The organism is Marivita sp. GX14005, assembly GCF_023370775.1.
Lineage (GTDB): Bacteria > Pseudomonadota > Alphaproteobacteria > Rhodobacterales > Rhodobacteraceae > Marivita.
In genome coordinates this window covers 56,512-111,050 of sequence record NZ_JAMCCQ010000005.1, presented here as the reverse complement: position 1 = coordinate 111,050, position 54,539 = coordinate 56,512, and the positions used below count along the sequence as shown (strand labels likewise).

Sequence of the window (54,539 nt, the reverse complement as noted above, 5' to 3'; positions counted from 1 at the left end):
ATGCGAGCAAGCCACATCGTCGGCATAGATCTCAAGCTCCGGCTTGGCGAGGAACTGGCTGTCATCGTCGAGCAGGAGCGATTGGCTGATCTGGTAGCCATCGGTTTTCTGCGCGCCTTCCTTGACGAGGATCTTGCCCTGAAAGACGCCCTTCGCGCCGTTGCGCAGCACTTTCTTGAACACCTGGCGGCTTTCGCAATTCAGCGCGTCATGAGTGATGAACACCGTGTCGTCATGGTGGAAATCCCCATCGCCCATGCAGGCACCCGCCACATGCGCGACCGCATCGTCGCCGGTCAACTCAATCACACATTCGTTGCGCGTCAGAACGCCATTTGCGGTCAGCGTGAAGGACTTGAACACCGACTCGGTGCCCAAACGCGTAAAGATCGCCGTCGCGGCACGCCGCTCGTGATCGCGGCCCTGCACGCGGACATGGTGGAACGTGCCGCCATCCGCGATATCGACTTCCATCACCTTGTTGAACCGCGCCGCCGCCGGCCCGCTTTCCAGAACGGTCAGCTCCGCACCGCTGTCGATCTTCACGACATGATGCAGGATCGCATCGGAACTCGTTGATCTATGGCGGTAAATCAGGCTGATAGGCTTTGCCGCGCGACCCGTGGCATGGATCAGAACACCGTCGCTTGCATAGGCGGTGTTGAGCGCCGCCAGCGGCCGCTGCACCGGCGCCTGCCCACGCGCTTCGAGCGTGCCGTAGAGATCTTTCGCCCAGTGGATATCTGGCGCATCCGCAAGCCGGTCGATGCTCACATGCTCCAGCGCAGCCGCGTCGGAAGCCGCCTCGTCGAAGACACCATCCACGAACACCAGCTTGAGGCTGTCCACCCCGCCGAAAACCGGCGCATCGCCGTCGTCGAACAGCGCCGCCTCGGGCGCTTCGGGCTGCACCAGCGTGTCGGGGCGGGTGTATTTCCAATACTCATCCCGCGCGTGCGGCAGACCCATCGCCCGAACGCGGCCCATCGCATCCTTCCGCGCCGCCTCGGGCCAACCGCCCTTTGGCATGTCCAGAGCCGCCAACCGCGCCTCTGTCGCGTCCTGTTTGACCTGGGGCAACGCCATTACGCCACCTCCGCGAGGATATCCGCATAGCCGTTATTCTCGACCTCCAGCGCCAGTTCAGGACCGCCCGTCTTTACGATCCGGCCATCCGACATGATATGCACCACATCCGGCTTGATGTGGTTCAGAAGCCGCTGGTAATGCGTGATGACAAGAAACCCGCGCCCTTCGTCGCGCAGCGCGTTGACGCCATCGGCCACCAGTTTCATCGCATCCACATCGAGCCCGGAATCGGTCTCGTCAAGGATGCAAAGCTTCGGCTCCAGCATCGCCATCTGCAGGATCTCGTTGCGCTTCTTCTCGCCGCCGGAAAAGCCGACATTGACCGGGCGCTTGAGCATCTCCGCGTCGATCTTCAGGTCCTTCGCCCGCGCGCGAATTTCCTTGAGAAACTCCGTCGCCGACATTTCCTCCTGCCCGCGCGCCTTGCGCTGTGCATTCACCGCCGTGCGCAGGAAGGTCATGTTGCCGACGCCCGGAATCTCGACCGGATACTGGAACGCCAGAAACAGCCCCGCCGCCGCGCGCTCTTCGGGTTCCATGTCCAGAATGTCGTTGCCTTCGAGCGTTGCGCTGCCCTCCGTCACCTCATAGCCATCCCGGCCCGACAAAACATAGGACAGCGTCGATTTACCCGACCCGTTCGGCCCCATGATCGCATGCACCTTGCCGGCCTCGACGGTCAGGTCAACACCCTTGAGGATCTTCTTGTCCTCTTCCTCAAGTTCAACGTGAAGGTTCTTGATTTCCAACATTTGTTTGCCCTTTTCATTCCCCGGACCGCACGGACGGCCCATTATTGCATCTCGCGCTTCGCGTTAACCTTTGTCCGTCAGAACCGCCGTGCCGCTGACCGACACCATGAGCATCGAATCTCCGACAACCTCGTAATCCAGATCGACCCCGACAACGGCATTGCCGCCCATCGCCGCCGCGCGCTGTTCGAGCTCGCGCATCGCGACATCGCGCGCGTCCTGCAGCTTGGCCTCATAGGCCCCCGAGCGGCCGCCGACGATATCGGTGATCCGAGCGAAAAGATCGCGCACGACATTCGCGCCCATGATCGCCTCGCCGACAACGATGCCCTTATATTCGAGGATCCTCTGACCCTCGATGCTATGTGTGGTCGTGACGATCATGCCTGTTTCCTTTTCAGAGCGGCCGGGCGAAGCCTAGCCCACCGATCCCTCAAGCGAAATCGCTACCAGCTGCTGCGCTTCCATCGCGAATTCCATCGGCAGCGCCTGAAGCACGTCCCGGCAGAACCCGTTGACGACGAGCGCGACCGCCTCTTCCTCGTCCATGCCGCGCTGGCGGCAATAGAAGAGCTGATCGTCATCCACCTTGGACGTCGTCGCCTCATGCTCAACGCGCGAGGAATTGTTCTTCACCTCGATATAAGGCACCGTATGCGCCCCGCAGAGGCTGCCGATCAGCAGACTGTCGCACTGGGTATAGTTGCGCGAATTCTTTGCCTTCGGGTGCATTGACACGAGCCCGCGATAGGTGTTCTGTGCGTGCCCCGCGCTAATCCCCTTCGAGACGATCCGGCTCTTGGTGTTCTTGCCCAGATGGATCATTTTCGTGCCGGTATCGGCCTGCTGATGGTTGTTCGTAATCGCGATCGAGTAGAACTCGCCCTGGCTGTCATCGCCGCGCAGGATGCAGGACGGGTATTTCCATGTCACCGCCGATCCTGTCTCCACCTGCGTCCACATGCATTTCGACCGCGCGCCCCGGCAATCGGCCCGCTTGGTCACGAAATTGTAGATGCCGCCCTTGCCGTCCTCATCGCCCGGGAACCAGTTCTGAACGGTGGAATACTTCACTTCCGCGTCTTCCTCGACGATGATCTCCACCACCGCCGCGTGAAGCTGCGCGGTATCGCGCTGCGGCGCGGTGCAGCCTTCGAGATAGCTGACGTAAGAGCCCTTGTCCGCGATGATGAGCGTGCGTTCGAACTGGCCGGTATTCTCCGCATTGATGCGGAAATAGGTCGAAAGCTCCATCGGGCAGCGCACACCGGGCGGCACATAGACGAAAGAGCCGTCGGAGAAGACCGCGCTGTTCAGCGTTGCATAATAATTGTCCGACACCGGCACGACCGAGCCGAGATATTTCTTGACCAGCTCAGGATGATCGCGGATCGCGTCGGAGATCGAGCAGAAGATCACCCCCGCCTCGCGCAACTCCTTCTGGAAGGTCGTGCCGACGGACACCGAATCGAACACCGCGTCCACGGCGACCTTGCGCACCTCCTCGCCGCCGCCGACCCGGCCTTCCGCCGCCGCGCCTTCCGCGCCCTCGACACCGGCCAGGATCATCTGTTCCTTGAGCGGAATCCCGAGCTTTTCGTAGGTCGCCAGCAATTTCGGATCGACCTCGTCGAGCGATTTCGGCTTCACCTCCATGCTCTTGGGCCGGGCATAGTAATACTGGTCCTGAAAATCGATCTGCGGATAATCGACCATCGCCCAATCGGGCTCTTCCTTCTGCAGCCAGCGCTCATAGGCCGCAAGGCGCCACTCGGTCATCCATTCCGGCTCGCCGTTCTTCTCCGAGATCAGCCGCACGATATCGGGATTGAGCCCCTTGGGGGCGTAGTCCATCTCGATATCGGTCTCCCAACCGTATTTATAGGCGCCGCCGACCTCGCGCACCGCATCGACCGTCTCCTGATCGACACCTTCCTTGACACTGGTCTTGTTGTCCAAAGCAGCCATGCTTGCACCTTTCCGATTGCCTCACGCGGCCCGCGCGCGGTGTTTTTCCCATTTTGCCAGCCACGTCTCCGCGAACCGGCCCACCTCATCGAGGGTGGTCTGCGGCCCCAGCGACACGCGGATCGCGCATCCCGCCTCGGCCTCGTCATATCCCATCGCGGTCAGCACCGCGCTCGCCTTCACCTTGCCGCTCGAACAGGCCGACCCGGCGCTGATCGCGAAACCGGCCAGATCCATCTGCATCACCTGCGTCTCGCCCTTCCAGCCGGGCGCGATGAAGCAACTGGTGTTCGGCAGCAGATGCGTATCTTTCCCGACAAAAATAGTCTCTTTTGCGCCATCCGCAATAGATGAATTTAGAATGTTTCTAAATTTTTCGACCCGGTCCCATACCCCGTTCGCCAGATCCCGCGCCGCTGCCTCGGCCGCCGCACCGAACCCGGCGATCCCGATCACGTTCTCGGTGCCCGACCGGCGACCCATTTCCTGCCCGCCGCCCCTGATCTGCGCCGCCAGATCCGTGCCCCGCTTCATCACCAATGCGCCGACGCCCTTCGGCCCGCCGATCTTATGCGCCGAAATCAGCGCCATCCCGCAGCCCAGCCAGTTGAACGCCACCGGCAGCTTGCCGAAGGCCTGCGTTGCATCCACCACGGCAACACCTTGCGGTAAATCCTGCACCACCCCGGTTTCGGAATTGGCCAGTTGCACCGCCGCGCGCCCCGGATCGCCCACCCCGATCCGCCCCGAAGCATCCACCGGCAAAACCGGATCGATCCACGCACGCACCGCGTCATGTTCGACCGCCGCGCCGGCAAGCCCGCGCCCGGCAAGCGCAAGAGCCGCCGCTTCCGTCGCGCCCGACACGAACACCACATCCGCGCCATCCGCGCCGAACGCCGCCGCCACCTGCGCCCGCGCCCGCTCGATCAGCCCCTTTGAGGCCCGTCCCTCGGCATGCACCGAAGATGGATTGCCGACCAGATCCATTGCCGAGATCATCGCCGCGCGCGCCTCGGCCCGAAGCGGCATGGTCGCGTTATGATCGAGATAGACCCGCCTCACATCAGCCCCGCTGCATCTTTCTTCTTGCCATAAATATCCCGGGGAGCGCGAGGGGCTGGCCCCTCGCTCCTGCCGCCGGAAATCAGCGCCGCGCCCGTCATTCATCCACCACGGCGAAAAGGCTCGGCACCGCCGGGCAAGGCGCCAGCGAATTGTTCACCACGTCCGAAAGCCGCGTCTGGTGCAGGAACACGTAGACATGCGCCGACAGCCCCTCCCAAAGCCGGTTGGTCATGGATTGCGCCCGGCTGCCCGACAGCCCGCCGGACGCGCCCGCGCCCTTGTGCATCGCGTCCACCGTTTCATCGACCGCCGCCAGCACATCGACAACCCGGATCTCGCTTGCCGGGCGCGCCAGCTTGTAGCCGCCGCCCGGCCCGCGCACCGAAGCCACGAGCCCCGCCCGGCGCAGCTTGACGAAAAGCTGTTCGAGATAGGGCAAGGACACGTCCTGGCGCTGCGCGATCTCGCCCAGCGTGACCAACTCGCCCTCCGGCTGGAGCGCGATATCGGCCAGCGCGACCATCGCGTAGCGTCCCTTGGTGCTCAGTTTCATACGCTTTCTCCCCCGCCGCGCCGATGGAATTGACCTTGCAGGGCCGATTGCCTATGTGCGGATCATCTTCTCGGGGCATGCCCCGTATTTAGAACCGTTCTAAGTTGCCTGAGCGAAGTTGTCAATTTCCCGTACAACCGCGCCCATGCCCCAGTCAGGAGCCACCCCCGCCCATGCCCGAGGTGATTTTTCCCGGACCCGAAGGCCGCCTCGAAGGCCGCTACCATCCGCAGAAGGAACGCGATGCGCCCATCGCCATCGTCCTGCATCCGCACCCGCAATTCGGCGGCACGATGAACAACAAGGTGGTGTATAACCTGCATTACGCCTTCTACAACATGGGCTTCACCGTGCTGCGCTTCAATTTCCGCGGCGTCGGACGCAGCCAGGGGGAATACGATCAGGGCGTGGGCGAGCTCAGCGACGCTGCGGCGGCGCTCGATTACCTGCAATCGATGAACAATAATTCCAAGCATTGCTGGGTCGCCGGCTTCAGCTTCGGCGCCTGGATCGGCATGCAGCTTCTGATGCGCCGGCCCGAGATCACCGGCTTCATCTCGGTCAGCCCGCCCGCGAATATGTACGATTTCTCCTTCCTCGCGCCCTGCCCGTCATCGGGGCTCATCATCAACGGCACCGGCGACCGCGTCGCGCCGCCGCAGGACACGGGCAACCTCGTCGCCAAGCTGGCCGAGCAGAAGGGGATCACCGTCACCCACGAGGAGATCGAGGGCGCGGACCATTTCTTCAAGGAGCCGCATATGGACACGATGATCGGCACCGTGACCACCTATGTGAAGCGCCGCCTGACCGAGAACTCCCGCTGAGGAAACGCACATGTCGATGGTAGACGATCTGGCCGAAAAACTGGCCGACGAGACGCTCAAGGCGATGAAGGATCTCGGCGATGACCGTTTCTTCATGGAAGTCGCCGCCGAGCTTGGCGCGGCCTCCACCACGCTCGAAGAGGCGTTCCTGACGGCGATCCGCGTGCGCATGGCCGAACGGAAGGCGAGCGCCTTCATCCGCGCGCGGGTGCATGGACAGAAGAAGGACGAGAATTTCGGCCGCTGAACGCGGCCGGTTGCATGCTAGAAATGGATCGCCCGGCCGAAGGCGTCCAGCACGCTTTCGTGCATCATCTCCGACAGGGTCGGGTGCGGGAAGACGGTCTGCATCAGATCTTCCTCGGTCGTCTCCAGCTGGCGCGCGACGATATAGCCCTGGATAAGCTCCGTCACCTCCGCGCCGACCATATGCGCGCCCAGAAGCGCGCCGGTCTTGCCGTCGAACACTGTCTTGATGAGCCCTTCCGCCTCCCCCAGCGCGATGGCCTTGCCGTTGCCGATGAACGGGAAGCGCCCGACTTTCACATCGAAACCCTGCTCTTTGGCCTGCGTTTCCGTCAGCCCGACGCTGGCGACTTGCGGATTGCAATAGGTGCAACCCGCAATGGCGGAGGGATCGACCGCATGGGCATCCTGCCCGGCAATCAGTTCGGCCACCATGACGCCCTCGTGGCTGGCCTTGTGCGCCAGCCACGGCGCGCCGGCGATATCGCCGATGGCGTAGACCCCCTCAACCCCGGTGCGGCACTGCGGGTCGGTGACGATATGGGTCTTCTCGACCTTCACGCCCAGCGCGTCCAGCCCCAGCCCTTCGGTATTGCCGACGATGCCCACGGCTGAGATCACCGTGTCGAACTCCTGCGTGCTGACCTTGCCGCCGGTCTCCAGATGCGCCGTCACGCGGCCCTTGGCGCGGTCGAGCTTCTTCACCATCGTCTTGGGCAGCACCGTCATGCCTTGCGCGGCGAACTGTTTCGCGGCGAACGCGCTGATCTCGGCATCCTCGATGGGCAGGATACGGTCCATCACCTCGACCACTGTGGTTTCGGCGCCCAGCGTGTTGAAGAAACTGGCGAACTCGATCCCGATGGCGCCCGAGCCGACAACAAGCAGCTTTTTCGGCATCCGGGGCGGTTTCAGCGCGTGCTTGTAGGTCCAGACCAGATCGCCATCCGCCTCCAGCCCCGGCAATTCGCGCGCCCGCGCGCCGGTGGCGATGACGATGTTCCTGCCCTCCAGATCCTCGCTGCCCTTGTCGGTCTTGACCGACACCTTGCCCTTCGCGGGCAAGCTCGCCTCGCCCATGAAGACCTGAACCTTGTTCTTCTTGAGCAGATGCCCGACCCCGGAATTGAGTTGCCCCGCGATCTTGCGCGAGCGTTTGACGACCGCATCCAGATCGTAGCCGATCCCGTCGGCGGAAAGTCCGAACTCCTTGGCGCGATGCATCAGGTGGAATACTTCGGCGCTGCGCAGCATCGCTTTGGTGGGGATGCAGCCCCAGTTGAGGCAGATACCGCCGAGATGCTCGCGCTCCACGATGGCGACGTTCAGCCCGAGCTGCGCGCCCCGGATGGCGGCGACATAGCCCCCCGGCCCCGCGCCGATCACGATCATGTCGAAGCTCTTTGCCATGCGCTGTTCCTCCGGGTCTTTCCGCAGAGCCTAGGACAAAGCGTGGGGGCCGACAATGGGGCGGGAATGGCGGCGCGGCGATAGGGCCGAATCGGACCCAATGTTTCGCATGCGAAACAATGCGTCACGCATTCTGACCTTTTAACCCTTTGTTAACCCTGAGACTTTCAAGCCTCGGCCTTCTTCTCCCAGCGACCCGACGTCTCTGACCAGTATTGCGCCGAACAGCCCGCGCCGGTCAGGTTGCGCCATTGCGTGCGTGCCGCCTGAACCGCGCTTTCGTCATTGCCGTCGAAAATCACGCAGACCCGCTCCAGCGCCTGCACCTCGTCCGGTGCGACCGCAGCGCCGTCGATGCTCATCACGCAATGCGGCGCATTGGCGGCGTTCGCGTCCAAGGTCAGCAGCACCGGCTGTGCCGCGTCATGCGGACCGCCGGCCAGACCGTGCGGCAGGAACCCGTCCTCCGGGCCGAGCCAGAGTTTCTGGTCGAGCCAGTCCAGCCGTTCGGGATCGGTGCCGCGCACCGCCACCCGCCAGCCCGCGCCGAGCGCCTTGCCCAGAAGCATGGGCAAGGTCTCCTCCAGCGGGCGCCGGGTCAGGTGGTAGAAATACGCGGCGCCCAATGGCTCAGCCTTCGGTTTCGAACTTGTCCGAGATGAGCCGGTCGATCGCCCGCACGCCCCAGCCCGACGCGCCTTTCGGGGCGAGCGGCTGATCCTTGTCGATGCTGGCGACCCCGGCAATATCGAGATGGATCCACGGCACATCGTCCTTGACGAACCGCTTGAGGAACTGCGCCGCGGTGATCGAGCCGGCGGGGCGGCCGCCGACATTCTTCATGTCCGCGATGCGCGATTTGAGTTGCTCGTCATAGGCCTTGCCCAGCGGCAGACGCCATGCGCCTTCGCCCTCCGTTCCGGCAGCTTTCAGGAAATCCTGCGCGAAGCCGTCATCGTTGGAAAAGACGGCGGCGTTTTCGTGGCCCAGCGCGATGATGCAAGCGCCGGTCAGGGTCGCCAGATCGATCATCGCCGCCGGTTTCTCGGTTTCCTGCGCGTGCCAGAGCACATCGGCCAGCACAAGCCGCCCCTCGGCATCGGTGTTGATGACCTCGATCGTGTCGCCCTTCAGGGATTTGACCACGTCGCCGGGGCGCGTTGCGTTGCCGGACGGCATGTTTTCCACCAGCCCGACAAGCCCGGTGACATTCGCCTTCGCCTTGCGCCCGGCAATCGCGCGCATGACGCCGGCGACGACGCCCGCGCCGCCCATGTCCATTGTCATGTCTTCCATGCCCGCGGCGGGCTTGAGCGAGATGCCGCCCGTGTCGAAGACGACGCCCTTGCCGATCAGCGCGAGCGGCGCGGCATCTTTCGCGCCGCCCTTCCAGCGCATGATCGCCACTTTGGACGGGCTGTCGGAGCCCTGCCCGACACACAGCAGCGCGCCCATGCCGAGCTTTTCCAGATCGGTCTCTTCGAGGATTTCCACCTCGACACCCAGATCGCGCAGCCCTTCGATGCGGGCGGCGAATTCGGTGGTGGTCAGCACGTTGGCCGGCTCGTTGACGAGGTTGCGGGTGAAGATGACGCCCTCGGCCACGGCGATGCGCGCGGCGGCGGCGGTTTCCACCTCTTCGGGATTGGCGCACATCACGGTGATCTTGCCGGGCGCTTCGGCATCCTCGGCCGGGGTGCGGCGATCGTCGAACTCGTAGCCGCGCAGCAGCGCGCCAAGCGCGATTTCCTCGGGGCGCTTGACGGATTCGGCGAGCAGCAGAAGAGCCGAGCGCCCGCCGCTTGCCGCAACGCCCGCGCCGGCCTGGCGGGCCAGATCGGCGTCGGGGCGGCGGTTCAGCTTGACGACATCGACCGCTTCGGCGGCCATGCCCGCCGGATAGCCGAGCGCCAGCGCCTTTCCCTCGTCCAGCTTTTCGAACGCCCTGGACTCGACCGCCCGCGCCAGTGCGCCCTTGGTGAGCCGGTTGAGCCGGCGCGCAGCGGGGCTGAGCTTGCCATCGGGGGTGACGAAAACGGCGATCCGACCCTGCGCCTCCGCGAGGGCATCGAGATCGACCGCTTCAAAGGTGACTGCGCGAAGTTCCGCCATGATGTGCTCCGTATATTGCTTCGCGCCAAGGGGTAACGCCCGCACGCGCGGTTGACCAGAGGCGGCTTTTCCCGCAAACCCGGACGGGAACGGGCGCAAGCCCCGATGTCGCCGTGTGAGAGGGTCCGCCGTGCCAAGATTCGACAGATACATGCTGTCGCAACTCATGGTCCTATTCGGGTTCTTCTCTCTGGTTCTCGTCTCGGTCTATTGGGTGAACCGGGCGGTCGTGCTGTTCGACCGGCTGATCGCGGATGGCCATTCGGCGGGGGTGTTCCTTGAATTTTCCGCGCTGAGCCTTCCGGGCGTGATCGCGCGGGTCTTGCCGATGGCGTCCTTCGCGGCGGCGGTCTATGTCACCAACCGGCTGATCGGGGATTCGGAACTGACGGTCGTGCAATCGAGCGGCTACAGCCCTTGGCGGCTGGCGCGCCCGGTGCTGGTCTTTGGGCTGATCGTGGCGCTGATGATGTCGGCGCTGACGCATTTCCTCGTGCCCGCCTCGACCAACCAGTTGAAGGAGCGCGAGGTCGAGATCTCCGGCTCGATCAGCGCGCGGCTCCTGCGCGAGGGCACGTTCCTTCATCCCGGCCCCGGCGTGACCTTCTTCATCCGCGAGATCGACGCCGATGGCGAATTGCACGACGTCTACCTGTCGGACCGCCGCCGCGCGGATCGCGATGTGACCTATACCGCCGAGCGTGCCTATGTCGTGCAGGGGGTTGAGGGGCCGCGGCTCGTCATGGTGAGCGGGCTGGCGCAGACACGGAACGTGGAGACGGGCAAGCTCTCGACCACGATCTTCGAGAATTTCACTTATGATATCAGCAACATGATCGTGCAGAGCCAGAACCGCAACCTGCGCTCGCGGCATGTGCCGACATGGGATCTTCTGACGCGCCCGGCAGAGGTCGCGCTGCTGGTCGATGAGCCGATCGCGCGGGTGAACGAGGAGCTCCATTCGCGGTTTCAACAAGCCCTTCTGGGACTGGTGGCCGCGCTGATCGGGTTCGCCACGCTGCTGACGGGCAGTTTCAGCCGCTTCGGCGTGGGGCGGCAGATCGTGGTGGCGATCTTCCTCCTGGTCGTCGTCAAGCTGGTGGAAAGCGCGGTGACCGATCCGACGCGCAGCAATGCGGCGCTCTGGCCGCTGGTCTATCTGCCATCGGCGGTCGGGCTGGGGCTGGCGGGGGCCATGCTCCATATCGCGGCGCGGCCCTTCCGGGCCGGGCGGCGGGAGGTGGCGGCGTGACCCTGCATCGCTATTTCGCGCGGCGTTTCCTGTGGACCTTCCTCGGCATCTTCGCGATCTTCTTTCTGTTTCAGCTTCTGCTCGATCTGGTGGATCAGATCCGGCGGCTCGACGACGACGTGAGCTTCGGCGAGATCATGCACCTGACGCTGCTCAACACGCCCGAGGGGATGTATCAGATCCTGCCTCTGGTGATGATCCTGTCGGCCATCGCGCTCTTCGTGTCGCTCGCACGGTCGTCGGAACTGGTGGTCACGCGCGCTGCGGGGCGTTCGGGGCTGGTGGCGCTGGTCGGGCCGCTGGTGGTCGCGGTGGTGATCGGCGGGCTGACCGTGGCGATGGGCAATCCGATCGTCGCGGCCACGTCGAAAGCCTATGCCGATCTGCGCGAAAGCTATCGCAGCGGCGAGACCTCGGCGCTGTCCATCGGCAAGGAGGGGCTCTGGCTGCGGCAATCCGATCCCGCGGGCCAGACGGTGATCCGCGCAGCGCGGGCCAACCCCGACGGCACGGTGCTTTATGACGTGATGTTCGTGGCCTATGCCGAAGGCGGCGGGCCGGTGCGGCGGATCGAGGCCGAGGAGGCCACTTTGGAGGCCGGTGCCTGGAAGCTGCGCGGCGCGAAGGTCTGGCCGTTGCGCGTGGGGCTGAACCCCGAAGCCAATGCGCAGGTCTACGGTATACTGACGGTGCCATCGACGCTGACCGAAGACAGCATCAAGGACCGGTTCGGCCGCCCCTCCGCCGTGTCGGTCTGGGAACTGAGCGGCTATATCACTGATCTGGAAAGCGCCGGGTTCTCTGCGCGCCGACACGCGGTCTGGTTGCAGATGGAACTGGCGCGGCCGGTGTTCCTCGTGTCGATGGTGCTGATCGGCGCGGCCTTCACCATGCGGCACAGCCGTCTCGGCGGCACCGGGATCGCGGTTCTGTCGGCGGTGCTGCTCGGATTTTCGCTCTACTACGTGCGCAACTTCGCGCAGATCCTGGGCGAAAACGGGCAACTGAACGCGCTGGTGGCCGCCTGGGCGCCGCCCCTGGCATCGGTGCTGCTTGCGCTGGGGTTGATCCTGCAACGGGAGGACGGCTGATGCGGCGCGCGGCCTTGGCAGGGCTATTCGCGCTGATGACTGGCGCGGCTGCGGCGCAGTCTGCCGATGTGCTTCTGCTCACCGATTCCGTGTTGGTGGAGGAAGGCGGCGATACGCTGGTCGCCACCGGCAATGTCGAGGCGCTGCACGAGGGCACGCGCCTGACTGCGACGAGCATCGTGTTCGACCGCGAGGCCAACACGCTTGATATCCAGGGGCCGATCCGCATCACCGATCCCAACGGCGACGTGCTCACCGCGACCGAGGCCGACCTCGATCAGGGGTTCCGCAACGGGCTTCTGGAAAGCGCGCGTCTCGTTCTGGACGAACAGTTGCAGATCGCCGCCGCCCGCGCCGCCCGCGTCGAAGGGCGGTATACCGCCATGCGCAAGGTGGCCGCGACCTCGTGCCAGGTCTGCGCGGGTGAGGAGCCGCTCTGGGCGATCCGCGCGAGCCGCGTCGTGCATGACGCGGAGGCGCAGCAGCTCTATTTCGACGATGCACAGCTGCGCGTGCTGGGCGTGCCGGTCTTCTACATCCCGCGCCTGCGCCTTCCCGATCCGACGCTGGAACGCGCGCAGGGCTTCCTGATCCCCGAACTCAAGACCTCGACGCTTCTGGGCTTCGGCATCCGCCTGCCCTATTTCATACCGCTCGGCGATCATGCCGATCTGACGCTGACGCCCTATGTCTCGCCCATCACAAGCACGCTGGAGCTGCGCTACCGGCAGGCCTTCCGCAACGGCGATCTGAGGATCGACGGCGCGGTGAGCCGCGATTCGCTCACCGATGACGATCTGCGCGGGCTCTTCTTCGCGAATGGCGGGTTCGACCTGCCGCGCGATTTCCGACTGGATTTCGATATCGAGGCGGTGACGGACGATGCCTATCTCAACGATTACAACGTCTTCACCAAGGACAGGCTGGATAGCGCGATCACCCTGTCGCGCACGCGGCGCGACAGTTTCTTTTCCACCGGCGCGATCCATTACGAAAGCCTCACCGATGGCGAGGACAACGCGACGCAGCCAACGATCATCGGCGATCTGCGCTACCGCAAACGCTATTTTCCAAATCGGATCGGCGGCGAGATCCGGCTCGGGTTCGACCTGCACGGACATTACCGCTATTCGGATACCGATATCGACGGGCCGGATGCCGATGACGTGGTGGACGGGCGCGACGTGGCGCGGGCCAATCTCGATCTAAGCTGGCACAATCGCTGGACCCTGCCCTTCGGCCTGCGCGCGGGTGCGGTGGCGAAGCTGTCCGCCGATCATTTCATGATCCGGCAGGACGCGGCGGCAGAGGGGGAGTATTCGCAACTCACCCCGGCGGCTTCCGTTGAATTGCGCTGGCCGCTGGTGCGGCGCACATCCGACGACGGCAATGATCTCATCGAACCCATCGTGCAGGTCGGCTGGGTCGGTGGGGACCGGCTCGGCGTGCCGAATGACGAAAGCACCCGCGTCGAATTCGACGAGGGCAACCTTTTGGCGCTGTCGCGTTTTCCCGCGCCCGACCGGCGCGAGCGCGGGCTGATCGGCGCGGCGGGGCTGCGCTGGCTGCGTGAGGATCCGAATGGCTGGCGCGCGGCGCTGGTGCTGGGGCGCGTCTGGCGCGAGGATCTGGACGGTGATTTCTCGCGCTCCTCGGGGCTGGACGGCGAATTTTCCGATTGGCTCGTCTCGGGCCGTTTCATGCACAAGAGCGGCATCCAGCTTCTGGCGCGCGGGCTCTACGACATGACCGACACCCGTTTCGCCAAGGCCGAGATGCGCGCCGATCTCAACCGCGGCCGCTACGCGCTGGGGGCATCCTATATCCTGCTGACAACGGATGCCGACGAAGATCGCGACGACGCGCAATCGCAATGGAGACTGACCGGGCGCTACGATGTGAACCGCCACTGGACGGCCACCGGCCAGACGCGATACGACATCGCGGAAGGGCAATTTCTCAAGGCGGGGCTTGGCGCTGAATACCGCAACGAATGTGTCGTGGTGGATTTTTCGGTCTCGCGCCGCTTTGCCTCTTCCTCTAACCTGAACCCATCGACAGATTTCGGCCTGACCGTGGCGCTGACAGGCTTCAGCACCGGCGGCAGCGGCAAGGAGTACCGACGCTCATGCAAGTGACGCATCTTCTCACCCGGAAATTCGGCGCTTTGGCGCTTGCGGCCAGCCTTGCGCTCGGCGCGGTGCCCGGCGCGGCGCAGAACCTTTTTGCCCCCGTCGTGCGCGTCAATGAAGGCGTGGTGACGGCCTATGAGCTCGATCAGCGGGCGCGGATGCTCGGCGTGTTGCGCGCGCCGGGAAACCCGCGCGAGCTGGCGCGCGAACAGCTGATCGACGACCGCCTGCGCGCGCAGGCCGCCGAGGCGGCGGGGATCGCGCCGACCGAGCAGGAGGTGCTGGACGGCATGACCGAATTCGCCGCGCGCGCCGATCTGAGCCGCGAGGAATTCGTGCAGGCGCTCGCCGGGGCGGGCGTGGCCGAACAGACCTTCCGCGATTTCGTGCGCGCCGGGCTGAGCTGGCGGCAGCTGGTGCAGGCGCGTTTCGCCGGGCGGGTCAACCTGTCGGAGGCCGAAATCGACCGCGCTCTGGGGGCCTCGGGCGGATCCTCGGTGCGGGTTCTGCTGTCGGAGATCATCATGCCGGCCCCGCCGCAGCAGGCCGACGAGGTGATGCAGCGCGCCGAACGGATCAGCCAGACGACATCGGTGTCCGAGTTCTCCGCCGCCGCGCGCCGCTATTCGGCCACCGCGACGAAACAGGCCGGGGGGCGGCTGCCCTGGCAGAACCTCGACGATCTGCCGCCCGTCCTGCGGCCGCGCGTTCTGGCGCTGGCACCGGGCGAGGTCACCGATCCGCTGCCGATCCCCAACGCGGTCGCGCTGTTTCAGCTGCGCGATATCGAGGAAACGGGCTATGACGCGCCGAGCTATGCGGCGATCGAATACGCGGCCTATTACATGCCCGGCGGGCGCAGCACCGAGACGCTTGCGAAGGCGCGGGTGCTGCAAAGCAAGCTCGACCGCTGCGACGATCTCTACGGTGTGGCGCAAGGCCAGCCGCCGGAGGTTCTCGAACGTCAGAGCCTGCCGCCATCGGAGATACCGACTGATATCGCCTTCGAGCTGAGCAAGCTCGATGCCGGAGAGGTCTCGACCGCGTTGACGCGTTCAAATGGGCAAACCTTGGTGTTCCTGATGCTGTGCGGCCGCACGGCAGAGGCGGGCGAGGATGTCGACCGCCAGCAATTCGCGCTTGGCCTGCGCAACCAGCGCCTGCAATCCATGGCAGAGAGCTATCTCGCGCAGCTCCGCGCCGATGCCCGTATCACAACGCCATGAACCCGGCCCCCATCGCGCTGACCATCGGGGAGCCGGCCGGGATCGGGCCAGAGCTTGCCGTCGCGGCGTGGGAGGCGCTGCGCGGGGACGTGCCGTTTTTCCTCATCGGCGATCCTGCGCATCTGCCCGACGAGGCCGAATGGCAGGCCATCGCAGCGCCGGATGAGGCTTTGCAAACGGGCCGCGCATTGCCGGTCCTGGTGCATCCGTTCGACGGGCCGCGCCGGACCGGCCAGCCGCAGCCGGCACAAGCGCGCGGCGTGGTGGCGGTGATCGAACGCGCCGTCGCGCTGGCGCGCAGCGGCAAGGCCGGCGGGATCTGCACCCTGCCCATCCACAAACAGGCCTTGCAGGAAGGCGCGGGTTTCGGTTTTCCCGGACATACGGAATTTCTCGCGCATCTGTGCGATACGCCCGATGTGGTGATGATGCTGGCCGGTCCCGCTTTGCGGGTGGTGCCGGTGACGATCCATATCCCGCTTTCGGAGGTCAAGCTGGCGCTGACGCCCGACCTGCTGGAGACGCGGATCAGGATCACCCATGCCGCGTTGCGGGATCGGTTCGGCATCGACGCCCCTCGCCTCGCGGTGGCCGGGCTCAACCCTCATGCGGGCGAAGGCGGGCGCATGGGCCGCGAGGAGATTGACGTGATCGCGCCGGTTCTGAAGCGGTTGCGGTCCGAAGGGATGGACATCGCCGGACCGCTTTCGGCGGACACGATGTTTCACGCGGCGGCGCGCGACGGGTACGATGCGGCGATCTGCATGTATCACGATCAGGCGCTCATCCCGATCAAGACGCTGGATTTCGACCGCGGTGTGAACGTGACGCTGGGTCTGCCGATCGTGCGGACCTCGCCCGATCATGGCACGGCGTTCGATATTGCCGGTCAGGGTCTGGCCAATCCCGGCTCGACCGTCGAGGCGTTGCGGATGGCGTGGCGCTTGGCGGGAACGCGGCGTGGTGGGGGCCAGCCCGCCATCCATCGTGCTTGCACCGATGGCGCACGACGAACGGCCCCCCGGGATATTTAGGGCAAGAAGAAACTATGAGTTCGATTGATAGCTTGCCTCCCCTACGCGAGGTGATTGCGACCCACGGGCTGAGCGCGCGCAAATCGCTGGGGCAGAATTTTCTGCTCGATCTGAACCTGACGGCGAAGATCGCGCGGCAGGCGGGCGATCTGCCGGGGATGGATGTGCTGGAGGTCGGGCCCGGGCCGGGCGGGCTGACACGGGGGCTTCTGGCAGAAGGCGCGCGGCGGGTGCTGGCGGTAGAGAAAGACGCGCGTTGCCTGCCGGCCCTGGCGGAGATCGCGGCGGCCTATCCGGAGCGGCTCGAGGTGGTGGAAGGCGATGCGCTGGAGGTGGACGCGCTGGCGCGGCTCTCGCCGCCGATCGCGATTTGCGCGAACCTGCCTTATAATGTTGGCACCGAATTGCTGGTGCGCTGGTTGACGCCGGACACCTGGCCGCCGGTGTGGCAAACCCTGACGCTGATGTTCCAAAGGGAGGTCGCCGAGCGCATCGTGGCGCGGCCCGGCTCGAAGGCGTATGGCCGTCTGGCGGTGCTCGCGCAGTGGCGCTGCGATGTGCGGATTGCAATGCACTTGCCGCCCGAAGCGTTTACGCCGCCGCCGAAGGTCAGTTCCGCCGTGGTGCATCTGCGCGCCCTGCCCGAACCCCGCTTCGAAGCCGATCCGAAGGTTCTGGAGCGCGTGGTCGCGGCGGCCTTCAACCAGCGCCGCAAGATGCTGCGCGCGTCGCTCAAGGGGCTTGCGCCGGATATCGAGACGCATCTCGAAGCCGTGGGCATTTCGCCGACGGAACGAGCCGAGCGTGTTTCGGTCGAGGGGTTCTGCGCGCTGGCGCGCCGCTTAGGCTGACCTCCCGAGGGCCGTCATTCCGCCGCGTCGGGTGCCGAAGCGTCGTTTCCGGTCTCAGCTTTCGGCTCGGGTTTCTTGCGCGGTTTGCGCGGCGCGCGCGGCTTTTTGGGTTTGTCCTCGGCCTGCGATTCGGGCGTCTCCACCAGACCGCTTTCCTCGGCGCCCTGTGTCTCCACGATATCGGGTTGGGGTGCCTTACCCGGATCATCCTCGGATTTCTGGTCCTGTTGCTCGGCGCGGGCGGCGCGTTCGGCGTCGCGCTGCGCCTGGCGTTCGCGGTTCTCGCGCTCCTGCTGTTCGCGGCGCGCATCCTGTTCGCGCTGCGCTTCGGACAGAAGACGCATGTAATGTTCGGCGTGCTGCTGGAAATTCTCCGCGTTCACCCGATCATTGCCAAGCTGCGCGTCGCGGGCCAGCTGGTTGTATTTGTCGATGATCTGCTGCGGGGTGCCGCGCACCTTGCCTTCGGGGCCGGAGCTGTCGAAGACACGGTTGACGACATTGCCAACGGAATTGGAGCGGTTGCGGTTCGACTTGTTCCGCGAGCGTTTGTTGGAAGAGCGCATATTTGACGTTTCAGCCTTCTGTCAGCTGTTTTTGCGATTGCGTTGTGCGCTTCATGCGCGAGGAATAACTGCAAAAGCATCCATATTTCGGCTATCATCGCGCGAGAGGGGTCAGACCAGCCTCGACCGGCGCGATACCTTGAGTAACCATGTCAGACGTTTCGGCACAAGAGGTTTTGGGCGAAAAACGTCAGAAACACCGGCTCAGCAGAGCGTATGTGGCGATTTTACGCCGGAAACCACCCTGTTCCTGCCATCGAGGTCGGTATGGGTTTCGATCATTTCAAGCCCCGCCTGCGCAAAAAATGCACGGACCCGGTCGCCTTGGGTGGGGCCGATCTCGACCATCAGGCGGCCCCGCGGTGCCAGATGGCGCACGGCCTGCGCGGCGATGATGCGATAGGCGCTCAGCCCGTCACCCTCGTCGGTCAGGGCGATGCGCGGCTCGTGGGCAAGCTCGGGCGCGAGGCCGGGCATTTCGGCGGCGGCGATATAGGGCGGGTTGGATACGATGAGATCGAACCGGTCATCCGGTGACACAGCCTCAAGCCACGCCCCTTGCTCGAAACGCACGCGTTTCGCGAGGCCGAGCCTTTGGGCATTGCGCAACGCGATTTCCAGCGCCGCGGCGCTGAGGTCGGTGCCGGTGCCGCTGGCGCCGGGACATTCGGCGAGCAGCGTGCAAAGGATACATCCGGACCCGGTGCCGAGATCGAGCAGGCGCGTGAACGGTGCGGTGAGCGCCTGCTCTATCAGCGTTTCGGTTTCAGGACGCGGGTCGAGCACCTCCGGCGTGACGATGAACTCCCGACCATAGAAGGCACGAGAGCCCGTCAGATGCGAGACCGGCTCGCGCGCGCAGCGCCGGGCGACCAGAGCGCCCAGGCGTTCGGCCGCGCCCGGCGGCATGTTGTCCGGCAACACCAGCGTCAGCCGACCGGGCGCGATTCCGAGCGTGTGCGCAAGAAGGCGGCGCGCGTCGCGGGAAGGATCGGGAATGGCGGCGGCTTTCAACCGGGCGACCGCGCGCGAGAGCGCTTGCGCTCCGGTCATGCCTCCATCTCGGCCAGCAACGTGGCCTGCGCGTCGGCGGTCAGCGCATCGATTATCTCGTCGAGATCGCCGGCCATCACCGCGTCGAGCTTGTAGAGCGTGAGGCCGATACGGTGATCGGTCAGCCGGCCTTGCGGAAAGTTATAGGTGCGGATGCGTTCGGAGCGATCGCCCGAGCCGACCTGCGCCTTGCGGCTGGCGGAGCGTTCGTCGTCGGCCTTCTGCCGCTCCAGATCGAAGAGCCGCGTGCGCAGCACCTGCATGGCGATCTCGCGGTTGCGGTGCTGGGACTTCTCGGAACTGGTGACGACGATGCCGGAGGGGATATGGGTGATGCGCACCGCTGAATCGGTGGTGTTGACATGCTGGCCCCCTGCCCCGGAGCTGCGCATCGTGTCGATCCGCAGATCGTTCGGATCGATCCGGATATCGACATCCTGCGCTTCGGGGAGCACCGCGACGGTGGCGGCGGAGGTGTGGATGCGCCCGCCGCTTTCGGTCTCCGGCACGCGCTGGACGCGGTGCACGCCGGATTCGTATTTCAGACGGGCGAAGACATTGTCGCCCTTGATATGGGCTACGACGTCCTTGATCCCGCCAAGCTCGGTCATCTGTTCCTCGATGATCTCGAACTGCCAGCCGCGCGCTTCGGCGTAGCGCTGATACATGCGCAGCAGGTTGCCGGCAAAAAGCGCGGCCTCCTCGCCGCCGGTTCCGGGGCGGATTTCGAGCATGGCGGGGCGTTTATCTGCCGCGTCGCGCGGCAGCAGCGCAAGCTGCAAGGCATGTTCAACCTCTGGAAGGCGGGCCTTGAGGGCGGGCAATTCCTCCTGCGCAAGTTCGCGCAGTTCGGGATCGTCCAGCATCGCCTCCGCGTCCGCAATATCGGCGCGAACCTGTTTCCATTCGGCAATCTGCTCGGCCACCGGACGCAATTCGGCATATTCGCGCCCGAGCGCAGCGATATCGCCGGACCCTGCGGCCATCTGGGCCTCAAGATACTCGAAACGCGATTGGATCTGGTGCAGGCGGTCTTCGGGGATCATGGGCGGTCTGTCGGTCATCGGCGCGGCGCGGTCAAGGCCTATCCCTGCTGCGCGCGAAGACGGTCCAGCCAGGTTTCGACCCGCTCGCGGTTCACGCCCAGATCGGATTGTCCGAACCGCTGGCGCGCATAGAGTTCGAGCACGCCCTCCTCGGACATGACGGTGGTGTAATCGGGAAAGCCCATCCATTGCGAACGGGTTATATACGTGACCATCCCGTCCGCCACGCTGCCGGCCAGCACTTCGGTGCGCGGCGTGGCGAGGATGATCCGGTCGAGCCTGTCGAAGGTGGTGTCATCCGCCGGGATGCGGCGGCGCACGCCGCTGGCGAGATCCTGATCGGAGGTGACTTGCGGATCGACATGCCAGACCGCCGGGTCGGACGGCGCGAGCCGGATCCACGCGAGGCCCGCGATGATGGCCAGAAGGATGGTCCAGAAGATCAATTTCACAGTGTCCTCACCTCTATCGTGCCCCCGTGCCGCGCCTGCCCGGCCCATTGCACGCTGCCGTTCAGATGGGGGCTATCCGCGCCGCGTCCAACCCCACAGGCTCAGGATTTCCGTGGCGACATGCGCACCGGCGATGGCGGTCGCGCCTGTCGTATCATAGGCCGGGCTGACTTCGACCACATCGCCGCCCATAAGCTCGATCCCGGCGATGTTCCGCAGGATCGCCGCCATGTCGGCGCTCGACGGCCCGCCCCAGACGGGGGTGCCGGTGCCGGGCGCGAAGGCCGGATCGAGGCAATCGATATCGAAGGTCAGATAGGCCGGATAATCCTTGAGAATGCCGCAAATCCGCTCGGCCACCGCATGTGGCCCGATGCGGTGCATCTCGGGCGCATCAATGATGTTGAAGCCCAGCGTGTCGGGATTGTCCGTGCGGATGCCCACCTGAACCGACCGCGCGGGATCGACCAGCCCGAGCTTCACCGCCTTGTAAAGGAACGTGCCGTGATCGATCCGCTCCATGTCGTCATCGGCCCAGGTGTCGGAATGGGCATCGAATTGCAGCACCGACATAGGCCCGTATTTCTCGGCATAGGCTTCGAGGATCGGCAGCGTGATGAAATGATCGCCCCCCAAGGTGACCGTGGCCGTATCGTGCGACAGGATACCGGCGATATGGGATTTCAGCGCTTCGGGAAAATCGGCCGGTTTCGCGTAATCGAAGGCAAGATCGCCGTAATCGGCAATCGCGAACTCTTCCAGCACGTTGTAGCCCCAGCCATAGGGCGCATCGAACGGCTGCAGAGCGGACGCCTCGCGGATCGCGCGGGGGCCGAAGCGGGTGCCACTGCGGTGCGTGACCGCCTGATCGAAGGGCACGCCGGTGATCGCCACATCGACGCCGTTCAAATCCTTGGTGTATCTGCGCCGCAGGAAAGAGGTCGCGCCGGCAAAGGCATTCTCATAGCTCGCACCGCGCAGGTCTTTGCGGGTAAAGGCATGATCGATCTGCGTTTTCGCATCTTCGAGGGCCATCGCTCATCGCTCCGTCATTGGCTTGCGCCGGGTGCGGGCCGCTCTGGACTCCCCGGCGCCGATACCGCATCCCTGCATCTAACCGCGAAGAACGGAGGCACGCAATGTCCGATGACCTGATCCACGATCCGAAAGGCGGGATGCCGCGCCTGCTCGAGATCATGCGGCGCCTGCGCGATCCCGAAAAGGGGTGCCCCTGGGATATCGAACAGGATTTCGCCTCCATCGCGCCCTACACGATCGAGGAGGCCTACGAGGTCGCCGACGCGATCGAGCGGCAGGCGTGGGATGAGCTCAAGGGCGAGCTGGGCGATCTGCTGCTGCAATCGGTCTATCATACGCAGATGGCCGAGGAAGCGGGGATGTTCACGTTCGATGACGTAGCGAACGCGATCTCGGACAAGATGGTCGCCCGGCATCCGCATGTCTTCGGCGATGAAAGCCGCGACAAATCGGCGGCGCAGCAGGTGCAGGATTGGGAAAAGATCAAGGCCGCCGAACGCGCCGGCACCGCGCAGCGCGGCGTTCTGGACGGCGTGGCGCAGGGGTTGCCGGCGCTGACCCGCGCGATCAAACTGCAAAACCGCGCCGCGCGGGTCGGGTTCGATTGGCCGTCGAGCGACGAGGTGCTGGACAAGATCGTCGAGGAGGCGCAAGAGGTGCGCGAGGCCGAAACAGAGGCGGACCGGTTCGAGGAATTCGGCGATCTGCTGTTCGTGATGGTCAATCTGGGCCGTCACATGGGTCTTGACCCCGAAGCGGCCTTGCGCGCGGCGAACGGAAAATTCACCCGTCGGTTCGAGAGCATCGAGGCGGCACTGGCCGAGCGGGGCAAGACGCCCGCGCAAAGCGATCTGGCAGGAATGGACGCACTCTGGGATGCGGCGAAGCGGGCAGAGAAGGAGGGGTGATTTGTCGGGATTGGCACCTGACGGCGCGGAGACCAGAAGAGTACGTCCGGACACAGCGGAGATCGGGAATGAGCCCTGAACTAGCTACACGGTGACCCAGAGACATGCCTTCCGACCCATGTTGCAACGGCTTCCACGGCCTCGGAGACCATGGCGTCTGAAGCAGCGACATCGTCCGGATTCTCAAACCCGTGATTGGCGTTTTTGACGGTGCAAACCACGATGTTTGGCGCTGCTTCAAGCGGGGCGATCAACTCCGGTTTGAACGACGGATCGTTCGTACCAATGACAAGGATCGACTCATGGGTGTGAGTCAGAAGCTGGTTCAGCAGTGGCGTCTCAATCAGACTGGGTGTCAACCAGACCGCGCGCACGCACTTTTCAGAAAAGATGCGCTCGGAAAGCGCCGCTCCCATTGATATTGTGCCGAGCGATTTTCCGATGACCCAGACACTTTGATAGGGTTTCAGTTCCAAAAGGGTGTCAACAATATCGCGGCCATCCAAAGCAATCTGAGCAAACAATCTATCGTCACTCGCCTCAAGGAACGAGCTGTCTTCGCAATAGTCAAAAACTAGACGCGCAATATCGCATCCGCGATCCTGAAAGATGTCCGTGACACGTTTGAGTAGAGGACGCTCATATCCATAACGGAGTCCAGGTAGGACCACCGCAAGCTCGGATCCTCCCACATCATCAAACTGCGCCTGTACATATCGCCCGCGTCCAAATGAAAGAGGGATCGTGATCGTCTGGGTCATCTTGCTTCCTCGCCTTCGGTCACCTTACCTGAAATTGCGAGCAATAGCAGCAAAGTCCGCATACCGAGCGATCAGGTATCACCCGACGGACTGAATCTCTTTCCCGAACACCCAATAAAAAAACGCGCCCCGAACCCGGAGCGCGTTTTTATAATTCTCGAAGGATGCGAAGCTTACTGCGCGTCCTTGATGAACTTCACCGCGTCGCCGAAGGTCTGGATGTTCTCGGCCGCGTCGTCCGGGATCTCGATGCCGAACTCTTCCTCGAAGGCCATGACCAGCTCGACCGTGTCGAGGCTGTCGGCGCCAAGATCGTCGATGAAGGAGGCGTTTTCGACGACCTTGTCCTCTTCGACACCGAGGTGCTCGACAACGATTTTCTTAACGCGATCTGCGACGTCGCTCATATTCTTGTCCTCACAGTTTCAACGGCACGGATGGCCGGTTTTGCCCTCGCCGGGGCGGAAAATGACGTGCCCCGCGGGGCTGTGATATGCGCCTTTGCTCGAACGCGCGAAGGCAAGTTCTGTCCGAAACGGACTGACCAAAACCTGCGCCGCTATAGCATATGAGACAGGGATGGCAAACGATTTGCAAGCAGCCTGCCGCGCATCCCGGCACGATATGTGGCCGATCCTCCGCGCGCGGCGCGCCGGAAAATCCGCCAGCGAAATCAGAGCATTGCCATGCCGCCATTCACATGCAGCGTGGTGCCGGTGACATAGGCGGCCTCGGGGCTGGCAAGATAGAGCACGGCGGCGGCAATCTCTTCGGGGGTGCCCATGCGGCCCATGGGAATCTGCGTCTGGATTGTGGATTTCTGATCCTCGGTCAGCTTGTCGGTCATCGCCGTGGCGATGAACCCCGGCGCGACCGCATTGACGGTGATGCCGCGGCTGGCGACCTCGTAGGCAAGCGATTTGGACATGCCGATCATCCCGGCCTTGGCGGCGGCGTAGTTGCCCTGCCCCGGATTGCCGGTGGCGCCGACCACCGAGGAGATGTTGACGATCCGCCCCCAACGCGCCTTCATCATGCCGCGCAGCGCGCCTTTGCAAAGCCGGAAGGTGGCCGTCAGATTCACATCGAGCACCGATTGCCATTCCTCATCCGACATCCGCATGAAGATATTGTCGCGCGTGATCCCGGCATTGTTGACGAGGATATCGAGGCTGCCCATCGCTTCGGCCGCCTGTTTGGGCAGCGCGGTGACGGCCTCTGCATCGCTTAGGTTGCAGGGCAGCACATGGGCGCGCTCCCCCAGATCGGCGGCGAGCGCCTCCAGCGGCTCCTGCCGTGTGCCCGAAAGGCCCACGGTCGCGCCAGCGCCATGCAGCGCGCGCGCGATCGCGCCGCCGATGCCGCCGGACGCGCCGGTGACGAGCGCGGTTTTTCCTGTCAGATCGAACATTTATTGTCTCCTCGTGGCGCCGTGTTGCCCGGCGGTTTATGCGGAAGCGGCGGACTGAACATCGGCAGGCGTGCCGATATTGCGCGTCGCGGTGGAGCGGTCGATGCGGCGCACCATGCCCGACAGCGCCTTGCCCGCGCCGATTTCCCAGAATTCGGTAACGCCCTGCTGCACCATCCATTCGACCGACTCCCGCCAGCGCACCGCGCCGGTCACCTGGTCCACCAGAAGCGCGCGGATGCGGTCGGGATCGGTCACGGCCTCGGCCAGCACATTGGCGACGAGCGGAACCGACGGCGCGGCGATCTCTACCGCCGCCAGCGCCTCTTGCATCACGGTCGCGGCGGGGGCCATCAGCTCGCAGTGGAAGGGCGCGCTGACCGGCAGCAGGACCGCGCGTTTCGCGCCCGCTTCCTTGGCCAGATCGACGGCCCGCTCGACCGCCGCCTTGTGACCGGAGACGACAACCTGCGCCGGATCGTTGTCATTCGCTGCCGCGCAGACATCGCCCTGCCGCGCCTTGTCCGCGACCTCGCGCACTTGATCGAGCGAAAGCCCCAGGATCGCCGCCATCGCGCCCACACCAACCGGAACCGCCTGCTGCATCGCGGAGCCGCGCAGCCGCAATAGCCGCGCTGCATCGGCCACCGACAGCGCGCCCGCTGCCGTCAAAGCCGAATACTCGCCCAATGAATGACCCGCGACATAGGCGGCGGTATCTACGCTCACCCCCTCGGCCTCAAGTGCGCGCAGGGCGGCGATGGAGGTCGCCATCAGCGCCGGCTGCGCGTTTTGCGTCAGGGTGAGCGTGTCGATATCGCCCTCCCAGATCACCGCGCTGAGCTTTTCCGAAAGCGCCTCGTCCACCTCCTCGAAAACGGCGCGCGCGGCCGGATAGGCATCGGCCAAATCGCGGCCCATGCCGATGGTCTGGGCGCCCTGCCCGGGGAAGATGAAGGCTCGGCTCATGGTCTGTCTCCCTGTCTCGGTGGGAAAAGCCCTTACAACCGCCGCGCCGCGCGCGCAACGCAATCGCACGATTCCTGTGCGCTGGCGAAGATTGCCCCGCGCGGCGAGCACCATATCTTGGAGCGTGGTCAGAACCGCAGCGAGGGCACAATGCCGGCAGGAAATACCGCGAACCGTTATGGATGGGTCGCCAAGAGCTTTCATTGGTCCATCGCGCTCGGCATCTTTCTCGCGATCCCCCTCGGGATCGTCGCGAACCGCTGGCCCTATGACACGGCTGCGGAACTCGCGGACAAGGCGTGGCTCTTTTCGCTACACAAGACGCTCGGCGTGACCATCTTGTTCGTCGCACTGGGCCGGATCGGCTGGGCGCTCATCCAACCGCGCCCGGCGCCGCTGCATCCTGAACGCCGGTGGGAGACGCGGCTTGCCGAGATCGTGCACTGGTTGCTTTACGGCTCGCTGGTTCTGGTACCGCTGTCGGGCTGGGTGCACCACGCGGCGACGACCGGTTTCGCGCCGATCTTGTGGCCGCTGGGTCAGTCCCTTCCCTTGGTTCCGAAGAGCGTTGCCCTGGCCGAAATCGCGGCCGGGTTGCATATCGTCTTCGAACGGGTGTTGGTCATCTCGGTTCTGCTGCATGTCGCCGGCGCGATCAAACACGCCGTGCTCGACCGCGACAAGACGCTGGCTCGGATGCTGCCGGGGCAGCCTGAGTTGTCCGCGCCCGCCGAACATCGGCGCAGCTTCGTGCCGCCGCTCGCGGCGCTTGGTATCTGGGCGGCGGCGCTCGGCATCGGCAATGCATTGGGGGTGTTTCACGCCAGCGCGCCGCTGGCTGCGCAAGCTCCCGCATTGCAGGCGGCCGCAGGCGATTGGCGCGTCACCGAAGGCAGCCTTAACATCAGCGTGATACAGATGGGCAGTGACGTGACCGGCAGTTTCGCCGATTGGACCGCCGATATCGCTTTCGATGAGAACGTTGAGAAAGGCCCGGCCGGATCGGTCGAAGTGCAGATCGCGATCACGTCGCTGTCCTTGGGATCGGTTACGAGCCAGGCGATGGGCGCGGATTATTTCGATGCGGAAACCCATCCGACCGCGCTATTCGAAGCGGAAATCCTGCGCGATGGAGAGGGCTACATCGCCGATGGCACGTTGCGCCTACGCGGCATGGAGCAGCCGGTCGCCCTCCCCTTCACGCTCGACATTCAAGGCGACACCGCGCGGATGAGCGGCGGCACGACGCTGGACCGGCGTGATTTCGGGATCGGCAGTGGAATGACCGATGCCGCCCAACTTGGCTTCGAGGTGCGCGTCGATGTGGACCTGACCGCCACCCGCGCCGAGTGATCCCCCGGCGAACGCGCCGCCGGGGAACCGGGTTTTATTCCGCCTTCATCGCCTCGATGGAGATTTGCACCTGCACCTCGTCGCTGACCGCCGGGGCGAAGGCGCCGAGATCATAATCGCTGCGCAGAAGCGTCGTTGTCGCATCGAAACCGGCCCAGGGCTTGTTCGCCATGGGATGATCGCCGGTCTGGTTCAGATTTGCCTCCAGCGTGACCGGTTTGGTCACGCCGTTCATCGTCAGATCGCCGGTGATCGTCGCGCTGTTCTCGCCGGTCACATCGATGGCGGTCGATTCGAAGGTGATCATGTCGCCTTCCTCCGCGCCGAAGAAATCGTCGGACATGAAATGCGTGAACCGTTCCTCCCAGCCGGTGAACATCGAACGGACCGGGAACGACACGCGAACCGAGGAATTGGCCGGATTGTCCTTGTCGAACTGGATATCGCCCTCGATCCCGGCAAAGAGGTTCCATGTCGTCGAATAGCCCAGATGGTCATAGGAGAACAGGATCTGGCTATGGGAGGCATCGAGCGTATAAGCCTCTGGCTCGGCCTGCGCAGCGAAGGGGAGTGCCGTCAGGACGGCGGCGGCGAGGGTCTTTTTCATGGGCATATCCTTTCTGAGCCGTGATGCACCCAAGCTATCGCAGATGCGCGATCTCTCAACTGGCGTTAAATCAACAGGATATGTGGAGCGTTGAACAGAGCGCGCCAGCCCCCTGCCCTAGCGACGATCCGACAGGCAAAGACCCGCTGCTCCCATCAGGACGACCGACAGCGCGAGCCCGACGATCCGCGCTTCCGGCAAAGCCTGGGGCGTCGCGATCCAGACGCCCGGAATAGCCATGAGACACGCGATTCCGACGAGGCGCAGAACCAGCCGCATCAAAGGATTGGCGCGTTTTGCGTGGGTTTCCGTGTAATGTGCCATGAGATACCCTTTACCGTTTACGAATTGGAAACACTCTTGCAGGGCAACGTGCCGAAACCATGCCGATCCCGGCACGACGGGGCGGCAAGTTCGCGGCAAAATCGGGGCAAGGCGCCATCCCGCTTGATCCTGCGGCCAATCCGTGTATACGGGCGCTTCCTTTCGCAAGACGATTTTCCCGCGCAGACTCTCGTGGGCAGGCGCGAAAGGATCAATCGCCTGTCCTTTGAAATGCGCCAGAACAAGAACGGAGCTCACATGCCGCTTTACGAGCATGTATTCATTTCGCGCCAGGATCTTTCCAACGCGCAAGCCGAAGGCCTCATCGAACATTTCGGCACCGTCCTTTCCGACAACGGCGGCAAGCTCGTCGATCAGGAATACTGGGGCGTCAAGACGATGGCCTACAAGATCAACAAGAACCGCAAGGGCCATTACGCCTATCTGCGCACCGATGCACCGGCGACCGCCGTGCAGGAGATGGAGCGCCTGATGCGTCTGCATGACGACGTGATGCGCATTCTCACGATCAAGGTCGATGAGCACGAGGAAGGCCCCTCGGTGCAGATGCAGAAACGCGAAGAGCGCGACAACCGTCGCGAGCGCCGCAACTGATCGCCTGAAGGAAAGGATTGAACCATGGCTGCAAAACCGTTTTTCCGCCGCCGCAAGGTCTGCCCCTTCTCGGGCGACAATGCACCCAAGATCGATTACAAGGACACCAAGCTGCTGCAGCGGTATATCTCCGAGCGGGGCAAGATCGTCCCGTCGCGGATCACTGCCGTGTCCGCCAAGAAACAGCGTGAACTGGCCCGCGCGATCAAGCGCGCCCGCTTTCTCGCCCTGCTGCCCTACGCAGTGAAATAAGGAGAGTTTGACATGCAAGTGATCCTTTTAGAACGCGTGGCCAAGCTGGGCCAGATGGGCGATGTCGTCGATGTCAAGCCCGGCTTCGCACGCAACTACCTGCTGCTGCAGGGCAAGGCCCTGACCGCCAGCAAGGAAAACATCGCCTCCTTCGAGGACCAGAAGGCGCAGCTCGAAGCGCGCAACCTGGAATCGAAGAAGGAAGCGGAGCAACTGGCGGACCGTCTGGGCGGACAGCAATTCGTCGTGATTCGCCAGGCCTCCGACGGCGGCAACCTCTACGGCTCCGTCACGACGCGCGATGCCGCAGACGTGGCGACCGAGGAAGGCTATTCGATCGACCGCAAGCAGGTCATCATCCGCCAGCCGATCAAGACGCTCGGCGTGCACGAGGTCGAGGTGCATCTGCACCCCGAAGTCATGGTCACGATCGAGCTCAACGTCGCCCGCTCCCCCGAGGAAGCCGAGCTTCAGGCCTCCGGCAAGTCCATTCAGGAACTGGCCGCCGAGGAAGAGGCGCAGGCCGAATTCGAAATCCAGGAGCTGTTCGACGATATCGGCGCGGCGCAACTGGACGAGCTGGAAACCGCGGACGAGCAGAAGACCGACGAGCCGGCCGTTCAGGAGAAAGCCGAACTGGACGAAAAGCTGGACCGTTAAGCTTCCCCGCACAACATCGAAAAGGCCGCACCGGAGACCCGGCGCGGCCTTTTTCTTTTGTATGCACTCCCCCTATCGCGCCCGTGCGATCCGCTCTAATCTGGCTCAAAAACCAGCTTACCGGGAGGATACGCTCATGCCACTTCACCTCAACCGCCGCGGATTTCTTGCCAGCACGGCTGGATTTCTTGCATTGCACCCGTTCTCGCTCCGTGCCGCCGCGAACCAGGCGCATCTGCGGATCATGGAAACCACCGATCTGCACGTCCATGTGCATCCCTATGACTACTATGCCGATCGCCCCACGGACACCGTCGGGCTGAGCCGCGTGGCCTCCATCGTGCAAGACATCCGTGATGAGGCGACCAATTCGATCCTTCTCGACAATGGCGATTTCCTGCAGGGCAACCCGATGGGCGATTACATCGCCTATGAGCGCGGCATGAAAGACGGTGACATGCACCCGATCATCACCGCGATGAACGTGCTGGGCTTCGACGGCTCGACTCTTGGCAACCACGAATTCAACTACGGCCTGGATTTCCTGAGCAAGACCATCGCCGGGGCTGAATTTCCGGTCGTCTGCGCCAATGTCGTCAAACAGACCGGCGCCTCCCCGCGCGAGGACACGCCGCTGGTGCCGCCCTATGTCATCCTCGATCGCAGCCTGACCGATGGCGCCGGCACCACGCATGACATCCGCATCGGACTGATCGGTTTCGTGCCGCCGCAAGTGATGACCTGGGATCGCCGCCACCTCGAGGGCAATGTCGAGGCGCGAGACATCGTCGCCGCCGCGCGCGCCTGGGTGCCGCAGCTGCGCGAGGAAGGCGCCGATATCGTCATCGCGCTGGCCCATACCGGCATCGGCCCCGCGGAGGCGACGGACGGGATGGAAAACGCCGCCATCCCCCTCGCAGGCGTGGACGGGATCGACGTGATCCTGACCGGCCATTCGCATCTCGTCTTCCCCTCGCCCACCTACGAGGACGTGCCGGGTCTCGATGTGGCGAACGGCACGATCAACGGCAAGCCCGGCGTCATGGGCGGCTTCTGGGGCAGCCATATGGGGCTGATCGATCTGATGCTGGAGCGCGACGGATCGGGCTGGCGCGTGCTCAGCCACGACATCGAAGCCCGCCCGATCTTCGAGCGCGCAGAGGATCGCTCGATCACGCCGCTGGTCGGGGATTACCAGCCGGTGCTCGATGCCACGCAGAAGGTGCACGAGGAAACGCTCGCCTATGTGCGCCGCGCGGTCGGCAATACCGATGCGCCGCTGCACAGCTATTTCGCGCTGGTGGCCGACGATCCTTCGGTGCAGGTCGTCTCCAACGCGCAGCGTTGGTATATCGAACAGATGATGCAGGGCACCGAACACGAGGGGATTCCCATCCTCTCGGCCGCCGCCCCCTTCAAGGCCGGCGGGCGTGGCGGGCCGGATTACTATACCGACGTGCCCAAGGGGCCTGTGGCGATCAAGAACGTTTCCGACCTTTATCTCTACCCCAACACGGTCCGCGCCGTGCGCGTCACCGGCGATCAGGTCAAGGGCTGGCTCGAACGGTCGGCCGGCATGTTCAACCAGGTCGAACCGGGCGCCACCGACGCGCCGCTGCTCAACCCCGACTTCCCAAGCTACAATTTCGACGTGATCGACGGCGTGACCTACCAGATCGATCTCAGCGAGCCTGCGATGTTCGACCGCGAAGGTAATGTCGTAAACCCGGACGCAAACCGCATCCGGGATCTGCGCTACGACGGTCAGCCCATCGACCCCGATCAGGAGTTCATCATCGCCACCAACAACTACCGCGCCGGCGGCGGCGGCAGTTTCCCTGGAACGGGCGACACGATCATCTTCGAAGGCCCGGACACCAATCGCGACGTGATCGTGCGCTATATCGTGCAGCAGGGCACCATCAACCCGAAGGCCGATTTCAACTGGCGCTTCGCCCCGATGGAGGGCACCAGCGTGATTTTTGAAACCGGCCCTGCGGGCGCGAAATATTCGGACAGCCTGCAGGACATGCAGCTTGAAGAAGTCGGCACCAACGAGGACGGCTTCGCCCAGTTCCGCCTAATGCTCTGATCCGATCTTCTCTGTTTCAAAAATATCTCGGGGGGAGTCGCGCAGCGACGGGGGGCAGCGCCCCCCACCTCGCGCTCCGGCGATACGCGAGCCGCCGTGAAAAAAGGCCGCCCCTGCGGGACGGCCCTTTGCTGAACGCTTTTTGAGCGGTCTTATTCCTCGTCGAGCGCCTCGACCGCCTTTTCGAGCTCGTCCTTGGAGACCTCTTTCTCGGTCACCTGCGCCTGCTCAGCGACGTGATCGACAACCTTGTCCTCGAAGATCGGCGCACGCAGTTGTTGCTGCATCTGCTGGTTCTGGCGCACGAAATCGAAGAAAGCGCGTTCCTGGCCAGGATATTGCCGCGCCTGGTTCATGATCGCCTGCGTCATCTCGGCATCGGTCACCTCGATTTCGGCCTTCTGGCCCAGTTCGGCCAGAAGCAAACCCAGCTTCACGCGCCGTTCGGCAAGCTTGTTATGTTCTTCGGTCGGCTCGATCTCGCCGTGATCGTGGCCCTGCTCCTCGGGATGCTCCTCGTGCCAGAGCTGATGCGCGATCTGATTGGCTTCGGCCTCCACGAGCGACGGCGGAAGCTCCATCTCGACCTTCTCGTCGAGCTTGTCGAGCAACTCGCGCTTCATCACCGCGCGCGCCGCGCCGGCATATTCCGCTTCGAGCCGCTCGGCGATCTGCGATTTGAGCGCGGCCAGATCCTCGGCGCCGAATTTCTTGGCCAGATCATCATTGATCTCGGCTGCGACGGGCTTCTTGACCGCCTTGATCTTGCACTCGAAGACCGCGTCCTTGCCGGCCAGGTTCTCGGCGCCGTATTCCTCCGGGAACTTGACCTCGACATTCTTCTCGTCGCCGGCTTTCACACCGACAAGCTGCTCCTCGAAGCCCGGAATGAAGGAGCCCGAGCCGATCACCAGCGGATAATCCTCCGCCGCGCCGCCCTCGAAAGGCTCGCCATCGACCTTGCCGAGGAAATCGATCACCACCTGATCGCCATCCTCCGCCGCCGCGCCATCCTCGCGATCCTCGAAATTCTGCGCGCTCTCGGCAAGGTTCCCCAGCGCCTCGTCCACCTCGGCTTCGCCTGCCTTAACGACCAGCCGCTCCAGCGAAATCGAGGACAGGTCGACCTCGGGCATCTCGGGCAGCTTCTCATAGGACATGGCGACCTCGATATCGTCGCCTTCCTTCCAGTCGTCATTGGTCATCTTGACCTCGGGCTGGAGCGCCGGGCGGTCGCCGGTTTCCTTGAAATGCGCGTTCATCGCGCCATCGATGGTTTCCTGCATCGCCTCGCCCAGAAGACGCGGGCCGAACTGCTTTTTCAGCAGCGGCATCGGCACCTTGCCCTTGCGAAAGCCCTTCATCTCAACCTCGGGCTGCGCTTCTTTCAGCTTTTCATTGACCTTCGCATCGAGCTCATCCGCCGAGACGGTGATCGCATAGCTGCGCTTGAGGCCTTCGTTTTGCGTTTCGGTGACCTGCATGTCGTCCTTGTCCATTGCATAGGGGCCGCGGAGGCGTCCGCGGCGGTCAAAATCCACCGCGTCTTAGTAGGGCCATCTACACGGTGCAAGCGGAAATCCCCGCCCCTCGATGCGCCCGCGATGCTTCGCGCATCATGCATTCTGCTTTCGTGAAATGGTGCGGGTGAAGGGACTCGAACCCCCACGCCTTGCGGCGCCAGAACCTAAATCTGGTGCGTCTACCAATTCCGCCACACCCGCATTGCCGGGGCTGATAGCAAAGCCTGGGCGCGCTGGCGAGGGGAAATTTCGCCCCCATGATCAGCGCGTCAGGTGGCGCAGAACTGCGGGGAGCGTTTCGGGCAGATCCTCCGAGATCAGGCCGGGGCCAAAGCGCAGCGCGCAATCGACATGCAGCCGCGCGGCGGTAGCGGCAGCATCGAGCGGCTCAAGCCCGCGCGCCAGAAGCCCCGCGACGAAACCTGCGAGCACATCGCCCGTGCCGGCGCTGCCGAGCCAGGGCGCGGAGCGCGCATATTGCGCCGAATTGACGAAGGCGCGCCCGCCGGGCGCGGCAATGACGGTATCCGGCCCCTTGAAAAGAACGGTGCATCCGGCCCGTTCGGCGGCATCGCGGGTGGCGTCGATCTTGGAATAGGCCGGGCCTTCCGTGGGGTCTGCGTTCAGGCGCTCAGCGATGTTGGGAAAGACGCGCGCGAATTCGCCGGCATGGGGCGTCAGGACGCATCCCTCATGCAATCGCTCGAACAGCCCCGGCGCGCGCCCGATCAGCGTCAGCGCATCGGCATCGAGCACGGTGAGGCGCCCGGCCCCGAGCGCGGTTTCGACCAGCGCGCCCTGCGCCTCGCCCGTGCCCAGCCCCGGCCCCAGGGCAAGCACGTTGAGCCGGTCGTCCTCCAACTGTTCGCCGAGCGCCGCCGCGTCGGCGATCGTCGTCTGCATGATGGCAGTGATCTGGCTGGCCACCTCCTGCGCGGCATCGGGCGGCACGCCCAGCGTGACCAGCCCCGCGCCGATGCGCAGCGCACCGCGCGCGGTGAGCCGCGCCGCGCCCGTCTTGCCCGGCCCGCCCGAAAGCACGAGCACATGGCCATGTGCGTATTTATGCGCGTTCTCCGTCTTGTCGATGACGCTTGAGTGCGGCGGCTCGGTCAAACGCGCGATAGGCCCATCCGGCGTCGCGTCGACGCCGATGGGCTTGACGATCACGCGGCCGCAATGCGCAGGGCCGTGCGCCAGATACTGGCCCGGTTTCGCCGCATGGAAGGTCACCGTCAGATCGGCGCGCAGCGCGCATCCCAGCACCTTGCCGCTATCGGCGCAAAGCCCGCTGGGCAGATCGACCGCGACCCGTTTCGTCGCGTCATCATAGCGCCCGTCCAGCGACTTCTGAAAAACGGCAAGCTGGCCCTCCACCGGGCGCGTCAACCCGGTGCCGAAGAGGCTGTCGAAAACGATGTCGACCTCGGGCAGATCGCCGTCCACAGGCTCCACCGCACCGAGTTCCGCCCAGCGGTCATGATTGCGCCGCGCGTCGGCGGGCAGGCTGGACGGATCGCCGAAGAGCCGCAGCGAGACATGCCAGCCCCGCCCGTGCAGCAGCCGCGCGATAACGAACCCGTCGCCGCCATTGTTTCCCGGCCCGCAGATCACCAGCGCGCGCCGCGCGCCTTGCGCAAGTTCGGGCCATGCCTCGAAGACCGCATCGACCGCGCCGCGCCCCGCCCGCTCCATCAGGTCGAGCCCGGAGCCCTGCCCCGCCGCCATCGCGGCCTGTTCCACCGTTCGCATCTGAGCCGATGTCAGCAATTCGGACATGATCGACCTCCCACCCGTTTCATTTCTGCACAAATTCTGTGCGTCTTGCACAAATTATTGGCGCTCGCCCGCGTTCCGCCGCGTCGCGCTCCCGCTTTGACCCGCGCGCGATTGAGACCCCGCGCCGGACATGCTCTTACGGGCGAAAGATCACCGCAAGGAACCTGTCCGATGAAAAAAATCGAAGCAATCATCAAGCCCTTCAAGCTCGATGAGGTCAAGGAAGCGCTTCAGGATGCAGGTATTCAGGGCCTGAGCGTCATCGAGGTCAAGGGTTTCGGGCGCCAGAAGGGCCATACCGAACTTTACCGGGGCGCGGAATACGTGGTGGATTTCCTGCCCAAGGTGAAGATCGAGGTGGTTCTTGACGACGATCAGGTCGAGGGCGCCATCGACGCCATCGTCGAAGCCGCGCGCACCGACAAGATCGGCGACGGCAAGATTTTCGTCTCCCCCGTCGAACAGGCGATCCGCATCCGCACCGGCGAGACCGGCTCCGACGCGCTCTGAGCCGGGCCGCATCACAGTTACATACAGAACAAAGGGTTAAAGAGAATGAGCACCGACGCGCTTCTCAAGCTGATCAAGGACGAGGATGTCGCCTATGTGGACATCCGTTTCACCGATACGCGCGGCACGCTGCAGCATGTCACGGTCGATGTCGATCTGGTCGATGAGGATTTCCTTGAGGAAGGCTTCATGTTCGACGGCTCCTCCATCGCCGGGTGGAAGTCCATCGAAGCCTCCGACATGAAGCTGATGCCGGACACCGAAAGCGCCTATATCGATCCCTTCTATGCCGAGCGGACGCTCTGCGTGCATTGCTCCATCGTCGAGCCCGATACCGGCGAGCCCTATGAACGCGACCCGCGCGGCACGGCGCAGAAGGCCGAGGCCTATCTGAAATCCTCCGGCATCGGCGATGTGGCCTATTTCGGCCCCGAGGCGGAGTTCTTCCTCTTCGACGACGTGCGCTATGCGAACAGCGTCAACAAGGTGTCCTACGAGATCGATGCAATGGACGGCTCGTGGAACACCGATACCGAATACGAGATGGGCAATACCGGCCACCGGCCCGGCCTCAAGGGCGGCTATTTCCCCGTCAACCCGATCGATGACGGGCAGGATATCCGCGCGGAAATGCTCTCGACCATGAAGCGGCTCGGCATGAAGGTGGACAAGCATCACCACGAGGTCGCCTCCTGCCAGCACGAGTTGGGACTGATCTTCAGCACGCTGACCGAACAGGCGGACGAGCTGCAGAAATACAAATACGTCATCCACAACGTCGCCCAGGCTTACGGCAAATCGGCGACCTTTATGCCCAAGCCGATTTTCGGCGACAATGGCTCGGGGATGCATGTGAACATGTCGATCTGGAAGGACGGAAAGCCGCTCTTTGCAGGCGACAAATATGCCGATCTCAGCCAAGAGGCGCTGTATTTCATCGGCGGCATCCTCAAGCACGCCAAGACGCTCAACGCCTTCACCAACCCGACGACGAACAGCTACAAGCGGCTGGTGCCCGGCTTCGAAGCGCCGGTGCTGCGCGCCTATTCGGCCAGCAACCGCTCCGGCTGCGTGCGGATCCCGTGGACCGAAAGCCCCAAGGCCAAGCGCGTCGAGGCGCGTTTCCCCGATCCAGCGGCCAATCCCTATCTGTGTTTCGCTGCGCTTCTGATGGCCGGGCTCGACGGCATCCGCAACAAGATCAATCCCGGCGAGGCGATGGACAAGAACCTCTACGATCTGCCGCCCGAAGAGCTGGAGGGCGTGCCGACCGTCGCTGCTTCGCTGCGCGAGGCCATCGGGGCGCTGCAGGCCGATCACGATTTCCTGCTGGCCGGCGATGTCTTCACCAAGGACCAGATCGAGGGCTATGCCGCGCTGAAACTGGGAGAATGCGACCGCTACGATCAGACGCCGCATCCGATCGAGTTCGGCATGTATTATTCCTGCTGAAGCGGGCGACAGAGATTATCAGGGGCGCGCTTCAGCGCGCCCTTTCGTGTTTCCTGGCAAATGTTCAACCGTGCCTCAAAATAGCCGCCGGGGCGTCCTTGCCGCGTCACAAGACGCGGCCACCCTATGCGCGCAGGCACGTATAAAGGACGGAAAGGCACCGCCATGACCCAGGATTTCAAGGAACGTCTGGCGCGTTTGGAAGCGAAACACGGCGCATCGCCGCCCCCGCCGCAGACCGGCTCGCGCGGCAATGGTGGCAGCGGGGGCGGCCCTCGCGGACCCCGACGCGGCGGCAGCATCAAGATCGTGCTGGGCCTGTTGGCCACCGTGCTGCTTCCGACCGCCATTGCGGTGGGCTTTCTGGTTTTCAAACAGACACCGGCGGGTCAGGAGTTGCTTGCAAGCCTTCGCAAAGACGGGCCCGGCGCGGTCGCGCAGCGGGTTTCGACCGGGATCGCCACGGGCGTCTGGACCGGCGAGCAGGCAGAAGAACATCTGAGGGCGCAGATGGGCGACGTTTTCTTCGAAGGTTACATGGAACAGGTGCGCAAGCTTGATCAGGGCGAAGCGGCGCAATAGCCGTCCGGCGCTGTAGCGAAAGGCCTCTCGGGGCAAACCCGGCATCGCATAAACCTTGCCTCCCGGTGTTGCATCGTCAGCGGAACGCCGCTGAACACCCTAGCGTTTCGGCCGAGCATGCCCCGACGTCAATGGAACGCTTGCCCCCGGAACCGCGTTTGCTACGCTGACCTGATTGTATATTGCCGGAGACTGCCCGATGCGCCGATTGCTTGCCGCCGCCCTGATATCCGCCTGCGCCGCCCTGCCTGTCTCGGCGGCGCAATGCATCACCAGCAAGGGGAACTTCAACGCCTATAAGCAGACCCTCGCGCAGCAGGCCGCGGCCGCCGGGGTCGGCCAGCGCGGGCTGGCGGCGCTTCAGGCGGCCGATCTGTCAGGCATCACCTGGCGCTTCGAATCGAACCCCAGCAGCCAGAGCGGTACGTTGCAGGGCGATCCGGCCCGCTTTCTCGCCAAACGGTCGGGAAGCTCAGCCGAAAGCTTCATCAATCAGACCCGCGCCAAGATCGCGCGCAACCCCAACACCTTCGCCTCCATAGAGCGCAATTTCGGCGTTCCGGGCGCGATCCTCGCCACGATCTGGGGTCTGGAGACAAGCTGGGGCGGTTATCTCGGCCGAACCGATGTCGTGGATGGCGCCGTGACGCTGGCGTCCTATTGCCGCCGTCATCCGCGTTTCGAGCCGCATGCCATCGCCGCGCTGCAGATGGTCGATGAAGGTATCCTCTCGCCCGGCACTCAGGGCGGGCCGTCCGGTGAATTGGGGCATATGCAGTTTCTTGCCGGCAACTGGATGAAATACCGCGTGGACGGCAATGGCGACGGGCGGGCCGATCCTTATAATGCGGTCGATGCGCTGGCCACGGCGGCGAACATGCTGCGCCGCAACGGCTGGCAGCCGGGGCAGCCTTTCGGCGAGGGAACGCATAACTTCAACGTCCTGTCCGTCTGGAACGACAGCGGCAATTACCTGCGGGCCATCGTCTATTCGGCCCAGCGTGCAGGAAGCTGAGGCGTCATTCGAAGACCACCACCCGAGCCAGTATCCCCGCGTGATCCGAGCCGAGCCGGCCTCTCGGCTCGGCGCTCCCGCCGCCCGGAGCGTAGACGTGATCGATCGGCAGCGGCATCCCGAATGTGCGAAAACTCGAAAACAGCGCGCCGGCGCGCGACGTGCCTGTCAGCGCCGCGAGTCGGCGCAAGGCATGTGACCAAGGCACCATGTTGAAATCGCCCGCGATCACCGCAGGCTCGTCGAGCCCGGCGAGAATAGGCAGGATCTGCTGCATCTGTTCGGGCTGATCATAAGGCCAAGGCCAGAACCCATGCAGGCTGATGGCCCAGAATGTTCCGCCGGGCGAGGCGACCTGCAATCCCGACACACCGTATCCCGTCACGCATATCTCGCCCTCGGCCGGCCAACGCGACAGCACCGCGACGCGCGCCCAATCGGTCAGTGCGCAACTTGTCTGATAGGGAAAATCGGCCCGCAGATCGCGCAGAAGCGCGGCGTTTCGCGAGGTCACTTCCTGCAGCGCCACGATATCGGCGCCGCTCGCGCGGATATCTTCGGCCAGCGCCTCCGTCCCGTCATTCCCGAACCGCAGGTTCTTCTGGTAGACCGTCACCGGTCCGGGTGGATGCGCAACGAAGCTTTGCGCCACGATCTGCCCCATCGCCGCGAGACACAGCACCGCCGCGCTCCAACGCAGCCAGTAGGGCCAGGGCGACCAGATCACCCAAAGCGCGAAGATCAGCGCGATGGGGATGCGGAACGCTGCCAGCATGTCGCCCGCCGGATGCGCTGCCCCCGCAAAACTGCCGACGAACAGCGCGCCGAGCAGCAGCGAGATGCCCCATAGCCACCGGCGCCCTGCCTTCACCATGCCGCGACCTTTCCGATCCATTGCTTGCGCTTCCCCTTGCCCGGCGACACTCTGGCCCCAGCCTAGAAGGAGCGCACCCTATGCCGACCGAACGTATCACCTTCACCGGCCATTCCGGCAGCACGCTCGCGGCGCGCCTCGATCTGCCGGACGGGCCGCATCTGGCAACCGCCCTTTTTGCGCATTGCTTCACCTGTTCCAAGGACATTCCGGCGGCAAGGCGGATCGCCGCGCGACTGGCTTCGATGGGAATTGCCGTGCTGCGGTTCGATTTCACCGGGCTGGGCCATTCGGAGGGCGAGTTCGCCAATACCAGCTTTTCCTCGAACGTCGAGGATCTGGGGCGGGCGGCGGACTATCTGCGCGGGCGCGACATGGCGCCGGAAATGCTCATCGGTCATTCGCTTGGCGGCGCGGCGGTGCTGCGAGCGGCGGGACAGATCGGCGGGGTCAAGGCGGTAGCGACCATCGGCGCGCCTTTCGATCCCGGCCACGTCACGCATAATTTCGCCGATGCGCTGGACGATATCGAACGATCGGGCGAGGCCGAGGTCGATCTGGGCGGGCGGCGCTTTACCATCCGGCGCGAATTCGTGAAGGATATCGAGGCGCAGAAACTCGGCCCGGCGATCCGCGATCTGCGCGCCGCGCTGCTGGTGATGCACGCGCCGCGAGACGCCATTGTCGGGATCGACAACGCGACGAATATCTTCACCGCCGCCCGCCATCCCAAGAGCTTCGTCACGCTGGGCGATGCCGATCACCTGATCTCCGGTGCGGAGGATGCCGAATATGCCGCCGAGGTGATCGCCGCGTGGTCGAGCCGCTATCTCGATCTCTCGCCCCCTGCGCCGCCAGAAGATGCGCCCGAGGGCGTCGTGCGTGTCTCGGAGGTGAGCGCGGACGGCTTCCTGCAGGATGTTCAGGCCGGCCCGCATCACATGCGCGCGGATGAGCCGAAATCGGTGGGCGGCAGCGATCTCGGTCCGTCGCCGTATGGAGTCCTGTCCGCCGGGCTCGGTGCCTGCACATCGATGACGATCCGCATGTATGCCCGCCGCAAGGGCTGGCCGCTCGATCACGTTTCCGTCGATGTCTGCCACGACAAGATCCATGCCGAAGATGCCGGCACCGAAGCGGCCGCGAAGATCGACCGTTTCCAGCGCCGTATCACGCTGGAGGGCGATCTGAGCGAGGATCAGCGCGCGCGCCTGCTCCAGATCGCCGACCGCTGCCCGGTGCATCGCACGCTTGAGGCGACCTCGCATATCGAGACCGTTCTGGAGGATGGCTCATAATCCTGTTGAGCATTATGAATTTGCACGCGCGCCGGGCCTGTGTCAGGGGAAGCTGACCCAAATGCGGAACCTGATACCCATGCGCACGTCCCTGCAAACGCTTCTCGATCAACGCGACTGGCTGCTGGCCGATGGCGCCACAGGCACCAACCTGTTCAACATGGGGCTCGCCAGCGGCGATCCGCCCGAGTTCTGGAACGAGACCGAAACGGACAAGATCCGCGCGCTCTATTCCGGCGCGGTGGATGCGGGCAGCGATCTGTTCCTGACCAACACCTTCGGCTCGAACGCCTCGCGCCTCGCGCTGCACAAGGCCGAGAAACGCGCTTTCGAGCTTTCGCGCCTCGGCGCCGAGCTTGCGCGGGAGATCGCGGACAAGGCCGAACGCCCCGTCGTTGTCGCCGGCTCCGTCGGACCGACGGGCGAGATCATGGAGCCGGTCGGCACGCTCTCCCACACCCGTGCGGTCGAGATGTTCCACGAACAGGCCGAGGGGTTGAAGGCGGGCGGCGCCGATGTGCTCTGGGTCGAGACGATCAGCGCGCCCGAGGAATTCCGCGCGGCGGCCGAAGCCTTCGGATTGGCGGACATGCCATGGTGCGGCACGATGAGCTTCGACACGGCGGGCCGCACGATGATGGGCGTGACCTCCGAAGGGATGGCCGAGATGATCGAAAGCCTGCCCAACCCGCCTTTGGCCTTCGGCGCCAATTGTGGCACGGGCGCCTCCGATCTGCTGCGCACGGTGCTGGGCTTTTCGGCCATCGGCACCGAACGCGCGCTCATTGCCAAGGGCAATGCCGGGATTCCCAAATATGTCGAGGGGCATATCCATTACGACGGCACGCCCGAACTGATGGCCCGCTACGCCGTTCTTGCGCGCAACGCGGGCGCGAGGATCATCGGCGGTTGCTGCGGCACGATGCCCGAACATCTGCGCGCCATGCGCGAGGCGCTGGAGACAAGCCCGCACGGCGAGCGGCCAACGCTGGAGGAGATCGCCGCCGAGATCGGCCCGTTCAGCTCCGACGGCGACGGAACCGGCGATCAGAGCGCCGCGCCGAAACGCGAGCGCAGGGGCCGCCGGCGGGGCTGACAGAGCCGCGCGAACTGGCCCGCCTTCGCCCCGGAAAGGCTCGCGCCGCGACAAAAGGTCGGTCCCAACGCCGCGTAGGTCGGAAATCAGCAAGTGATCGCGCGGCAAAATCATGAAGTGTCTAGAAAACCTGTCCGGCGCATGACCGGCGAGTGGAGAGTTGAGAGATGGCTGACGAAGACGACGACATCATCCTGTCCGAACTGAACGACGAGGAACTGGTCGAGCAGATGTTCGACGATCTCTATGACGGTCTCAAGGAAGAGATCGAGGAGGCGGTGAACATCCTTCTGGAGCGCGGCTGGCAGCCTTACGATATCCTGACGAAAGCGCTTGTCGGCGGCATGACGATCGTGGGCCATGATTTCCGCGACGGTATCCTTTTCGTTCCCGAAGTGCTGCTTGCCGCCAATGCGATGAAGGGCGGGATGGCCATCCTCAAGCCGCTTCTGGCCGAGACGGGCGCGCCGCGCGTGGGCAAGATGGTGATCGGCACGGTCAAGGGCGACATCCACGATATCGGCAAGAACCTCGTGGCGATGATGATGGAAGGCGCGGGGTTCGAGGTCGTCGATCTGGGGATCAACAACCCGGTGGAAAGCTATCTCGATGCGCTGGAAGCCGAGGATGCCGATATCCTCGGCATGTCGGCCCTGCTGACGACCACCATGCCCTACATGAAGGTCGTGATCGACACGATGGTCGAGAAAGGGATGCGCGACGATTACATCGTTCTCGTCGGCGGCGCGCCGCTGAACGAGGAATTCGGCAAGGCCATCGGTGCGGATGCCTATTGCCGCGACGCCGCCGTCGCGGTGGAGACCGCGAAGAGTTTCGTGGCGCGCAAACACAACCAGATGACGGCCTGACCCTTCGGCCCCCGGCATGCGCCGCGCCAGCGCGATTTCCGCCGTATGGCGCGCCGGGGGGTTTTCCTGCCGCCGTATTGGACCTATCTTTGCGGTAAGAGCGAAGGAGAGACCGATGCCCGTCACCACGTTTTTCACCATGATCCTGGCCGTGATCGCCGCGGCCGCGCTGACCGTCTGGGCAATGGTCGAGTTCGGCATCCTCCAGATCCTGCCGCTTCTCGCTTTGGCCGCGCTGATCGCGCGGTGGGGCCTGTCGCATGTGCCCGGCGATGACGAGCCTGCCTGACGACACCGCACTGACACGAACCGGACTTGAGGCGCGAGGCGGCGGGCGTGTTCTGATCGTCGCCTGTGGTGCACTCGCGTGCGAAATCCTTGCGCTCCGCGACGCGAACGGATGGGATCACATCGATCTGACCTGTCTGCCCGCGATCCTGCACAACTACCCCGAACGCATCACCGATGCCGTGCGCGAAACCGTCCAGGCACGGCGTGGCGATTACGACGCGGTCTTCGTGGCCTATGGAGATTGCGGCACCGGCGGCCGGCTGCAAGCGGCCTGCGACGCAATGGGCGTGGAGATGATCGCGGGGCCGCATTGCTACAGTTTTTACGAAGGCAATGCGGGTTTCGCGGCACGGGAGGAATGCACGGCGTTCTATCTCACCGATTTCCTCGTGCGCCAATTCGACGCCTTCGTCTGGAAACCGCTCGGACTCGACCGGCATCCGGAATTGCGCGAGATGTATTTCGGCAATTACGAAACGCTGGTCTATCAGGCGCAAACCGACGATCCGGACCTGACGGAGCGTGCGCGTCGATGCGCCGAGCGCCTCGGCCTTGCCTTCGAACGGCGCCTGACGGGTTATGGCGATCTGGAGCGGGATTTGCGCCGCTGGGCCGAACGCTGACTTTTTCCGTCGACGGAAAAAGCCGGACGCGCGGGCGCGTCCGGGCGCTCAGTCCGGCTGTTCCATCAGGAGGTTCGACACCGGGACAATGGCGACGCTGGAGGCGCGATCCTGCAGGCTCCAGAGCAGCAGCGCCGACACGGTATCGGGCGTATAGCGCCCCAGCATCGCCACCGCCCCATCCTGCCGCGCCCGGAACGCTGCGCCATCGAGGAAGCGGCGTTTCGTGCGCGCATCCTGATCGCCGCCGTCGAAATCGCGCAGGACGCTGATCGTCGGCACCTCCTCGCGCCGCGCCATTGCCTCGGCGGTGTTGAGCCCGTTCGACATGAAGACGAGGCCATGCCCGCTCTCGGCGGCAAAGCGCGTGGCCTGTTCGGTCGCGGCACGCGCGGTCTGCAAGCCTCCGCCGGGCGCTTCGATCAGGGCCACGGCTTCGGGAACCGCCGCGACCGATCCGGCGAGGATTTGTTCCACATCCGCCGGGGCGGCGGCTTGCGGCAGATCGACCAGCGCGGCGACCTCGTAGCCTTGCGCCCGGTAGGCCTCCATGCGGTCAGCGGCGCCGGGCTGTCCGGGATCGAGCGCAAAGGTTACAGGGAACGGGAAATTATCCAGCGTGTCCGGCCCAAGCGGTCCGGTGCCATCGTCGATCAGCACGATCGCCATGCGCGGCAGCCCGGAAGCCGTTTCGGCCGGTGCGGCGAAACGCTCCAGCGCCGGGCGAGAATCGGCAGCGGGTGTTCGGGCGCCGACTGTCTCGTCTGTGCCGCCACCGATACTGGGCAGGCGCGAGGAGACCCCGTTGCCGCGGTCGGCAAAGGAACCGGCGGGGCGGCCGATAAGGGCGGGATCGCCCTCGCCCGACGTGGTATCTCCGGCACCGTCTTGCGCCGGCGGTGTCGGTTCGAGCCGGCGGATCCGCGGCTCAGGCGCGGTGTCGCCATCGTTTTGGGCGAATGGCGCGTCTGGCGATGTCTCCGCTTCGCTTGACGAGGCGTTCGGCGCGGTTTCGCGCGAGGCTGCGCCAACCTCCTCCGGCGTTTCGAGCGGGCTCGTTTCGCCCGGAACGGGCGGCGCGGGAGGTTGCGCGGGTTCGGTGGCGATGGCGAGATCGCGCTCGATCACGGGAGCCTTAAGGTCGGGAGCGTTCAGAGTGGGGGAGTCGAGCCCGGCAAGCGCGCGTCTGTCCGCGCGCGGTGCGTCTTGGGCGAGGGTCGGCGCGTCTTGCTGCGCTGCGACCTGGGGCGATTGCAATGCGACCTCCGGCGCGCCGATTTGGGGCGCTGCGGTCGGGGCTGTGTTGAGATCCTGCGGCGCGCGATCCGCCACGCCCTCCGGGGTGGACAGCGCCGGCGAGGCCGCATCGGGGGTCACGGTGGTGACATCCGTGGGCCGGCGCGCGGGTTTGGAGGGGTCTGCTGCGGGCGCCGCTTCTTGTGTCTGCGTTTCGAGAGCGCGCGCTTCGCGGGCCGCGTCTTGCGCCGGTTCAACCGCGGGATCCGGCGTCGGCTGAGGCGCGGCTGCGGGATCGGATACGGCAGCGCCGGGTGCCGGTGCGGAGCCCGGTTCCCGAGTCGACGGGGCGGGCTCGGACGGCGCGCCTGCCGGCTCCGACTCAACTTCGGGCTGAGGCTCGGCTTCGGGCGCTGGATCGGCTGGCGCGATTTCCGTCGGTTCGGAGTCAGGCGGATCGGCGGGACCTTGCGTTTCGGGTTCGGCGGTGGCATCCAACGCAGGCGCCAAGGCCGCAAAGCGCTCTTCGGGCGGTGGTGGCGCGATCAGCGAAGCGGCGCTCAATCCCCCGATCGAGATCACCGCGCCCCAGATGGCTCCCGACAAAACCCCTCGTGCCATGCTTTTTGCCCTCGCCTTCTCGCCTGCCCTTCCCGGCATCTCGGATGTGCCGGTTGACCGGGCCGCGCCCTTGACGCGCGCCGGTCTGCCTGCGCATGTATACCGCGATTGCACCCCACCCCGCCAGCCCCACCGGAGACAAAACCTGCATGCTGCTGCTCATCGATAATTACGACAGTTTCACGTATAATCTGGTGCATTATCTCGGCGATCTCGGAGTCGAGGCGAAGGTGGTGCGCAACGATGCGATTACCGTCAGCGATGCGCTGGCGATGCGCCCTTCGGGGATCCTGTTCTCGCCGGGGCCGTGCGATCCGGATCGAGCGGGCATTTGTCTTGCCCTCACCCTGGCTGCCGCCGAGCACGAGATCCCGCTTCTCGGCGTCTGTCTGGGTCACCAGACGCTTGGCCAGGCGTTCGGCGGTCGCGTGGTGCGTCATAGCGAGATCGTGCATGGCAAGATGGGCGCGATGCATCACGGCGGCAAAGGCGTGTTCGCCGGCCTGCCCTCGCCCTTCCAGGCGACGCGCTATCATTCCCTGGTCGTGGCGCGCGACAGCGTGCCGGACTGTCTTGAGATCACGGCCTGGCTGGAGGATGGCACGGTGATGGGGCTGAGCCACAGGACCCTGCCCTTGCATGGGATCCAGTTTCACCCCGAATCCATTGCGTCGGAACATGGTCATGCTCTGCTGCGGAATTTCGCCCAAAGCCTGAAGGTGCCGGCATGAGCGATGCGATGAAACCCCTGATCTATGCCGCCTCCGAAGGCCCGCTCAGCCGCTCGCAGGCCGAAGAGGCGTTCGGGCATCTGTTCAGCGGCGATGCCACACCGGCGCAGATGGGCGGTTTGCTGATGGCGCTGCGTGCGCGCGGCGAGGCGGTTTCCGAATATGCAGCGGCCGCGGCGGTGATGCGCGAGAAATGCACCAAAGTGCGCGCGCCGGAGGGGGCGATCGATATCGTCGGCACCGGCGGCGACGGCATGGGCACGCTCAATATCTCGACCGCCGCCGCCTTCGTGGTGGCCGGCGCGGGCGTGCCGGTGGCCAAGCATGGCAACCGCAACCTGAGTTCCAAATCCGGCGCGGCCGATGCGCTCACGGAGATGGGGATCGATGTGATGGTCGGACCCGACGTGGTCGAACGGGCGTTGCAGGAGGCCGGTATCGGTTTCATGATGGCGCCGATGCATCACCCTGCGATGAAGCATCTCATGCCGGTGAGGCAGGAGCTTGGCTGCAAGACCATCTTCAACATTCTCGGTCCGCTGACGAACCCGGCCGGCGTCAAGCGGCAGTTGACCGGAGCCTTCGCGATCGACCTGATCTTTCCCATGGCCGAAACCCTGCGCGAGCTCGGCTCGGAAAAGGCATGGCTGGTGCATGGCGGCGATGGCACGGACGAAATCTCGATCTCCGAGCCGACGCAGGTCGCGGTGCTGGAGGATGGCAAGGTGCGCGGACGCGAGGTGCATCCCGAGGATGCCGGGCTTCCGGTGCATCCCTTCCGCGATATCCTCGGCGGACTTCCCGGAGAGAACGCGGTGGCTTTCCGCGCGCTGCTGGACGGCGCGAAGGGAGCGTATCGCGACGCGGTCCTTCTCAACGCGGCGGCGGCGCTCATCGTGGCGGACCGGGCGGATGATTTGAAAACCGGAGCCGAGATGGCGGCGGAGAGCATCGATAGCGGCGCGGCCAAAGCGCGGGTCGACGCGCTTGCCCGCATCAGCCCGGTGGCGTGACCGGCCGGGGCGAGCGCGGCGATGCATCGATGCATCGCGGATTTTCCATCGATGGAAAATCGCCCTTTGCAGAGGGGCGGGCCGGATTGGCTGGCTCAGGCGCGATTGCCGCGCTTCGGATTGAGGTATTTTTGGCCCAAAGAAGCCGGAACGCAGCGCCATGCTGACCGTGCCGGCCGCCTGGGGACATCTGCCGTTCTTTGCCGATGCGCTACCCGGCATCGAGGCCGCGCTCGATGCGGAAACGCGCGAGGTTTTGCCGCCCGAGGATCGCATCTTCGCCGCTCTGGAGGTTTGCGCGCCGCAGGATGTGCGCGTGGTCATCCTCGGCCAGGATCCCTATCCGACGCCCGGCCATGCGCAGGGGTTCGCCTTTTCCGTTGCGCCCGATGTGACGCCTTTGCCGCGCTCGCTCGGCAATATCTTCCGGGAACTGGCCGCTGATCAGGGCGCTGTTCCGGCAAGCGGCGACTTGCGGTTCTGGGCGGCGCAGGGGGTTTTACTGCTCAACGATGTGCTGACGGTGCCGGCGCACACGCCGCGCGGACATCGCAAGCTGGGCTGGCAAGCCTTGGTGCCACAGGTTCTGGATGCCCTTTCGGACCGGCCCCGCGCGTTCATCCTGTGGGGCAACGATGCGCGCGCCCATGCGAGCCGTCTGCAGCGCGAGGGGCATTTCGTCGTTCAGAGCGCCCACCCTTCGCCGCTTTCCGCGCGGCGCGGTTTTTTCGGCTCGCGGCCCTTTTCGAAGGTCAATGACTGGCTTAGACAGCAAGGAGAGGCGGCAATCGACTGGACCGGCACATGAGCGCGACCATTCTTGAGAAGATCAGATCCTACAAGCTGGAGGAAATCGCCGCGGACAAGGCGCGCGTTCCGTTGGCCGAGATCGAGGCTGCGGCGCGCGATGCGGGCCCGGTGCGCCCCTTTGCGAAGGCGTTGCGGCATGCGCAGATGAGTGGGTACGGGCTGATTGCCGAGGTCAAGAAAGCCTCTCCGTCAAAGGGCCTGATCCGCGCCGATTTCGAGCCGGCGGCGCTGGCGCAAGCGTACGAGGCCGGAGGCGCGAGCTGTCTGTCGGTGCTCACGGACGGGCCGAGCTTTCAGGGCGCGAAAGAGTATCTCGTGCAGGCGCGGGGCGCGACCGCCCTTCCCGCGCTGCGCAAGGATTTCATGTATGACACTTATCAGGTTGCCGAAGCGCGCAGCCTGGGGGCCGATTGTATCCTCATCATCATGGCCAGCGTCAGCGATGCGCAGGCGGCAGAACTGGAAGCCGCGGCGTTCGAATGGGGCATGGATGCGCTGATCGAAGTGCATGACCGCGCCGAACTCGACCGTGCGCTCGTGCTGCGCTCCGAGTTGATCGGCATCAACAACCGCGATCTCAACACGTTCGAGACGCGCCTCAAGACGACACGCACGCTTGCGCCACTGGTGCCGGAAGACCGCCTGATGGTCTGCGAATCGGGGCTATCCACGCCGGGCGATCTTGCCGAGATGGCCGGCTGCGGAGCCCGCAGCTTTCTGGTCGGCGAAAGCCTGATGCGCCAGAAGGACGTGGCGGGCGCGACCCGTGCGCTGCTTGCAGATCCGGTGGCGGCATGAGCGGGCTGACGCATTTCGACGCCAAGGGCGATGCGCATATGGTGGACGTGTCCGGCAAGGAGGTGACCTCGCGCATCGCCGTCGCCGAGGGGTTCATCCGCATGGCGCCGGAGACCTTCGAGATCATCACCGAAGGGCGGGCCCAGAAAGGCGACGTGATCGGCGTGGCGCGGCTGGCCGGGATCATGGGCTGCAAGAAAACGGCCGATCTCATCCCGCTCTGCCATCCGCTGCCAATCACGAAGGTCGCCGTCGAATTGACGCCCGAGCCGGATCTGCCGGGGCTGCGGATCGAGGCCACGGTCAAGACGACCGGCCAGACCGGCGTGGAGATGGAAGCGCTGACCGCCGTGTCGACGGCAGCGCTCACGGTCTATGACATGGCCAAGGCCGTCGACAAGCGCATGGAGATCACCGGGATCCGCGTGATGCTCAAGGATGGCGGCAAATCGGGCCGGTTCGAAGCGGTATGATCCCGGTTGCCGAGGCGCTCGAACGGCTTTTCGCGCTCGCCCGGCCGCTCGGGGTCGAGACGGTGCCGCTCTTGCAATCGAACGGGCGGGTTCTGGCGCGCGATGTGGCGGCGGTTCGGGATCAGCCGCCCTTCGACAGCTCTGCCATGGACGGCTATGCCGTGCGCGAGGCAACGCCCGGCGCGCGGCTGCGCGTGATCGGCGAGGCGGCGGCGGGGCATGGCTTTGCCGGGGCCGTATCGGCGGGTGAAGCGGTGCGGATCTTCACCGGCGCGCCGGTGCCCGAGGGTGCGGCGCGCATCGTGATTCAGGAAGATACCCGGCGCGAGGGCGATTGGATCACCCTGGCGGACCGGCTCGACAGCCCGGCCTATATCCGCCCCGCCGGCGGCGATTTCCGCGCCGGCGATCCGCTCCGGGCCGGGCGTGTGATCGGGCCGAATGACGTGGCGCTGATGGCCGCGATGAACATCGCGCAGGTGCCCGTGACCCGCCGTCCGGTGGTGGCGCTGATCTCGACGGGCGATGAGCTTGTCATGCCCGGCGAGACACCCGGCCCCGACCAGATCATCGCGTCGAACACGCTCGGACTGCACGCGCTGCTGCGCGATCTTGGGGCGGAGCCGCGCCTTTTGCCGATCGCGCGCGACACTGAAGCATCGCTGCGCGCGGCCTTCGATCTGGCGGAAGGGGCCGATCTCATCGTGACCATCGGCGGCGCGTCGGTGGGCGATCACGACATCGTCGCCAACCTCGCGCCGGAACTCGGGTTCGAGCAAAGCTTCTACAAGGTCGCGATGCGGCCCGGCAAACCGCTGATGGCGGGCCGGTTCGGGGCGGCGGTGATGATCGGGCTTCCCGGCAATCCGGTCTCGGCGATGGTGTGCGGCCATGTCTTTCTGGCCCCCGTCGTGCGGCTCATGCTCGGTCTGGCCGCCGCCCCGGCACCGCGCGCAAGTGCGCCGATTGCCGAAGATTTGCCGGAAAACGGGCCACGCGAGCATTACATGCGCGCCCGCATGACCGGGGATGGGCTGGTCGCATTCGGCGCTCAAGACAGCTCGCTTCTGAGCATCCTCAGCCGCGCCGATGCGCTGATCATCCGCCCGCCGAAGGCTCCGGCGCTCGGGCGCGGCGCACCGGTCGAGTATATCGCCATTCGCTAAATCTTTACCAATTCGGCCCAGCATGGACGACATGTTGACACAAAACATGAACATCCATAGAACAAAGGGTGAGGATCACCCGAGCGGAGGCGGAAGATGCTGACCAAGAAACAACTGGATTTGCTAGAGTTCATCAACAGGCGCGTGTCGCGCGACGGGGTGCCGCCGAGCTTTGACGAAATGAAGGAGGCGCTCGATCTGCGGTCCAAATCGGGGATTCACCGGCTGATCACAGCTCTGGAGGAGCGCGGTTTCATCCGCCGCCTCGCGCATCGCGCCCGCGCCATCGAGATCGTGAAACTGCCCGAGTCGCTTGCGGCGCAGTCGGCGGGATTCGCGCCCCGGGTGATCGATGGCGATGTGCCGGACCGCCCCGCCCCGTCCGGCGCGGTAGAGGTCGAGGCGGCGCAGTCAGTCAGCCTCGCGCTCATGGGCCGGATCGCCGCCGGCGTGCCGATCGAATCGATCAACGATGTGCCGCCCGCCGTGGCTGTCCCCGGCGCGATGCTGAGCGGCAGCGGCCGCCATTATGCGCTCGAGGTGAAGGGCGATTCCATGATCGACGCCGGGATCAATGATGGCGATGTCGTGGTGATCCGCGAAACCTCGACGGCGGAGAATGGCGATATCGTCGTCGCACAGGTCGAAGGATATGAAGCGACGCTCAAGCGCTTCAAGCGCAATGGCGACAGTATCGTGCTCGAAGCGGCGAACCCCGCTTATGAGCCGCGCATCCTGCCTTCGGGTAGCGTGAAGGTTCAGGGCCGTCTGGTTGGTTTGATCCGCACCTACTGAGTTTTTCGCGTCGCTTTGGGAAAACGCGCGGCGCGCATCGCCTTGTCGTTCCAGAGCCTTGCGCCGGAAACATCACGCGCGCGGATAAGAGTGATTTCCCCGCTGTCTTCGCGCCGGGCGGAGAGCGAGTCGAAAACAGTGTTGCGGCCCTTGTCGATGATCCTGCAGCGCGGCTCCGCTCCGTACACCGGCAAGGCCGCGCTGGCGACGATCAGCCTTGCCGTGCCGCAATCACGAAACGCAGCGGCGGCACGTTTGCCGTGGATGTGGCGAATATCATCGGTGATGCCATGCGCCTCCCACAGCGCGGCGGCGCGCGCCTGATCGAGCCCGTGCCCATCGTTTTCGAGCCAGACCCGCGCGATGAAGCCCGATCCCTTGGCGCGCGACAGGGCGCGGCCTTCGGGCGTCATCACGCCGACCAGTTTGCCGCCTTCGGCGATAAGGATATCGGGCCGGGTCGCGGTGATCCAGAGCGCCGCAGCCAAGGCGACCGGCAACGCCCCGAGCCAACGCGCCCGCCCTGTCCAGATCACGGTCCAGAGCGCACCGAGCGCGATCACCGGCAGCACGGCAGGCTGCGGTGTCATGACCGGCCGAACGGCGCCATCCCAATCGGCAACAGTATCGGCGACGTGCAATATCCAGTCGAGCCCGAGCCCCATGGGCCAGAGACCGAGCATATCCAGCCCGAACGGCATGAGCAGAACCGCAAGCACCGCCGCCGGGATGATCAGGATGCCCATGAGCGGCACCGTCGCGAGATTGGCCAAAAGCCCGAACTGCGCGATCTGGTTGAAATGAACCATTGCGATCGGCGCCGTCGCCGCGCCGGCCACCGCCGAGGAGAGCGCGACCGAAAGCGCGCCGTTCAGTATCCTGTTTCGCGGCATCCGCAACGGCCCGTCCCTGATCGCGCCGAACACGGCGACGAGGCCGGTGGTTGCGGCGAAAGACATCTGGAACCCCGGCCCCATCAGCGCTTCGGGCCGCAGGACGAGTACGATCACCGCCGCAAGCGCAACCGCGCGCAGCGAAATGGCCCGCCGGTCAACCATAATCCCCAGCAGCATCACAGCCACCATGATGAACGCGCGTTCCGTCGCGATATTGCCTCCCGAGAGCGCCAGATATCCCGCCGAAACCGCGAGCGCTCCTGCCGCCGCGATCTTTTTGACCGGCCAGTGCAGGCCAACGGGACCGAGCAGCAGCGCAAGGCGGAGCGCGGCGAAGACGAACGCGCTCACCAGACCCATATGCAAACCCGAGATCGCCAGCAGATGGGCCAGATTGGTATCGCGCAGCGCCGTCAGGATATCCTGCGGGATGGCGCTCCGATCGCCGGTGATGATCGCGGCGGCGAAGGCGCCGGTTTTCCCCGGCAGGGCCGCCTGCACCCGCGCCGACAACGCCATGCGGATGCGGAACACCCATTGCCCGCCCTCCGGCCTGTCCCACAGCATCAGCGGCGCGCGGCTATAGCCGACCGCGCCGAGCCGCAGGAACCAGGCATGGCGGCGGAAATCGAAGCCTCCCGGTTCGACCGCGCCGCCGGGCGGACCGAGATGCGCGGTCGTCATCACGATCATGCCCGGCGCCGGGGCGATGCCCGGCACTTTCCCGTGCAGAGACAGCCGGACGCGCAGCGGCGTTCTGGCGGGGGCCACATCGGTCAGCCAGACCCGGTCGAGCGTGATACGCACCGCATCCGACGCGGAACGGTCGATGGCAACGATCCGCCCCGTGACCGGCCCGTAATAGCGCCAGTCAAGCACCGGGCCAGCGACCCAATGCGCCCGTGCGCCGGCGAGTGCGAGCCCCGATGCAACGAGCGCCAGCGCGCAGATCAACGGGGCATAGGCCGAGCGTGACACCAGATACCACAAGAGCAACGCCGCGCCCGCCGCGCCCGAAAGCCAAAGCGCCCAGACCGGCGGTTCGATCCGAAAGGAGAAGTATAGACCGATGCCGCAGGCCAGCAGCACCGGAACGAACCCGAAAAGCGCGCCGCGCTGGCGCAGGATGATATCGGCGATCCCTTGCCGGACCCGTGCCATGCTTGCCCCCGCCCAAGGTGCTGGTTAAGACATGAGGCCACTCTATCTCCTCGTTCGTTATCGAAAGGTAAATGCGCGCATGTCCCGCCCTGTCGTCACCCGTTTTGCCCCCTCGCCCACCGGCTTTCTGCATATCGGCGGCGCGCGCACGGCGCTGTTCAACTGGCTCTATGCACGTGGGCGTGGCGGCAAGTTCCTGCTGCGGATCGAGGATACGGATATCGCCCGCTCGACCCCCGAGGCGACAGCGGCGATTCTCAAGGGGCTGGCATGGCTCGGCCTCGATCATGACGGCGAGGTGGTTAGTCAGGCCGCCCGCGCCGACCGCCATGCCGAGGTCGCGCAGGAATTGCTGGCTCAGGGAGCCGCATACAAGTGTTTCTCGACGCAGGAGGAGATCGAGGCGTTCCGCGAAGCGGCGCGCGCCGAAGGACGCTCCACCCTGTTCCAGAGCCCGTGGCGCGACGCGGATCCTGCGACGCACCCGGACGCGCCGTTCGCGATCCGACTTAAGACCCCGCAAGAGGGCGCGACGGTGATCGAGGATGCCGTGCAGGGCAATGTCACCATCCGCAACGATCAACTCGACGATATGGTGCTGCTGCGCTCCGACGGAACGCCCGTCTATATGCTGGCCGTCGTTGTGGACGATCACGATATGGGCGTCACGCATGTGATCCGGGGCGACGATCACCTCAATAATGCGGCGCGCCAGATGGGCATTTACACCGCAATGGGCTGGGACGTGCCGGTCTGGGCGCATATTCCGCTGATCCATGGGCCGGACGGCAAGAAATTGTCGAAACGCCACGGTGCGCTCGGGGTCGAAGAGTATCAGGCGCTGGGCTATCCCGCGGCCGGGATGCGCAATTACCTCGCCCGGCTGGGATGGAGCCACGGCGATGACGAATTCTTTACCGATGCTCAGGCAAAAGACTGGTTCGACCTGAAGGGAATCGGCAAATCGCCCGCGCGGTTCGATTTCAAGAAACTGGAGAATCTGAGTGGTCAGCACATTGCGCGCGCAGACGATGCTGCCTTGCAGCGAGAATTGCAGGACTATCTGGCCGCCGCCGGGCTGCCTGACCTCACGGAAGCGCAGGCCGATGGCTTGGCGCGTGCGATGTATTGCCTCAAGGAACGTGCGCGCACCTTCCCGGAACTTCTTGAGAAGGCGCATTTTATTCTTGTTGAACGCCCTATCGTCCC

The 54,539-nt window shown here is 64.8% G+C and carries 56 protein-coding genes and 1 tRNA gene (2 of these 57 only partly in view); 31 read left to right on the top strand and 26 right to left on the bottom strand.

Annotated features, from left to right (window positions below):
• The 6 genes from sufD to iscR form a co-directional block, all read right to left on the bottom strand.
• Window positions 1-1,086, bottom strand: partial view of a Fe-S cluster assembly protein SufD gene (gene sufD / locus M3465_RS14460; RefSeq protein ID WP_249502484.1) — the 5' portion only. It extends 192 nt beyond the left edge of the window; only the first 1,086 of its 1,278 coding nucleotides appear in the window; the start codon lies at window positions 1,084-1,086; the stop codon falls past the left edge of the window.
• Window positions 1,086-1,841 carry a Fe-S cluster assembly ATPase SufC gene (gene sufC, locus M3465_RS14455; protein WP_249502483.1) on the bottom strand — a complete coding sequence of 252 codons (756 nt, stop codon included), beginning with the start codon at window positions 1,839-1,841 and terminating at the stop codon, window positions 1,086-1,088. The genes sufD and sufC overlap by 1 nt, the downstream gene beginning before the upstream one ends.
• Before the next feature lie 63 nt (window positions 1,842-1,904).
• Complete coding sequence (locus M3465_RS14450; RefSeq protein ID WP_249502482.1) at window positions 1,905-2,225, bottom strand: heavy metal-binding domain-containing protein; 321 nt, start codon at window positions 2,223-2,225, stop codon at window positions 1,905-1,907.
• Window positions 2,226-2,258: 33 nt separating this feature from the next.
• Window positions 2,259-3,809: a Fe-S cluster assembly protein SufB gene (gene sufB, locus M3465_RS14445; protein WP_249502481.1), complete on the bottom strand. Its 1,551-nt coding sequence runs from the start codon at window positions 3,807-3,809 to the stop codon at window positions 2,259-2,261.
• Window positions 3,810-3,830: 21 nt separating this feature from the next.
• Window positions 3,831-4,874 (bottom strand): cysteine desulfurase family protein, encoded by a 1,044-nt coding sequence (locus M3465_RS14440; protein WP_249502480.1) that lies wholly within the window; start codon window positions 4,872-4,874, stop codon window positions 3,831-3,833.
• Window positions 4,875-4,971: 97 nt separating this feature from the next.
• Window positions 4,972-5,430, bottom strand: coding sequence for a Fe-S cluster assembly transcriptional regulator IscR (gene iscR, locus M3465_RS14435; RefSeq protein WP_249502479.1), 459 nt, complete (start codon window positions 5,428-5,430; stop codon window positions 4,972-4,974).
• Between the two features lie 173 nt (window positions 5,431-5,603).
• Here iscR and M3465_RS14430 point away from each other — a divergent pair, with 173 nt between their 5' ends.
• Both M3465_RS14430 and M3465_RS14425 read left to right on the top strand, forming a co-directional pair.
• Window positions 5,604-6,257: an alpha/beta hydrolase gene (locus tag M3465_RS14430; RefSeq protein WP_249502478.1), complete on the top strand. Its 654-nt coding sequence runs from the start codon at window positions 5,604-5,606 to the stop codon at window positions 6,255-6,257.
• Between the two features lie 10 nt (window positions 6,258-6,267).
• On the top strand, window positions 6,268-6,504 hold the full coding sequence (locus M3465_RS14425; RefSeq protein WP_249502477.1) for a hypothetical protein: 237 nt from the start codon (window positions 6,268-6,270) through the stop codon (window positions 6,502-6,504).
• Between the two features lie 17 nt (window positions 6,505-6,521).
• Here the strand turns inward: M3465_RS14425 and lpdA are convergent, their stop codons facing one another.
• From lpdA to M3465_RS14410, 3 genes are all read right to left on the bottom strand, one after another.
• The gene (gene lpdA, locus M3465_RS14420; RefSeq protein ID WP_249502476.1) at window positions 6,522-7,913 is read right to left on the bottom strand and encodes a dihydrolipoyl dehydrogenase; all 1,392 of its coding nucleotides are present in this window, start codon (window positions 7,911-7,913) and stop codon (window positions 6,522-6,524) included.
• A 167-nt stretch (window positions 7,914-8,080) separates the two neighbouring features.
• Window positions 8,081-8,539 carry a DNA polymerase III subunit chi gene (locus M3465_RS14415; protein WP_249502475.1) on the bottom strand — a complete coding sequence of 153 codons (459 nt, stop codon included), beginning with the start codon at window positions 8,537-8,539 and terminating at the stop codon, window positions 8,081-8,083.
• A gap of 4 nt (window positions 8,540-8,543) precedes the next feature.
• Window positions 8,544-10,025, bottom strand: coding sequence for a leucyl aminopeptidase (locus tag M3465_RS14410; RefSeq protein ID WP_249502474.1), 1,482 nt, complete (start codon window positions 10,023-10,025; stop codon window positions 8,544-8,546).
• Window positions 10,026-10,176: 151 nt separating this feature from the next.
• On the opposite strand from M3465_RS14410, the gene lptF reads away from it, so the two are divergent.
• Genes lptF through rsmA form a run of 6 tightly spaced genes read left to right on the top strand, consistent with a single transcriptional unit; the run spans window position 10,177 to window position 17,611 of the window.
• Window positions 10,177-11,277 (top strand): LPS export ABC transporter permease LptF, encoded by a 1,101-nt coding sequence (gene lptF, locus M3465_RS14405; RefSeq protein WP_283255076.1) that lies wholly within the window; start codon window positions 10,177-10,179, stop codon window positions 11,275-11,277.
• The gene (gene lptG / locus M3465_RS14400) at window positions 11,274-12,368 is read left to right on the top strand and encodes an LPS export ABC transporter permease LptG (RefSeq protein ID WP_249502472.1); all 1,095 of its coding nucleotides are present in this window, start codon (window positions 11,274-11,276) and stop codon (window positions 12,366-12,368) included. The genes lptF and lptG overlap by 4 nt, the downstream gene beginning before the upstream one ends.
• Window positions 12,368-14,506, top strand: a complete 2,139-nt coding sequence (locus M3465_RS14395) for an LPS-assembly protein LptD (RefSeq protein WP_249502471.1) — start codon at window positions 12,368-12,370, stop codon at window positions 14,504-14,506. The genes lptG and M3465_RS14395 overlap by 1 nt, the downstream gene beginning before the upstream one ends.
• Window positions 14,497-15,726, top strand: a complete 1,230-nt coding sequence (locus M3465_RS14390) for a peptidylprolyl isomerase (RefSeq protein ID WP_249502470.1) — start codon at window positions 14,497-14,499, stop codon at window positions 15,724-15,726. Before M3465_RS14395 ends, M3465_RS14390 begins: the two co-directional genes overlap by 10 nt.
• The gene (pdxA, locus tag M3465_RS14385; protein WP_249502469.1) at window positions 15,723-16,760 is read left to right on the top strand and encodes a 4-hydroxythreonine-4-phosphate dehydrogenase PdxA; all 1,038 of its coding nucleotides are present in this window, start codon (window positions 15,723-15,725) and stop codon (window positions 16,758-16,760) included. The genes M3465_RS14390 and pdxA overlap by 4 nt, the downstream gene beginning before the upstream one ends.
• Window positions 16,761-16,774: 14 nt before the next feature.
• A complete protein-coding gene (gene rsmA, locus M3465_RS14380) occupies window positions 16,775-17,611 on the top strand; it encodes a 16S rRNA (adenine(1518)-N(6)/adenine(1519)-N(6))-dimethyltransferase RsmA (RefSeq protein WP_249502468.1) in 837 nt (278 codons plus the stop codon).
• A gap of 14 nt (window positions 17,612-17,625) precedes the next feature.
• Here the strand turns inward: rsmA and M3465_RS14375 are convergent, their stop codons facing one another.
• From M3465_RS14375 to speB, 5 genes are all read right to left on the bottom strand, one after another.
• Entirely contained in the window at window positions 17,626-18,177 is a 552-nt protein-coding gene (locus tag M3465_RS14375) for a DUF4167 domain-containing protein (RefSeq protein ID WP_249502467.1), read from the bottom strand.
• Window positions 18,178-18,381: 204 nt separating this feature from the next.
• A complete protein-coding gene (prmC, locus tag M3465_RS14370) occupies window positions 18,382-19,230 on the bottom strand; it encodes a peptide chain release factor N(5)-glutamine methyltransferase (RefSeq protein WP_249502466.1) in 849 nt (282 codons plus the stop codon).
• Window positions 19,227-20,276, bottom strand: coding sequence for a peptide chain release factor 1 (gene prfA, locus M3465_RS14365; protein ID WP_249502731.1), 1,050 nt, complete (start codon window positions 20,274-20,276; stop codon window positions 19,227-19,229). Before prfA ends, prmC begins: the two co-directional genes overlap by 4 nt.
• 38 nt (window positions 20,277-20,314) lie before the next feature.
• Window positions 20,315-20,728: a DUF1499 domain-containing protein gene (locus tag M3465_RS14360; protein WP_249502465.1), complete on the bottom strand. Its 414-nt coding sequence runs from the start codon at window positions 20,726-20,728 to the stop codon at window positions 20,315-20,317.
• A gap of 72 nt (window positions 20,729-20,800) precedes the next feature.
• Window positions 20,801-21,763 (bottom strand): agmatinase, encoded by a 963-nt coding sequence (speB, locus tag M3465_RS14355; protein ID WP_249502464.1) that lies wholly within the window; start codon window positions 21,761-21,763, stop codon window positions 20,801-20,803.
• 104 nt (window positions 21,764-21,867) lie between these two features.
• Here speB and mazG point away from each other — a divergent pair, with 104 nt between their 5' ends.
• The gene (mazG, locus tag M3465_RS14350; protein WP_249502463.1) at window positions 21,868-22,674 is read left to right on the top strand and encodes a nucleoside triphosphate pyrophosphohydrolase; all 807 of its coding nucleotides are present in this window, start codon (window positions 21,868-21,870) and stop codon (window positions 22,672-22,674) included.
• A gap of 80 nt (window positions 22,675-22,754) precedes the next feature.
• Here the strand turns inward: mazG and M3465_RS14345 are convergent, their stop codons facing one another.
• The 4 genes from M3465_RS14345 to fabD all read right to left on the bottom strand — a co-directional run bounded on the left by M3465_RS14345 (window position 22,755) and on the right by fabD (window position 25,815).
• Complete coding sequence (locus M3465_RS14345) at window positions 22,755-23,435, bottom strand: hypothetical protein (RefSeq protein WP_249502462.1); 681 nt, start codon at window positions 23,433-23,435, stop codon at window positions 22,755-22,757.
• A gap of 173 nt (window positions 23,436-23,608) precedes the next feature.
• Window positions 23,609-23,842: an acyl carrier protein gene (locus tag M3465_RS14340; protein WP_249502461.1), complete on the bottom strand. Its 234-nt coding sequence runs from the start codon at window positions 23,840-23,842 to the stop codon at window positions 23,609-23,611.
• Between the two features lie 266 nt (window positions 23,843-24,108).
• Window positions 24,109-24,846 (bottom strand): 3-oxoacyl-ACP reductase FabG, encoded by a 738-nt coding sequence (fabG, locus tag M3465_RS14335; protein ID WP_249502460.1) that lies wholly within the window; start codon window positions 24,844-24,846, stop codon window positions 24,109-24,111.
• 36 nt (window positions 24,847-24,882) lie between these two features.
• On the bottom strand, window positions 24,883-25,815 hold the full coding sequence (gene fabD / locus M3465_RS14330) for an ACP S-malonyltransferase (RefSeq protein WP_249502459.1): 933 nt from the start codon (window positions 25,813-25,815) through the stop codon (window positions 24,883-24,885).
• A 150-nt stretch (window positions 25,816-25,965) separates the two neighbouring features.
• Between fabD and M3465_RS14325 the strand changes: the two genes are divergently transcribed.
• Window positions 25,966-27,168 (top strand): cytochrome b/b6 domain-containing protein, encoded by a 1,203-nt coding sequence (locus tag M3465_RS14325; protein WP_249502458.1) that lies wholly within the window; start codon window positions 25,966-25,968, stop codon window positions 27,166-27,168.
• Between the two features lie 34 nt (window positions 27,169-27,202).
• On the opposite strand, the gene M3465_RS14320 is transcribed toward M3465_RS14325, so the two are convergent.
• Entirely contained in the window at window positions 27,203-27,775 is a 573-nt protein-coding gene (locus M3465_RS14320) for a YceI family protein (protein WP_249502457.1), read from the bottom strand.
• A 117-nt stretch (window positions 27,776-27,892) separates the two neighbouring features.
• Window positions 27,893-28,099, bottom strand: a complete 207-nt coding sequence (locus M3465_RS14315; protein WP_249502456.1) for a hypothetical protein — start codon at window positions 28,097-28,099, stop codon at window positions 27,893-27,895.
• 258 nt (window positions 28,100-28,357) lie between these two features.
• On the opposite strand from M3465_RS14315, the gene rpsF reads away from it, so the two are divergent.
• From rpsF to M3465_RS14295, 4 genes are all read left to right on the top strand, one after another.
• A complete protein-coding gene (gene rpsF / locus M3465_RS14310) occupies window positions 28,358-28,714 on the top strand; it encodes a 30S ribosomal protein S6 (RefSeq protein ID WP_249502455.1) in 357 nt (118 codons plus the stop codon).
• A 24-nt stretch (window positions 28,715-28,738) separates the two neighbouring features.
• Window positions 28,739-28,966 carry a 30S ribosomal protein S18 gene (gene rpsR, locus M3465_RS14305; RefSeq protein WP_008328567.1) on the top strand — a complete coding sequence of 76 codons (228 nt, stop codon included), beginning with the start codon at window positions 28,739-28,741 and terminating at the stop codon, window positions 28,964-28,966.
• A 12-nt stretch (window positions 28,967-28,978) separates the two neighbouring features.
• Window positions 28,979-29,626: a 50S ribosomal protein L9 gene (gene rplI / locus M3465_RS14300; protein ID WP_249502454.1), complete on the top strand. Its 648-nt coding sequence runs from the start codon at window positions 28,979-28,981 to the stop codon at window positions 29,624-29,626.
• A gap of 136 nt (window positions 29,627-29,762) precedes the next feature.
• Entirely contained in the window at window positions 29,763-31,718 is a 1,956-nt protein-coding gene (locus tag M3465_RS14295) for a bifunctional 2',3'-cyclic-nucleotide 2'-phosphodiesterase/3'-nucleotidase (protein ID WP_249502453.1), read from the top strand.
• A gap of 152 nt (window positions 31,719-31,870) precedes the next feature.
• Here the strand turns inward: M3465_RS14295 and tig are convergent, their stop codons facing one another.
• From tig to M3465_RS14280, 3 genes are all read right to left on the bottom strand, one after another.
• Window positions 31,871-33,202, bottom strand: a complete 1,332-nt coding sequence (gene tig / locus M3465_RS14290; RefSeq protein ID WP_249502730.1) for a trigger factor — start codon at window positions 33,200-33,202, stop codon at window positions 31,871-31,873.
• A 155-nt stretch (window positions 33,203-33,357) separates the two neighbouring features.
• Window positions 33,358-33,442, bottom strand: a tRNA-Leu gene (locus tag M3465_RS14285).
• Window positions 33,443-33,502: 60 nt separating this feature from the next.
• Entirely contained in the window at window positions 33,503-35,020 is a 1,518-nt protein-coding gene (locus M3465_RS14280) for an NAD(P)H-hydrate dehydratase (protein ID WP_249502452.1), read from the bottom strand.
• A 171-nt stretch (window positions 35,021-35,191) separates the two neighbouring features.
• Here M3465_RS14280 and M3465_RS14275 point away from each other — a divergent pair, with 171 nt between their 5' ends.
• From M3465_RS14275 to M3465_RS14260, 4 genes are all read left to right on the top strand, one after another.
• The gene (locus tag M3465_RS14275) at window positions 35,192-35,530 is read left to right on the top strand and encodes a P-II family nitrogen regulator (protein WP_249502451.1); all 339 of its coding nucleotides are present in this window, start codon (window positions 35,192-35,194) and stop codon (window positions 35,528-35,530) included.
• A 45-nt stretch (window positions 35,531-35,575) separates the two neighbouring features.
• On the top strand, window positions 35,576-36,982 hold the full coding sequence (gene glnA, locus M3465_RS14270) for a type I glutamate--ammonia ligase (RefSeq protein WP_249502450.1): 1,407 nt from the start codon (window positions 35,576-35,578) through the stop codon (window positions 36,980-36,982).
• Between the two features lie 165 nt (window positions 36,983-37,147).
• Complete coding sequence (locus M3465_RS14265) at window positions 37,148-37,564, top strand: hypothetical protein (protein WP_249502449.1); 417 nt, start codon at window positions 37,148-37,150, stop codon at window positions 37,562-37,564.
• Between the two features lie 199 nt (window positions 37,565-37,763).
• On the top strand, window positions 37,764-38,579 hold the full coding sequence (locus tag M3465_RS14260; protein WP_249502448.1) for a lytic murein transglycosylase: 816 nt from the start codon (window positions 37,764-37,766) through the stop codon (window positions 38,577-38,579).
• Between the two features lie 4 nt (window positions 38,580-38,583).
• Here M3465_RS14260 and M3465_RS14255 read toward each other — a convergent pair whose 3' ends face one another.
• On the bottom strand, window positions 38,584-39,474 hold the full coding sequence (locus M3465_RS14255) for an endonuclease/exonuclease/phosphatase family protein (protein ID WP_249502447.1): 891 nt from the start codon (window positions 39,472-39,474) through the stop codon (window positions 38,584-38,586).
• A gap of 59 nt (window positions 39,475-39,533) precedes the next feature.
• Between M3465_RS14255 and M3465_RS14250 the strand changes: the two genes are divergently transcribed.
• The 5 genes from M3465_RS14250 (at window position 39,534) to M3465_RS14230 (ending at window position 43,630) form a co-directional block, all read left to right on the top strand.
• On the top strand, window positions 39,534-40,751 hold the full coding sequence (locus tag M3465_RS14250; protein ID WP_249502446.1) for a bifunctional alpha/beta hydrolase/OsmC family protein: 1,218 nt from the start codon (window positions 39,534-39,536) through the stop codon (window positions 40,749-40,751).
• 79 nt (window positions 40,752-40,830) lie between these two features.
• Window positions 40,831-41,847: a betaine--homocysteine S-methyltransferase gene (gene bmt / locus M3465_RS14245; protein WP_249502445.1), complete on the top strand. Its 1,017-nt coding sequence runs from the start codon at window positions 40,831-40,833 to the stop codon at window positions 41,845-41,847.
• 167 nt (window positions 41,848-42,014) lie between these two features.
• Window positions 42,015-42,716, top strand: a complete 702-nt coding sequence (locus M3465_RS14240) for a cobalamin B12-binding domain-containing protein (RefSeq protein WP_249502444.1) — start codon at window positions 42,015-42,017, stop codon at window positions 42,714-42,716.
• 115 nt (window positions 42,717-42,831) lie between these two features.
• On the top strand, window positions 42,832-43,005 hold the full coding sequence (locus tag M3465_RS14235) for a hypothetical protein (RefSeq protein ID WP_249502443.1): 174 nt from the start codon (window positions 42,832-42,834) through the stop codon (window positions 43,003-43,005).
• Entirely contained in the window at window positions 42,989-43,630 is a 642-nt protein-coding gene (locus M3465_RS14230) for a DUF1638 domain-containing protein (RefSeq protein ID WP_249502442.1), read from the top strand. Before M3465_RS14235 ends, M3465_RS14230 begins: the two co-directional genes overlap by 17 nt.
• A 48-nt stretch (window positions 43,631-43,678) precedes the next feature.
• On the opposite strand, the gene M3465_RS14225 is transcribed toward M3465_RS14230, so the two are convergent.
• Window positions 43,679-45,487 (bottom strand): divergent polysaccharide deacteylase family protein, encoded by a 1,809-nt coding sequence (locus M3465_RS14225; protein ID WP_249502441.1) that lies wholly within the window; start codon window positions 45,485-45,487, stop codon window positions 43,679-43,681.
• 149 nt (window positions 45,488-45,636) lie between these two features.
• Between M3465_RS14225 and M3465_RS14220 the strand changes: the two genes are divergently transcribed.
• The 7 genes from M3465_RS14220 (at window position 45,637) to lexA (ending at window position 51,273) form a co-directional block, all read left to right on the top strand.
• Window positions 45,637-46,218 (top strand): anthranilate synthase component II, encoded by a 582-nt coding sequence (locus M3465_RS14220; RefSeq protein ID WP_249502440.1) that lies wholly within the window; start codon window positions 45,637-45,639, stop codon window positions 46,216-46,218.
• Window positions 46,215-47,231, top strand: a complete 1,017-nt coding sequence (trpD, locus tag M3465_RS14215; protein ID WP_249502439.1) for an anthranilate phosphoribosyltransferase — start codon at window positions 46,215-46,217, stop codon at window positions 47,229-47,231. Before M3465_RS14220 ends, trpD begins: the two co-directional genes overlap by 4 nt.
• Before the next feature lie 160 nt (window positions 47,232-47,391).
• Window positions 47,392-48,039 (top strand): uracil-DNA glycosylase, encoded by a 648-nt coding sequence (locus M3465_RS14210; protein WP_249502438.1) that lies wholly within the window; start codon window positions 47,392-47,394, stop codon window positions 48,037-48,039.
• Entirely contained in the window at window positions 48,036-48,839 is an 804-nt protein-coding gene (trpC, locus tag M3465_RS14205) for an indole-3-glycerol phosphate synthase TrpC (protein ID WP_249502437.1), read from the top strand. The genes M3465_RS14210 and trpC overlap by 4 nt, the downstream gene beginning before the upstream one ends.
• The gene (gene moaC, locus M3465_RS14200; RefSeq protein WP_249502436.1) at window positions 48,836-49,312 is read left to right on the top strand and encodes a cyclic pyranopterin monophosphate synthase MoaC; all 477 of its coding nucleotides are present in this window, start codon (window positions 48,836-48,838) and stop codon (window positions 49,310-49,312) included. Before trpC ends, moaC begins: the two co-directional genes overlap by 4 nt.
• Complete coding sequence (locus M3465_RS14195) at window positions 49,309-50,478, top strand: molybdopterin molybdotransferase MoeA (protein ID WP_249502435.1); 1,170 nt, start codon at window positions 49,309-49,311, stop codon at window positions 50,476-50,478. Before moaC ends, M3465_RS14195 begins: the two co-directional genes overlap by 4 nt.
• A 96-nt stretch (window positions 50,479-50,574) precedes the next feature.
• Window positions 50,575-51,273, top strand: coding sequence for a transcriptional repressor LexA (lexA, locus tag M3465_RS14190; protein ID WP_249502434.1), 699 nt, complete (start codon window positions 50,575-50,577; stop codon window positions 51,271-51,273).
• Here the strand turns inward: lexA and M3465_RS14185 are convergent.
• On the bottom strand, window positions 51,267-53,330 hold the full coding sequence (locus tag M3465_RS14185; protein ID WP_249502433.1) for a ComEC/Rec2 family competence protein: 2,064 nt from the start codon (window positions 53,328-53,330) through the stop codon (window positions 51,267-51,269). The genes lexA and M3465_RS14185 overlap by 7 nt on opposite strands.
• A 79-nt stretch (window positions 53,331-53,409) precedes the next feature.
• On the opposite strand from M3465_RS14185, the gene gltX reads away from it, so the two are divergent.
• Window positions 53,410-54,539, top strand: the 5' portion of a protein-coding gene (gene gltX / locus M3465_RS14180; RefSeq protein ID WP_249502432.1) for a glutamate--tRNA ligase. 283 nt of this gene lie beyond the right edge of the window; only the first 1,130 of its 1,413 coding nucleotides appear in the window; the start codon lies at window positions 53,410-53,412; its stop codon lies beyond the right edge, outside the window.

Excerpts from the sequence above, each read along its gene's own strand:
- rpsF (WP_249502455.1), top strand. The coding sequence starts at position 28,358 with ATGCCGCTTTACGAGCATGTATTCATTTCGCGCCAGGATCTTTCCAAC.
- M3465_RS14230 (WP_249502442.1), top strand. The coding sequence starts at position 42,989 with ATGACGAGCCTGCCTGACGACACCGCACTGACACGAACCGGACTTGAG.
- rsmA (WP_249502468.1), top strand. The coding sequence starts at position 16,775 with ATGAGTTCGATTGATAGCTTGCCTCCCCTACGCGAGGTGATTGCGACC.
- M3465_RS14260 (WP_249502448.1), top strand. The coding sequence starts at position 37,764 with ATGCGCCGATTGCTTGCCGCCGCCCTGATATCCGCCTGCGCCGCCCTG.
- tig (WP_249502730.1), bottom strand. The coding sequence starts at position 33,202 with ATGCAGGTCACCGAAACGCAAAACGAAGGCCTCAAGCGCAGCTATGCG.
- fabD (WP_249502459.1), bottom strand. The coding sequence starts at position 25,815 with ATGAGCCGAGCCTTCATCTTCCCCGGGCAGGGCGCCCAGACCATCGGC.
- M3465_RS14325 (WP_249502458.1), top strand. The coding sequence starts at position 25,966 with ATGCCGGCAGGAAATACCGCGAACCGTTATGGATGGGTCGCCAAGAGC.
- M3465_RS14395 (WP_249502471.1), top strand. The coding sequence starts at position 12,368 with ATGCGGCGCGCGGCCTTGGCAGGGCTATTCGCGCTGATGACTGGCGCG.
- sufC (WP_249502483.1), bottom strand. The coding sequence starts at position 1,841 with ATGTTGGAAATCAAGAACCTTCACGTTGAACTTGAGGAAGAGGACAAG.
- rplI (WP_249502454.1), top strand. The coding sequence starts at position 28,979 with ATGCAAGTGATCCTTTTAGAACGCGTGGCCAAGCTGGGCCAGATGGGC.
- M3465_RS14375 (WP_249502467.1), bottom strand. The coding sequence starts at position 18,177 with ATGCGCTCTTCCAACAAACGCTCGCGGAACAAGTCGAACCGCAACCGC.
- M3465_RS14430 (WP_249502478.1), top strand. The coding sequence starts at position 5,604 with ATGCCCGAGGTGATTTTTCCCGGACCCGAAGGCCGCCTCGAAGGCCGC.
- iscR (WP_249502479.1), bottom strand. The coding sequence starts at position 5,430 with ATGAAACTGAGCACCAAGGGACGCTACGCGATGGTCGCGCTGGCCGAT.
- lpdA (WP_249502476.1), bottom strand. The coding sequence starts at position 7,913 with ATGGCAAAGAGCTTCGACATGATCGTGATCGGCGCGGGGCCGGGGGGC.
- M3465_RS14315 (WP_249502456.1), bottom strand. The coding sequence starts at position 28,099 with ATGGCACATTACACGGAAACCCACGCAAAACGCGCCAATCCTTTGATG.
- moaC (WP_249502436.1), top strand. The coding sequence starts at position 48,836 with ATGAGCGGGCTGACGCATTTCGACGCCAAGGGCGATGCGCATATGGTG.
- M3465_RS14185 (WP_249502433.1), bottom strand. The coding sequence starts at position 53,330 with ATGGCACGGGTCCGGCAAGGGATCGCCGATATCATCCTGCGCCAGCGC.
- rpsR (WP_008328567.1), top strand. The coding sequence starts at position 28,739 with ATGGCTGCAAAACCGTTTTTCCGCCGCCGCAAGGTCTGCCCCTTCTCG.
- M3465_RS14450 (WP_249502482.1), bottom strand. The coding sequence starts at position 2,225 with ATGATCGTCACGACCACACATAGCATCGAGGGTCAGAGGATCCTCGAA.
- M3465_RS14410 (WP_249502474.1), bottom strand. The coding sequence starts at position 10,025 with ATGGCGGAACTTCGCGCAGTCACCTTTGAAGCGGTCGATCTCGATGCC.
- lptF (WP_283255076.1), top strand. The coding sequence starts at position 10,177 with ATGCTGTCGCAACTCATGGTCCTATTCGGGTTCTTCTCTCTGGTTCTC.
- trpD (WP_249502439.1), top strand. The coding sequence starts at position 46,215 with ATGAGCGATGCGATGAAACCCCTGATCTATGCCGCCTCCGAAGGCCCG.
- speB (WP_249502464.1), bottom strand. The coding sequence starts at position 21,763 with ATGGCCCTCGAAGATGCGAAAACGCAGATCGATCATGCCTTTACCCGC.
- trpC (WP_249502437.1), top strand. The coding sequence starts at position 48,036 with ATGAGCGCGACCATTCTTGAGAAGATCAGATCCTACAAGCTGGAGGAA.
- M3465_RS14210 (WP_249502438.1), top strand. The coding sequence starts at position 47,392 with ATGCTGACCGTGCCGGCCGCCTGGGGACATCTGCCGTTCTTTGCCGAT.
- M3465_RS14220 (WP_249502440.1), top strand. The coding sequence starts at position 45,637 with ATGCTGCTGCTCATCGATAATTACGACAGTTTCACGTATAATCTGGTG.
- M3465_RS14425 (WP_249502477.1), top strand. The coding sequence starts at position 6,268 with ATGTCGATGGTAGACGATCTGGCCGAAAAACTGGCCGACGAGACGCTC.
- M3465_RS14340 (WP_249502461.1), bottom strand. The coding sequence starts at position 23,842 with ATGAGCGACGTCGCAGATCGCGTTAAGAAAATCGTTGTCGAGCACCTC.
- M3465_RS14235 (WP_249502443.1), top strand. The coding sequence starts at position 42,832 with ATGCCCGTCACCACGTTTTTCACCATGATCCTGGCCGTGATCGCCGCG.
- M3465_RS14240 (WP_249502444.1), top strand. The coding sequence starts at position 42,015 with ATGGCTGACGAAGACGACGACATCATCCTGTCCGAACTGAACGACGAG.
- M3465_RS14275 (WP_249502451.1), top strand. The coding sequence starts at position 35,192 with ATGAAAAAAATCGAAGCAATCATCAAGCCCTTCAAGCTCGATGAGGTC.
- glnA (WP_249502450.1), top strand. The coding sequence starts at position 35,576 with ATGAGCACCGACGCGCTTCTCAAGCTGATCAAGGACGAGGATGTCGCC.
- mazG (WP_249502463.1), top strand. The coding sequence starts at position 21,868 with ATGTCCGATGACCTGATCCACGATCCGAAAGGCGGGATGCCGCGCCTG.
- M3465_RS14225 (WP_249502441.1), bottom strand. The coding sequence starts at position 45,487 with ATGGCACGAGGGGTTTTGTCGGGAGCCATCTGGGGCGCGGTGATCTCG.
- M3465_RS14280 (WP_249502452.1), bottom strand. The coding sequence starts at position 35,020 with ATGTCCGAATTGCTGACATCGGCTCAGATGCGAACGGTGGAACAGGCC.
- M3465_RS14195 (WP_249502435.1), top strand. The coding sequence starts at position 49,309 with ATGATCCCGGTTGCCGAGGCGCTCGAACGGCTTTTCGCGCTCGCCCGG.
- M3465_RS14345 (WP_249502462.1), bottom strand. The coding sequence starts at position 23,435 with ATGACCCAGACGATCACGATCCCTCTTTCATTTGGACGCGGGCGATAT.
- prfA (WP_249502731.1), bottom strand. The coding sequence starts at position 20,276 with ATGATCCCCGAAGACCGCCTGCACCAGATCCAATCGCGTTTCGAGTAT.
- sufB (WP_249502481.1), bottom strand. The coding sequence starts at position 3,809 with ATGGCTGCTTTGGACAACAAGACCAGTGTCAAGGAAGGTGTCGATCAG.
- prmC (WP_249502466.1), bottom strand. The coding sequence starts at position 19,230 with ATGACCGGAGCGCAAGCGCTCTCGCGCGCGGTCGCCCGGTTGAAAGCC.
- pdxA (WP_249502469.1), top strand. The coding sequence starts at position 15,723 with ATGAACCCGGCCCCCATCGCGCTGACCATCGGGGAGCCGGCCGGGATC.
- M3465_RS14390 (WP_249502470.1), top strand. The coding sequence starts at position 14,497 with ATGCAAGTGACGCATCTTCTCACCCGGAAATTCGGCGCTTTGGCGCTT.
- M3465_RS14255 (WP_249502447.1), bottom strand. The coding sequence starts at position 39,474 with ATGGATCGGAAAGGTCGCGGCATGGTGAAGGCAGGGCGCCGGTGGCTA.
- M3465_RS14250 (WP_249502446.1), top strand. The coding sequence starts at position 39,534 with ATGCCGACCGAACGTATCACCTTCACCGGCCATTCCGGCAGCACGCTC.
- fabG (WP_249502460.1), bottom strand. The coding sequence starts at position 24,846 with ATGTTCGATCTGACAGGAAAAACCGCGCTCGTCACCGGCGCGTCCGGC.
- M3465_RS14265 (WP_249502449.1), top strand. The coding sequence starts at position 37,148 with ATGACCCAGGATTTCAAGGAACGTCTGGCGCGTTTGGAAGCGAAACAC.
- bmt (WP_249502445.1), top strand. The coding sequence starts at position 40,831 with ATGCGCACGTCCCTGCAAACGCTTCTCGATCAACGCGACTGGCTGCTG.
- lexA (WP_249502434.1), top strand. The coding sequence starts at position 50,575 with ATGCTGACCAAGAAACAACTGGATTTGCTAGAGTTCATCAACAGGCGC.
- M3465_RS14295 (WP_249502453.1), top strand. The coding sequence starts at position 29,763 with ATGCCACTTCACCTCAACCGCCGCGGATTTCTTGCCAGCACGGCTGGA.
- M3465_RS14320 (WP_249502457.1), bottom strand. The coding sequence starts at position 27,775 with ATGAAAAAGACCCTCGCCGCCGCCGTCCTGACGGCACTCCCCTTCGCT.